This is a genomic window from Croceitalea sp. MTPC6, from assembly GCF_036985525.1.
GTDB lineage: Bacteria > Bacteroidota > Bacteroidia > Flavobacteriales > Flavobacteriaceae > Croceitalea.
The window spans coordinates 1-57,671 of record NZ_BTGR01000013.1 but is presented as its reverse complement, the minus strand read 5'-3'; the positions used below and the strand labels follow the sequence as shown (position 1 = coordinate 57,671).

Below are 57,671 nucleotides of genomic sequence, written 5' to 3'. Positions count from 1 at the left end.
CCAAACCAATAATGAATACAGAAAAAGTAAACGAGCTTTGGACACCCATGCTGAATGCGTGGTTCAATGGCAAATCTGACCCTAATTTAGTGCTATTGAATGTCATAATTGAGCAGGCAAAACATTGGGATTTAGAAACAAATCAAATGGTTGTGATTTATAACAATTCAAAAACAAAAATTGCATTGGAAGATTCTAAAAATATTGTTCTACAAGGGATAAAGTAGAAAAACTACGGCATTACAGTAAATGTGTAAAACCTCAAAAATAAAATGATTCGCCAATGTTTAGAAACCCTTGATAAATTTTCAAAATAACCAATTGAATATTAACACTTTATTAATTATTTAAAAATAAAAATACCAACTCTCTCAACATAAAGTTAAACATGCCTATAAGGACTTTTAAACTCTATAAAGTAAGTAATTTCGCCGCCTGAAAATTTTGTTGTATGGATTGTTTGGAACTTAATCCGGCTAACGATTTCGCTAAATGGGAGCCTTCCTTTATCAAAGAGTTGCGTTTACTGGAATTTAAAGAGACCTTAGGGAGCATGCTGTTATTTGAAGATGATTCCATTAAACTATGGAACTTAAAGTTAGAGAAGGGAGAACGCATGCCTTTTTTAAAGCACAATAAAGATTATTCGTGGATATCTGAAACTGATGCTTTACTAAAAAGCAGGTTTGGAAATGGAAAAATAGCTCTTATTAGGGTAGAAAAAGGAGATACTAAGTATCATGAAAACTTTGGAAAGAGCCGTATAAATGATTTGGAGAATGTTGGAGAAACTCCGGTAATATTCAAAGTCTTGGAATATAAAGATAGATTCCATGATATGCATCCTATGTTCAACTAATCTGGTTAAAATGCAGTATCTATAATTTGCTTCACTACCTCTGGATTTAACAACGTTGATGTATCACCTAAATTGGAAGTCTCCTTTGAGGCAATCTTTCTAAGAATTCGTCGCATAATTTTCCCACTTCGTGTTTTTGGAAGTCCGGGTACAAACTGAATCTTATCCAATTTGGCAATTGGGCCAATGTGCTCAGTAATAACTTGGTTAATTTCTTTCTTAAGGTTTTCTCTGTCCCTAGACTCACCTGTTTCTTTTAAAATCACATAGCCATATAGGGCATTTCCTTTAATATCGTGCGGGAAACCAACAATCGCAGATTCTGCAACAGCAGGATGCTCATTAATAGCGTCTTCAATAGGTGCCGTCCCTAGATTATGACCAGAAACAATGATTACATCATCTACCCTGCCAGTTATACGGTAATATCCCACCTCATCACGCAATGCACCATCACCTGTGAAATATTTACCTTCAAAAGCTGAGAAATAAGTATCCTTATAACGCTTATGGTCTCCCCAAATAGTTCTGGCTATTGAAGGCCAAGGAAATTTTATACACAAACGCCCGTCTACTTGGTTTCCAAAAATCTCTTTGCCATTTTCATCCATCAATGCAGGTTGTATTCCTGGCATAGGCAAGGTCGCATACGTTGGTTTTGTTGGTGTTGCAAACGGGATAGGGGAAATAAGTATCCCACCTGTCTCAGTTTGCCACCACGTATCTACAATTGGGCATTTTTTGTCACCTACATGATCATTGTACCAGTGCCAAGCCTCCTCATTTATAGGCTCCCCAACTGTTCCCAAAACTTTAAGGCTGGAAAGGTCATGTTCTGTAACAAAATCCAGGTTTTCTTTAGCCAACGCTCTTATTGCGGTTGGGGCCGTATAGAATTGTGTCACTTTGTGCTTTTGTACCACGTCCCAAAAACGTCCAAAATCTGGGTACGATGGTACTCCTTCGAACATTACGGTAGTTGCTCCATTGGCCAAAGGTCCGTAGACAATGTAAGAATGTCCCGTAATCCAACCAATATCAGCCGTACACCAGTACACATCCTCTTCTTTATACTGGAATACATTTTTAAAAGTATAAGCCGCATAAACCATATACCCAGCAGTAGTATGCAACATGCCTTTGGGTCGTCCTGTAGAGCCTGAAGTATATAAAATAAACAATGGGTCTTCAGCTTCCATAATTTCTGGCTCGCAATCTTCTGAAGCTTCATTCAATAAAGGCATTAACCAATGGTCACGACCTTCTTGCATTTTGATGTCTGAATTGATACGTTTTGCAACCAAAACAGTTTCAATACCAGGAGAATCTTCCAAAGCATCATCTACAATCCCTTTTAAATCAATGGTTTTTGCACCACGGTAACTACCGTCTGAAGTAATTACCATTTTTGCCTCGCAATCATTTATTCTAGTGCTCAAGGCTGTAGCAGAAAAACCAGCAAAGACGACAGAATGTACCGCTCCTATTCTAGCACATGCTAAAACCGAAATGGCCAATTCTGGAATCATAGGTAAATAAATAACTACCCTATCTCCTTTTTTGATGCCTTGCGATTTTAAAACATTGGCAAACTGGCAGACTTTACCATGCAATTGCCTATAGGTTATATGTTGTGCTTCTTCCTCTGGATTATTGGGTTCAAAAAGAATCGCCGTTTTATCTCCACGAATGTGTAAATGCCTATCAATACAGTTTTCAGTGATGTTTAGCTGCGCACCATCAAACCATTTAATTTCAGGCTTGGTAAAATCGTATTCCAAAACAGAATTCCATTTTTTGCGCCACATAAAATGCTCCTCAGCTATTTCTTCCCAAAAAGCCTCAGGATTACGTACCGATTTACGATAAACTTGAAAATATTCTTCTAAATGTTTGATATGGTAGTTGCTCATAATGTTGTGAAATGCTTAATTATGAAAAGTAAAAGATTATCTCATAAGCAACAAATAAAAATCCGTTTCGTTTTAAAATTATTATGTGGTCCGGAATATCAAATTTTTTAATTGTACTATTTTTTATAGGGTTTATATATGGATGTAACTCAGATGATTCTAGCAGAATGGTAGACTCTGCCCCGGAGAAAGAAGCTACTTCAAGAAATTTTAGAATGGGATTTACTACTTGGCCTTATGCACCAACTCTAGAGGCTGTAACAAGTACCAATATGTTTCTTAGTTCCAATGGTGATATTTACTCAGAGCATATTGATTCTAATATTCCTTGGAATTCATGGATTAATAGTGCTGAATTACCAAATTCTTTCACCGAAATGGTTTCAAATAGGGCTATTCGTAGATCTCCTGAAAATATAATGACTTTGTCGATTAGTTTATTGAATCTTAATCGGAGTGACTTAATGCCAGATTTTGATGGTGAAATTCCTAGCTATAACTCCCTAAACGATGAAATTATAGCTAATGCTTACTATAAGCATGTAAATTATCTGTTAGAACAATTGACTCCAAATTATTTGGTCATAGCCGTTGAAGTTGATGGTTTGTTGAAAAATGCTCCTGAGAAATGGGAAGCCTATAAATCATTAATGTCAAATGTTAAAAGTAGAATTAAGACTGAGTATCCTACACTCCCAATTTCGGAATCTGTAATGCTACACGGTTTTTATCAACCGGATTTTGGTGAATCAGGAGCTGTAATCTCAGAAATAAGCTCCTATGTTAATACAATGGATTTTGCTGCAATAAGTTTCTATCCTTTTTTAAAAGGATTAAGTGATAAATCTGAGTTTCAAGCTGCGTTAGATTTTTTACATGCAAACATTAACAAACCAATTGCTTTTGCTGAAACTGGTCATTTATCGGAAGATCTCGCTATTTCGAGTTTTGATTTATCCATTACAGGAACTCAAGCTGAGCAAAATGAATATTTAGAATCGCTATTAATGAATGCGCAGGAAGAAAACTATGAATACATTATTTGGTGGACTCATCGGGATTATAATCTACTTTGGGAGACTTTCCCAGAAGACTTAAAAGATTTAGGAGAGCTTTGGATAAGCAATGGTATTATAAACGAAGATGGTATTGAGAAGTTAGCTAAACAGAGCTGGGGTGAAACTTTCTCCAAACAATTTAGTGATTAACCGCATCACCTGCACCACTTGGTATTCTAATATTTTCCACAATTTGCTGCACTTCTGCGGGCGGCGGTGCTGTAAATCTTGAAACTACCAGGGAAATAGTAAAATTCATTAGCATCCCTACCGTTCCAAAACCTTCTGGAGAAATCCCAAGCCACCAATCTGCTTCTGTACTAGTTTCTGGATTACCAATCCACCCTAGCTTAAATCGAGCGATATAGTAGCTGGTAATTGCCAATCCTGCTATCATTCCAGTGATTGCCCCTTCCCTATTCATTCGCTTGCTAAAAATGCCCATAACAATAGCAGGGAAAAAAGATGAAGCTGCCAATCCAAATGCTAAAGCGACTACTGATGCCACAAATCCTGGTGGATTTATTCCAAAATATCCAGCAACCACAACAGCAAATAAAGAAGAAACCCTTGCAATCAATAATTCCTTTTTATCAGAAATATTGGGAGCAAACTGTTTTTTAATCAAATCATGGGAAATAGAAGTTGATATTACCAATAATAATCCGGCAGCTGTTGACAATGCTGCAGCTAAACCGCCAGCAGCAACTAGAGCGATAATCCAATTGGGTAATCCTGCAATTTCTGGATTTGCCAAAACCGTAATATCCCTATCTACATATAACTCGTTTCGTGTAGCACTTGAGTTAGAAATCAAACGTTGACCAACAGCTCCTCTAGCTTCAGAAAACATGGGCTTTTTACCTTCAATCGCTGAACCTGGTAAATATTGAATTTTTCCATCGCCATTTTTATCGGTCCATGCGATAAGTCCTGTATCTTCCCATTTCGTAAACCAATCAGGAATTTCTTTATAAGGAGTGTCTTGAACGGTTTCCATCAGGTTAGTTCGTGCAAAAACCGCAATTGCTGGTGCTGTAGTATAAAGGATTGCAATAAATAATAAGGCGTACCCAGCAGATTTGCGAGCATCCTTAACTTTAGGGACAGTAAAAAATCGAATGATAACATGAGGAAGACCAGCTGTTCCCAACATTAAGGCAGCCGTTATAAAAAAGATATCCGTAGTAGATTTGGTACCGTCTGTATATGCAGTAAAACCAAGGTCGGTCATTAATCCGTCCAACTTATCCAAAAGATACACTCCGTCACTTCCCGCGGAGCCCATCCCCAGCTGAGGCACAGGATTACCTGTAGCCATGATGGAAATAAAAATCGCAGGAACCATAAAGGCGAATATCAATACACAATACTGAGCTACTTGGGTATAGGTAATACCCTTCATTCCACCTAAAAAAGCATAAAACAATACCACAGCCATTCCAATATATACTCCAGTATTTACCTCAACATCTAAAAACCTAGAGAAAACAACGCCTACGCCTCTCATTTGTCCAGCCACATAGGTAAAAGACACAAATAGTGCTGCTACTACCGCAACTGTACGGGCAACATTGGAATAATAGCGGTCACCTATAAAATCTGGTACAGTAAACTTTCCAAATTTTCTAAGATATGGCGCTAGCAAAAGGGCCAATAAGACATAGCCTCCTGTCCACCCCATCAAATAAACAGAACCATCATAACCTGAAAAGGCGATAATACCCGCCATCCCTAAAAATGAAGCAGCGGACATCCAATCCGCTGCAGTTGCCAAACCATTAGCCAAAGGCGAAACACCTCCGTCAGCAACGTAAAATTCTTTTGTAGAACTGGCCCTAGACCAAATGGCAATACCTATGTACAATGCAAATGTGAGCCCAACAATAATAAACGTCCAAGTCTGAATTCCCATATATTATTCGTTTACTCCGTATTTTTTATCCAACTTGTTCATCAATTTTACATAAACAAAAATGAGTATTACGAAAACATAAATAGAACCTTGTTGTGCAAACCAAAAACCCAGTTTAAAACCTCCCAAACGAATAGTATTTAACTCATCAACTAGAAGAATACCAAATCCATAGGAAACCAAAAACCAAATAATCAGAAGAAGAGCGAGATATTTTAAGTTTTCTCGCCAATATTTTTTACGTTGGATTGAATCCATAATGATTGGTTATTTCTTGAAATATATGAAATACGAATCAAAAGTATTTTTAAAAAGGTGATTTTCTAGTGGATGGAACTTAAATATCGAGACACATTTTGACCAATTCTTTCCTGAATATTGGAGACATCAGCTTTTACAAAAGATTCTCCCATAATACTTTCATAGAGTTCAATGTAGCGTTCTGAAACAGATTCGATGTACTCATTGCTCATTTCTGGAACCGTTTGATCTTCCAGGCCTTGAAAACCATTAGAAATCAACCATTGACGAACAAACTCTTTAGAAAGTTGTTTTTGGGCTTCTCCCCTTTCTTGTCGCTGCTCATAACCATCTGCATAAAAATACCGGGAAGAATCAGGAGTATGAATTTCATCAATCAAAACAATCTCACCATCAATTGTCTTCCCAAACTCGTATTTAGTATCTACCAATATCAAACCTCTTTTTGCTGCTAGTTCTGTACCCCTTTGAAACAAGGCATGAGTATATTTTTCCAACACATCATAATCTTCTTTAGAAACAATTCCCTTTTTCAAAATATCTGCCTTAGAAATATCCTCGTCGTGGTCTCCTTTTTCTGCTTTAGTGGCTGGTGTAATTATTGGTTTAGGGAATTTATCGTTCTCCTTCATTCCCTCAGGCATTGGTTCTCCACAAAGAAGTCTTTTGCCTAATTTGTACTGCCTTGCCGCATGACCAGACAAATAACCTCTTATCACCATTTCTACTTTAAAAGGTTCGCAAGCTTTACCAACAGCAACATTGGGATCGGGGGTAGCTAAAAGCCAATTTGGAACAATATCTTCAGTGGCCTGCATCATTTTCGTAGCAATCTGATTCAAAATCTGACCCTTAAACGGAATCCCTTTAGGCATAACCACATCAAAAGCGGAGAGGCGATCTGTAGCTACCATAACTAAGATGTCATTTTCCAAGGTATAGACTTCTCTTACTTTTCCTTTGTAAACAGATTTTTGGCCTGCAAAATGGAAATTGGTATCCATTATCGTATTTGACATGCTTACTAGTTTTGGTGCTCAATATTTTTGTAGGCGTCTATAACTTTCTTAACCAATTTATGGCGAATTACGTCTTTATCGTCTAAATAGATAATGCTAATACCTTCAGTATTCTTTAAAATTAAGAGTGCTTCTTTAAGGCCGGAAATTACACGACGTGGTAAATCTATCTGTCCTGGATCTCCTGTTAATAAAAACTTGGCATTTTTACCCATACGGGTCAAAAACATTTTCATTTGAGCATGAGTGGTATTCTGCGCTTCGTCCAGAATTACAAATGCATTGTCCAAAGTACGGCCACGCATAAAAGCCATAGGTGCTATTTGTATGGTACCATCCTCAATATATTTCTCCAATTTCTCGGGGGCAATCATATCACGAAGTGCATCGTACAATGGTTGCATATAAGGATCTAGCTTTTCTTTTAAATCCCCAGGAAGAAAACCTAAATTTTCACCAGCTTCAACTGCTGGTCTGGTTAAAATGATACGTCTTACCTGCTTCTCTTTTAAGGCCTTAACTGCTAAAGCAACACCGGTATAGGTTTTACCGGTACCCGCAGGTCCAATAGCAAAAACCATATCGTCCTTTTTGCATGCATCTACCATCCTACGCTGATTTGCTGTCTGGGCTTTAATTAACCTTCCACTAACTCCGTGTACTAGAACCTCCCCACTTGATTTAGATGAACTTTCTTGCTCTCCATTGCTGGTAAGTACTCGTTCTATGGCATTTTCATCAAGTTTATTGTATTTGGCAAAATGAGCAGTGAGCATGTCAAAACGCTTATCAAACTCTTCCAAAAGTTCTTCATCACCAAATACCTTAATCTTGCTCCCGCGGGCCACAATCTTAAGCTTGGGAAAATACTTTTTCAGTAATTCAATGTTTTCATTCTGCTGCCCAAAAAATTCTCTAGGGCTAATTTCGGTGAGTTCTAATATAAGTTCGTTCAAAGAAATTTTACTATTTAAAGGTTTGTGGGGTTTAGGAAAAACTTGTTCTTCCTTTTTGCTTAATTTTACATCTTAAACTTACCCACAAACATAATTAAAAAAGGCTTTTCAGGAGCAAAAAACATATCAACAGTACTGCATGGCAATCATAACATTAACAACAGATTTTGGATATAAAGACCATTTTGTTGCCGCCATAAAAGGAAATATCTTAAAAGAAGTGCCTAATGCTACCATTGTTGATATTTCGCATGCTATTTCTCCCTTGGACACATTAGAATGTGCTTATGTTCTTAAAAACGCTTACCATCATTTTCCGAAAGATTCCATTCATATTATCGGCATGGATTCAGAAGAATCTGTGGAAAACGAACATATAGCTGTTTTTGCTAACGGTCATTACTTTATTGGAGCCAATAATGGTGTGATTTCTTTAATTGTTAAAGATTTAAAACCAGAGCAAGTGACCCAAATTTCTATTCCCAATACAGAAATAAATTCATTCCCTGTATTGGAAGTATTTACAAAAGTAGCCTGCCACTTGGCAAGAGGGGGCAAACTTGGTGTTGTTAGTAATTCTTTTAGCAGTTTAAAAGAGATAAAGGTTCTTGAGCCAAGAGTAACAAATGAAGGGAAAACTATTATTGGAAACGTTATTTATATTGATAACTATGGGAATGTGGTCACTAACATCACAAAAACATTGTTTGAGGCTTATAGAAATGGAAGGCCTTTTGAAATTATAGCGAGAAGACAAAAGATTACAGCTATTTATAATAGTTATAACGATATTGTGAACTATAATCTGCCAAAAAATCAACGTAAAGGCCCGAGTGATTTACTTGCTATTTTTAATTCATCGGGGAATATAGAACTGGCAATCTATAAAAGTGACCTTAACTCTGTAGGTGGTGCCTCTACCCTACTTGGGCTTACTAACGATGCCATGATAACAATAAACTTTTTATAAATGTTGGTCCGTATTGTAAAATTGACCTTTAAAAAGGAAAATATTTCTAGTTTTGAAAAATTATTTGAGCAAACCAAACAAGAAATAAGAAATTTTGATGGTTGTAACTTTCTTGAAATATACCAAGAACTGGAAAAACCAAATGTATTTTTCACCTACAGTTATTGGGAAAATGAAGAGGTATTGGATGAATACAGGAATTCGGATTTTTTTAAATCAGTTTGGTCCAAAACAAAAATTTTATTCGATGCCAAACCTGAGGCATGGAGTGTTCATAAAAGAGCTTCTTTGAGTTAATAAATTATGCTAGCAATTTTTAAAAAGGAAATTCAATCTTTTTTTACATCTCCAATTGGATATTTGATTATAGGGTTATTCCTAATCTTAAATGCACTGTTTCTTTGGGTGTTTAAAGGTCAGTTTAACATTTTTGATTATGGCTTTTCAGATTTGAGCAACTTCTTCTTATTGACTCCATGGGTATTTCTTTTTCTAATTCCTGCTATAACCATGAAGAGTTTTTCTGAGGAGCGTAAGCTAGGAACGCTTGAATTGTTATTGATAAAACCTATTTCTGTTTTAAAAGTTGTCATGGGCAAATTCTGGGGTGCATTTATCTTATGTATACTTTCTGTTATACCAACCATAGTTTATGTTTATACAATTTCTAAACTAGGGCTAATAGAAAGTAATTATGATTTGGGTATTGTTCTGGGGTCCTATTTTGGTCTATTGTTTTTAATTGCCACCTATACCAGTACTGGTCTTTTTGCTTCTACATTGTCCGACAATCAAATCATTTCTTTCATTCTATCTATAGCACTTTGTTTTTTAATTTTCTTTGGATTTGAAGCAATGGCAACCCTGTTCTCTGATGGAACGGCTAAAGAAATAGTTAAATCCTTGGGGGCAAAATATCATTTTGAAAGTATCGCTGTTGGAATTTTGGACACACGTAATATAGTGTACTTTGTATCACTAACCTTCTTCTTTACTTATCTCAGCGTAATCCGATTAAAAAACATAACCAAATGAAAAAGAACAGTCTCGCTTCCTTTTTCAAAGGTTTTGTCCTTTTGGTATTGGTAAATGTATTGGCAAGCTATGTTTATAAGCGATTTGATTTAACCGAGGATAACCGATATACCCTATCCAATGAGGCTATAAAAAGTGCTTCACAATTTGATTCTCCTGTTATAATTGATGTCCTTTTAGAAGGTAGCCTACCTGCCGAGTTTGCAAAACTGAAATCCGAAACCATACTGTTATTAGAGCAATTTGCAACAAAAAATAATAACATCAAGTTTGATTTAGTTAATCCACTTGAAGGAAATGCCCCTAGGGAACAAACAATTGCAGAGCTACAACAAATCGGATTAACCCCTGCTAATGTCACTATAGAAGAAAATGGGAAAGTCTCACAAGAGCTTGTGTTCCCATGGGCCATGGTGAACTATAATAATAAAACAGTAAAAGTTTCTTTGTTAAAAAATAAACTTGGGGCTTCATCCGAAGACCGTATAAATACTTCCGTTCAACAATTGGAGTATGCATTTGCGGATGCTTTTACCAAATTGGGAATTAAAGAAAAAAAGAAAGTTGCCATTCTTAAAGGCAATGGCGAGTTAGATGACATTTATCTTGCAGATTATTTGAGTACCATCCGTGAATACTACAATATTGGAGCAATAACCCTGGATTCTGTTGAAAGTAATCCTCAAAAAGTGTTTGACCAGCTAAAAACTTTTGATTTAGCACTAATTGCTAAACCTACCGAAGCTTTCACAGAAGAAGAAAAGTATATTTTAGATCAGTATATGGTTAATGGTGGTAAATCAATTTGGTTGATTGACCAAGTAGCCATGGAATTGGATAGCCTTTTTAATGAAAATGGGACTTCAATAGCACTGCCAAGGCAACTTAAGCTGGATGATCTATTTTTTAAATATGGAATTCGAGTAAACCCTGTTTTGGTAAATGACCTTTACAATACTCCAATAGTCTTGGCAACCGGAGAAGCTAATGAATCTCAATATAATCCGTTACCATGGGTTTATCATCCAATGGTTTTTTCAAAAAATAATCATCCCATCAATAAAAATATTGAAGCCTCTAGATTTCAATTCACTAGCGTAATTGACACATTACCCAATACATATAAGAAAACTGTTCTACTTCAAACCTCACCTTTATCAAAACTAGAAGGCACTCCAAAACCCATTAGTTTAAACATTTTAAGGAAACAATCAGATAAAGAGATGTACGTTGGGAAAGGTGATTTACCGTTAGCCGTTTTAATTGAAGGCAAGTTTATTTCTGCTTATGCAAATAGAATAAAACCATTAAAACTAACTGGCAGTCTTGATAAGGGAAATCAAAATCAATTATTGGTTATTGCGGATGGTGATGTTATCAAAAACCAATTACAAAATGGTAGACCATTACCCCTTGGTTATGATAAGTGGACCAATAACACTTATGGGAACAAAGAGTTTCTGGTAAACAGCATTAATTATTTATTGGATGATGACGGACTTATAAACATTCGTAACAAGAAAGTTTCTATCCCATTGTTGGATGTTCAAAAAATTATAGACCAAAAATTGAAGTGGCAGCTTATAAACATTGGTGTTCCAGTAATTTTCACAGTCATTATAGGGCTACTTTTCAATTATAACAGAAAAAGAAAGTTTACTGCTTAAGTGTTGATAAAATAGTTTTTGAAGCAAGTACTTTTAAAATATCTTTGCTTTCATAGGTTTTAATAGTATGAACTTCAGATTTCTGTTAAAACAATATATCGTTTACTAAAATTCTTTTGATGAAATTTATTGTATCAAGTACATATTTGTTAAAACAACTTCAAGTATTGGGAGGTGTAATCAATAGCAGTAATACTTTGCCAATTTTGGATAATTTCCTTTTTGATTTGAATAAAACAAAGCTTACGGTCTCAGCTTCAGATTTGGAAACCACGATGAGTTCAGTACTGAATGTTGATTCAGATTCGGAAGGTACAATAGCCGTTCCTGCACGTTTGTTATTGGATACATTAAAAACATTTCCCGAACAGCCATTGACCTTTGTTGTTGAGGATAACAATACAGTAGAAATAAGCTCAAACCACGGTAAATACGCTTTAGCTTATGCTGATGGCGCAGAATTCCCAAAAGCAGTGGAATTATCCAATCCAAGTTCAACTACTCTTTTAGGTGATATTTTGGCTACAGCAATAAACAAAACAATTTTTGCCGCCGGGAATGACGATTTACGTCCTGTGATGAGTGGAGTTTTCTTTCAGTTCTCACCAGAGAATTTGACTTTTGTTGCAACAGATGCACACAAATTGGTGAAGTACCAGCGAAGTGATGTTGAGGCTTCAGAAGTTGCTGAATTTATAATGCCAAAAAAACCGTTGAATCTTCTCAAAGGTATTTTAGCAGGCTCGGAATCTGATGTTAAAATTGAATACAACGAAAGTAATGCCAAGTTCACTTTTGATGATACTGAATTGATTTGTCGCTTAATTGATGGGAAATATCCTAATTATGAGGCAGTGATTCCTAAAGAGAATCCAAATCAATTATCAATTTCTAGAAATCAGTTTTTGAGCTCAGTTCGCAGAGTATCAATTTTCTCAAACAAAACAACTCATCAAATTCGTCTTAAAATAGCTGGTGCTGAACTTAACATTTCAGCGGAAGATGTAGATTATAGCAATAAGGCTGAGGAGCGGTTATCGTGCGCTTATCAAGGTGATGACATGCAGATTGGTTTTAACTCACGTTTCTTGGTAGAAATGCTCAATAATCTATCTTCAGATGAAGTTTCTTTAGAAATGAGCCTTCCAAATCGAGCGGGTATATTAACCCCGGCAGATGGGCTTGATGAGGGTGAAAATGTTACTATGCTTGTTATGCCTGTAATGTTAAACAGTTAAATTAAATCAACCTTAAATACCAAAAAAGCTAGAGAAATTTCTCTAGCTTTTTTTTATTATATAAACTTTATAGTCAAAAAGTAAGAAGGAGGTTCTCCATTCGCAGCTTTTACCGCGTTAACAATAGGTAAAATAAATCCTATTATTCCAACTCCGATTAAAGTTAATATTCCCAGCCCAAATAATAAGATGGCTGGAATACTAAGAACAATATAGAGCAACATGCTTAATTGCAAATTGATTATGGATTTACCGTGTTCATCCATGCCTTTTATAGAGTTACGGGATGTAAGCCAAATAATTAATGGCACTATAAATCCTCCAAAACCAGTAATATAGTGCAATAGCTGCGTTAGATGCGTTATTGCCAGAACTGTGTTGTCTTTTCTTAAAACTTGCTGATTAACTAATTCCATAGTGATTGTTTTTTGATGATGTATTATATCAGTAGCAATTTTTTCAGAAATGTTACAATAAGACAGTTGTCATAAGAAAATATTATCAATGATTTTCAAAATTGGCATGAACGATAAAAAATATTTTTAATTTATAATGTATTGAATATCAGTTCTTTTTACAAGAAAAGATTGCGTTTTTAAATCTTATTGGTAATATAATTTACCATCTGCCTATTTTTTTAACACTTTGTCTAAAAAACAAGTCATAAAAGTTAAAATACTAGAAATTTGTTAAGTAAATCCTAAACAAATAATAATGAAAAAAATTTATCTTTTGGCTTTAGCCGTCACTGTATCCTTCGTCAGCTGTGAAAGCGAAGAACTATCTTCATCCGATGAAACAATTGATTCTTCTCTTCAGAATTCCTTAGAAAATGAATTAACGACCGAATCAGAAAATAGCATTGTAGAAGAAGAGTTGGAAATAGAAGAATTCGAGACAATTCAAAACGAATTTTTTAATGAAATTCAGGACTTAGATTTGAGTCAATTGGATAATCTCAATTTAGACGTAGTTGACCTACGTAATGAAGAACAATCAGGCAAGGGAGCATTAAGCAAGGGGAAATATCGTCATCGTCCGCGTATTACTTCATTATGTTTGATAAAAGATGCTGATAGGTGTCCATTTGAAGATCGCCAACCTGCATCTAATATGTGGTGGCCTGAAGAGGAAGAAGATTATTTTAATCCCTCTACTTACTTTTCATCTACAAGGTATTACAGGATGATTTTTGTCACATTTAGCAACGGTACGGCTCTAATAAGGGGTGTCACCACAATGAATGATGGCAATTGTAAGGTTTACGTTAATGTTTGGTTAAAAGACAAGCAAAACTATGACGAATTTAGTGCTAATGGAGGAGAGTTCAAACTTGAGCCAGGTTGTGCTTCACAAGCTGCCAATCCAGAAGAGTTAAAGTATTACGAAATAGATTCTAAATATAGTTGGTTGTATTCTTTTGGTAGCGACTGTGTAGGACAGGGATGTTTTGGACTTGAGCAGCGAGGTGAAAATTTAAGAGGTCAGTTAGGGCCAAACGGTGCTGCATTTGATTCTAACATCGGAGCTCATGGATTCAGTAACTGGGGATGGATTACTGATAGACATACTGGTGAGCGTCTTTGGGTTATGGATTTCGACTTTAGACTTAGATGTTGCCCAAGATATCACTAGAGGAAAGATTTTTGATTCCTGTAAAGGAATAAAGAATCTATAGAAATTAGAAATACTAATTTGTCTAAAAAATTAAAAGGTCAGAATTTGTTCTGGCCTTTTTCTATATGCTAAATTTATTACTAGCTATTTGGTTTAGGGTATATTTTTTATGAATATCATACCATAGTTGATATAGTATAGGAGTTAAAGAAGTTCATAACATTTTCTTTAATCTAAAAAAAACTGTTCCAACTTGAATAATAAATATTGAGTTTAACAATATTGCAAAAAACTTTACTTTGAAGCTCATTTTACTAAAAAACTGTATGTTTAATGGATAAACATTTATTTCCTTTAACTGTTTAACATGCGCTTTTATAAAATTCAAACTTAAGCCAATACGAATCATCATTACTAGATTTCCAAAAGCAAAATGAGTTAATCTTTGTCTAACAATACTTGCAATTTTCGATTTATTTTTTTTAAGTTCAAAGTGTTGTGAAAAATCATTTATTGAAAGAATCATTGCATGCATTGTATTAACTAAATTAAGGTTTTTATGAAAACTATTTGAGCGCATAATAGAATCCAAGGACTGGTAGTAATAATGACTAATCCAATCAAAATATCCCATTTTTCCTACATTGAGTAGTACTTCGTATGTAAACAATACATCTGCATTATTTTGATTGTCCTCAAAGCAGATTCCATTATCTTTTAAAAAACTTTTTTTTACAAGATACCACCAAACTTCTACTCTATGGTTTGGGTGAGACAAAATAAATGATTCTCCATTTTCGAAAAGACTCGCATTTTTAATTTCATCATGTTTTAAATCATCTGGTAATATTTCAAAACTAATTTTTGATTTAAATCCTACTAAATCCAAATCATTTTTAATTGCATATTCTAAAATATGAGACAACTGATTTTCTACTAAGACATCATCTATATCCAAGTTATAAACATAATCTCCTTTAGCCATACCAAGTAACCTATTTCTAGTATTAAAAAGGCCCTTGTTATTTTGTGTATATACTTTAATATGATTGTAATCTTTGGCAAATTCCTTAGCCAAAATATAAGTGCCATCTTTAGAGCCATCATCAATTAAAATGATTTCATAATCTGAAGGATTGAGATTTTGATTCAAAATACAGTTCAAACATCGCTCAATATATTTTTCTCCATTATAAACAGATATTAAAATACTCAACTTCATTAAATACAGTAATTATAAACTCAATATTAAGACTTTAACAGTTTACCAATACCACTATTTTGAATTGTATCAAAAAATACAACTAAAGACATTTTTTCTATTTGTAATTTTACAATTATGAATTTTGATGAAAACATAATTGCAATTGCAACTCCGCCTGGTAATGGTCCTATTTCAATACTTCGCATTTCTGGCAAACAAGCTATTCAAATAGTCTCTGAAAAATTTAGCTCAGTGAGTGGAAAAAGCTTGATTAATCAAAATAGTCATACAATTCATTTAGGGCATATCATTGATAACGAAAAAGTGATAGACAAAGTATTGGTCTCAATTTTTAAATCGCCTAACTCATATACTGGAGAAAATGTAGCCGAAATTTCATGTCATGGTTCGCCGTATATACAACAGCAAATTATTCAACTTTTTCTAAAAAATGGCTGTCGCACTGCTGAAGCTGGAGAATTCACTCTCCGCGCGTTTCTAAATGGAAAAATGGATTTAAGTCAGGCTGAAGCAGTGGCAGATTTAATCAAATCTGATAATGCTGCAAGTCATCAAGTCGCAATACAACAAATGCGAGGTGGATTCAGTAATGAAATCAAAGTCCTTCGCGATGAACTTATGAATTTTGCCTCCCTGATCGAATTGGAGCTGGATTTCTCCGAAGAGGATGTGGAGTTCGCCAATCGCGATCAGTTCACAGCGTTATTAGATCGTATACAGCATGTCTTAAAACGCCTTATCGATTCCTTTGCGGTTGGCAACGTCATAAAAAATGGGATTCCGGTAGCCATAGTTGGAGAGCCCAATGTAGGCAAATCTACCTTGTTGAATGCGTTACTGAACGAAGAGCGCGCCATTGTCTCCGAAATTGCCGGTACCACCCGAGACAGTATCGAAGATGAGATCACGATCGGTGGTTTGGGTTTTCGATTTATTGATACGGCGGGTATCCGCGAGACCAAAGATGTTGTGGAGGGTATTGGAATTCAAAAGACCTTTGAAAAAATTGAACAAGCCCAAGTTATAGTGTATTTGGTGGATGGCTCGTTGCTAAAATCAAATGACCATGAAATCCTTAAAAGGGAAATTAGAAAATTAAAAAAAAAGCACCCTCAAAAACCTGTTATCATTGTCATAAACAAGATTGATGTGATTTCAGACGAGGATAAAAAACAAATTCATAAGAACCTAAACGCTGTCGAAGGGGTCACTCCACAGTTCTTATCGGCAAAAACGGGCATGGGAGTTGATGTATTAAAAGACACCCTCATCAATCTTGTAAATACGGGTGCGCTACGGAATAATGAAACCATCGTTACCAATACCCGTCATTATGATTCCCTTATAAAGGCTCTGGAAGAAGTAAATAAAGTGCGCGCAGGACTTTTCGATGGTATTTCTGGAGACCTTTTGGCCATAGATACACGTCAGGCCTTATTCCACTTAGGTGAGATTACCGGGGAAATTACCTCTGACGATTTATTGGGAAATATCTTTGCGAATTTCTGTATCGGGAAATAGATATTAATTTTATTTGATTTCAAATGAATACAATTAGCTGTAAATCAAATGATTGTTAATAACTATTGAAATTTTACTTTCTTTTGATAATGTGATTTTTATACTTTTATTACATCTAATTTACACCTCATAATTAATTTTTTACACCTGAGGTGTAAAAATTGTGTTCCTTATGAAAATACATCTAAGAAAGAAAAAACTTAAAAGTGGAAAGACTAGTCTTTATATTGAATATTATAAAGGTCATAAAACTACACCCGAAGGAAAGATTAAACATATTCGTGAATTCGAATACTTAGAACTTTATTTGGTTACCAATCCTAAAACAACTGATGAAAGAAAGAAAAATAAAGAACAACTGGAGTTAGCCGAACAAATTTTGGCAATTAGAAAAGCTGAAATTTATCAAGGCAAGTATAAAATTCAAAATGACTCCAAGGGCAGAACAGGTTTTATTGATTTCTACAACCTCAAAAAAGAGGAACGTTATCAAACAAAAGGGAATTATGATAATTGGGATGCTGCTCAAAAGCATATTGAGAAATATTGTCTACCCACTACTTCATTTAATGATATTGACATTGACTTCATTAAGGGCTTTAAAAAGTATTTGGATACTGTTGCAGTAACAAAAAGCAAGAAAAGACTATCTCAAAATACAAAACATACTTATTTTAATAAGTTTAAAGCTGCCATGAGAGCAGCATTTGAAGAAGGATATCTAAAAGAAAACCTTATTGTAAAAGTGAAAGGGTTTACCATGGGTGAGTCCAAAAGAGAATATTTAACTTCTGAAGAGTTGTTAAAACTTTCTCGAACACCATGTAAAATTGATATTTTAAAGCGTGCCTTTCTTTTCTCCTCATTAACAGGTATAAGATGGTCAGATATAAACAAACTAACCTGGTCTGAAGTCAGAGAAGAAGGTTTTGATAATTCTGATAATGAAATATTTCGTATTGTTTTCAAACAAAAAAAAACGGAAGGAATGGAATACTTATATATTTCTAAGCAAGCCAGAGAATTATTAGGGGAAAGGTTAGAACCAAGAGATAGAGTTTTTACCAATTTACGTTACAGTGCACACATGAACCTTCAGTTGCTTCGTTGGTGTATGTTTGCAGGTATTACCAAACACATTACCTTTCACTCTGCAAGACATACCAATGCGGTCTTACTTTTGGAAAATGGAGCTGACATCTACACAGTTTCTAAACGCCTTGGGCATAAAGAAATAAGAACTACAGAGATTTATGCCAAAATCATTGATAAGAAAATGAAAGAAGCAGCCAATCTGGTTCCAAAATTAGAATTGGACACCCTCGAATAAAGAATATAGATTCATTTTAAGCACCTCCAAAAATCAGATTTCAGATTTGAATCAAAGAGTTATAAGCCATTTTTTGGATTTTGATTGTTAATAACTCAGAATTTCACCAATTCCACTCCATATTTTTCAATACCAAAACATATGTTTTGAAATCTGATTTAATGAAGCCTATAAAATTTGATTTCATTTGTATGTAAATCAATACAAATAACTGATTATCAAATATTTGTGAATAAAAAATATAGCGTCCAAGAGTTTCATATTTCCCTTATTTATACTTTTATTTCTAGAATTCTACAAAAAGAAACAAAGCGCTTTGTTCATTATTAATCTATAAATCGAATAAGATGGACAATATAAAAATTGAAGAAAAGCTCGATAGAATTGAGAGCTTACTATTAGGTGCAAAAAAAGTACTTACACTTGAAGAAGCTTGTGACTATACAGGTATCTCAAGAAGCTACTTATACAAATTAACTTCTGCTGGAATCATCCCCCATAGCAAGCCCAATGGCAAAATGATATTCTTTGATATTAATCGCCTAAATGAATGGTTGCTACGGAACAACCGGAAATCAAAGTGTGAAATAAAGAACGAGGCATTGAAATATGTCCTGAAGAAAGGATAAAACCCAACCCATTTGTCTCATTAAGCTGTATTGATACAGGCTTACAAATCACATTAATATGAAAACAATACCATATATAAGGGTTGGTACTACCTATTACAAACTGGTCAAGGCACCGACCATATCCGGGCATTTTAACGAACTGCTTGTTTCCTGGAATGAGCATATTATAAAACAAGACCACGGAAAAGACTTTTTAAGTAAAGTGCCTAAATATGATGGATTCACATGCATTCCCAATCACATTGACTTCCAAAAGGAATATTGCAGTTTCTATAATATCTATTCGCCTTTAAGGAACATCCCTAAGACGGGAACTATTGAAAAGACCCTGTCTTTTATAACTCACATATTCGGGAACCAAAAGGAATTAGGTTTGGATTATCTTCAGCTCTTGTATCAAAAGCCAACACAGATTCTACCCATTCTCTGTTTGGTTTCAAAAGAAAGAAGCACCGGAAAAAGCTCTTTTTTAAAATGGTTAAAGGAGATTTTTGAGAACAATCTAACTTATTTGACCAACGATAGCTTTGGAAGCCAGTTCAACGCAGATTGGGCCAATAAACTTTTAATCTGTATTGATGAAGTCCTTTTCAATAAAGAAGAACTTACTGAACGTATTAAGTATCTAAGTACCACTAATCGAAACAAGCTAGAGGCTAAAGGAAAAGATAAAAGGGAAGTTGAGTTCTTTGGTAAGTTCATTCTATGTAGCAACAATGAAGATAACTTTATTAAAATTGATGCTAATGAAACCCGGTTTTGGATTCGCAAAATTCTACCTGTAAAAAACGAGGAAACAGATTTTTTAGAGCAACTTATTCAAGAAATTCCCGCATTTCTTTATTTCCTATTAAATCGGAAGCTAAAAACTAGCCAGTTGACACGAATGTGGTTTAAACCTGAACAGGTTTATACTCCAGCTCTAAATCGATTGGTTAGACATAATCGTAATAGGGTTGAAAAAGAACTAGCCAGTATTCTATTGAGTGCAATAGACAAGTTTGAGTTGAATTCCATTAACCTATGTCCAATCGATGCCCTACACATATTAAATAAAACTAGGGTTAAAACTGACCTTACCCAACTGAGAAGATTACTGAAAAGGGATTGGAAATTAGAGAATCAAAAGAACTCCAATAGCTATCAAAAGATTACCATTTGGAGCAATGGAGAAATCAACATGGAAGATGCAAAAGGACGGTATTTCACTATTCAAAAGGATTTTCTTGTTCAAAATTTTGATGATTTGATGATGGAATAATCTAAAACTAGATTTTATAAGGGCTATGGTTATCATCAAATTGTCATCATTCTTTCATCAAAATAAAAAGTGATGATGGAAATATAACAGATATAATAAGAACTGATGAAACGATGAAAAAACGATGAATTTGTTAAACCCATTATTTAAGAGGGGTATACAAATATTGTCATCATTTCATCAAAAAAACATAAAAAGTAAAGCAGATGAAAAAAGAAATATTGAATTGCGAAAAAGCCCGTAGTGTTTGCCTGGTACAGACACTGGCAAAACTAGGGCACTTTCCCAATCGGAAATCGGAAAAAGAAGCTTGGTTTCTAAGTCCTTTTAGGTCAGAAACCCAAGCCTCTTTTAAAGTTTCTTTGAGAGATAATTATTGGATAGACTTTGGAACTTTTGAAGGAGGAAACGCTATTGACTTAGTGGTCAAATTAAATGATTGTTCTGTAAGGGAAGCCTTGGCGTTTCTATCCAATGAAACAAGTGGTTTTTCTTTTCAACAGCAACGAATTTTCAAAAAAGAAACGGGAAAGCTGGAAATCCAAAAGGTACAAACCATTCAACATCAAGCACTACTCATCTATTTGAAATCAAGAAAGATTCCAATTTCAATAGCGAAAATGTATTGTAAAGAAGTTTGGTACAGGAACAGAGGAAGAACATTTTTTGGCATTGGTTTAAAGAATCAATTGGGAGGATGGGAACTTCGCAATAAATATTACAAAACGTCCACCTCACCCAAAACCTATAGTTATTTTAATAATGGACATCAAAACCTCATTGTAGTTGAAGGAATGTTCGATTTACTTTCTCTGGAGGCTTTATTAAAAGAAGGATTAAAAAACAATGATGTCGTAACTCTCAATTCTGTAGCATTTATAAAGCGTATTCTACCTTTCCTTGAAAATTATAAATCGGTAAAACTCTATTTGGACAATGATTCTACTGGAGATAAAGCAACAGAATATCTAATGAAATTGTACTCCAATTCAGTGGATTCTAGGGGGATTTATAAAGGGTGTAAGGATGCCAATGAAAAATTAATGTTATGAGATTGGAAGATGAAAATTTTGATTGGGTAGAGCGAAAATCCGAAACCGAGAAAAACAAAATAGAACTCACTCCTGAGCTGTTAAATGATAGAGACTCCATATCCATTGAGTTAACAGGAAAAGATTCGCCACAAACGAATTCGAGATGTGTGTCTGTGGACACATTCTCGATTGCTCCCGATGGTCGCAATGAAAAAAAGAGGTTGTTTAAGGGGAAAACAGAACTGATTAAATTCAGATGTACATCCCTAGAAAAGAAGCTTTTGAAGAATAGAGCTAAGCGATGTGGGTTGACCGTCAGCGAGTACTTTAGAAGGATAGCATTTGACAGAAAGATTACCGAACGTTTGACCGAAGATGAAATTACCATTTACAGAACTTTAGTAAAGTTCCATAACAATTTTAAAGCTATTGGAAACATGTATCGCAAGAGGAATCCACATCTAACAGAAAAGGTATATTGGCTGGCGGATGAAATAAGAGAACACCTTAAAAAATTCTCGCCATGATAGGAAAAGGTATGGCCATTTCGCATACCAAAGCCTCCATGGCTTATGGGTGGAACCAAGAAAAGAATGCCGAAGTAGTTTTTAAGCAAGAATTGATTGGCAGCAATCCTGAAGAAATAACCCAGGAATTTAAAATGCTTCAGGAACAAAATTACCATTGCCAAAAGAACACGCTTTCCTTTGTTCTTAGTCCTACTGTAGAAGACGGACAACGTTTAAAGCAAAAAGAGCTCGAGAAAATATGCCAGAAGTTTACGGAGCAAATGAAACTGGAGCAAAGGCAGGCAATTGCCTTTGTCCATAGGGACAAGCAGCATACTCATATCCATTTGTATGTAAACCGAATTGATTATAAAGGAGTGGCGTATAACGATAGTTTTATTGGTAAGCGTAGTCAACAGGCAGCAGAAAAAGTAGCTGAACAATTACAGTTAACAACCGTAAGACAGGTACAAATGGAAAAAGAGTTTTTATTGAACGACGTTAGACAGGAAATCAGGCGAAGACACGAACTGACCTTAAAGCAATTTGCTCCCAAGAATTTCAATGATTATATAAAATCCATGGAAACCAACGGGGTAAGAGTAATTCCAAGTATAAATAAAGGAGGAAAGCTCCAAGGGTTTCGGTTTGAGTTCAATGGTTATAACTTAAAAGGCAGCGAGGTACACCGGAGCATGACTGGAGGTAACATTGGTCAGAAATTATATAATCAATCCAAGATAAAGAGTATTGCACCGGTGAAAATCTTAGACAAAGCAGTACCAGTCGCTCCAAGATTGGCTATGAGTATTATCAAAAAAATCACTAAAAAAGTCATTAAACACACTATTGATGCAGGGTTAGGAATTTAAACACTAAACAATGACAAAGATTAAAGAATATATGGAATTGTTGACATCCGAAATGGAGGCATTCCGTAATGATGTCAACAGATTGGAAGCCATTAACAACCATATGAAGGATGTAAAGGTTTCTATCGACCTGAAGGAAATCAAGACCGTTTTAAAAGAACATAGCACACAACTGGAAAACCAAAAGGAACAACAGGAACGGTTTTACAATCGAATGAAATCCCTATTTCAAACAGCAGGAGTATATCCCAAATGGGCAGTTATAACTTTCATTGTGGCCATTCTCCTTTCTGTGGCTTCATTGGTTTACGCTTATCAAACGAAGATGGATGCGGAAAAAGTAGAAGAAATGACTTCTATTGAAAGAACATCTATTAGAAAATAGACAAAATATTATAATTTACTTTAAAGTCGACTAGGTTTAGGTAGCTTAAGAATACTTCAAATAGAAGTTTAAAAATACACTGAATTTTAGTGTATTATTTCATTGTTATCCCTATATTTATCCTTCCAGAAATTGACTTTATGAATCGGATCAAAGAAGTTCTTGAAGAAAAAGGTATCAAACAAGTATGGCTAGCCGAAAAATTAGGTAAGAGCTATAACATAGTTAACGGATATGTCCAAAATCGAAGCCAACCGAGTTTGGAGGATTTGTATAGGATTGCAGATATACTTAATGTCAGTCCAAAAGATTTATTGCTGGAGCAGAATTAACTAAATGGGAACAAAATTTTTTACAAATAGTGGTGATAACACCCTAATAAAAAAGTTTGATGGAATATTCAAGCATACATCGGTACATTACTTTGATGCACTAGTAGGTTATTTTAGATCATCAGGCTATTTCAAGATAAGAGAACACTTGAGAGATGTTGAAAGAATAAGAATTCTTGTAGGGATTGATGTGGATCACTTAATAAGTGAAGCTGCTCGTAAGGGACTTGAATTTAATTTTAACACTGAAGTCACGAGAGATGAATTTATCCGAGAATTTAAGGATGATATTCAAGAAGCGAGTTATAAAAAAGAGGTTGAAGAAGGAATTATTCAATTTGTTGAGGATGTTATATCTGGTAAGATTGAAATAAAGGCGCACCCTAACAAGAATATTCACGCCAAGATTTATATATTTCGACCTGAGAGTTGGAATGAACATAATAGTGGTTCAGTAATAACAGGTTCAAGTAATTTAAGTGAATCTGGTTTAGATAGGAATTTTGAATTCAATGTTGAACTTAGGGATTATGACGATGTTGCTTTTGCAGGGGAGACATTTGAAAACCTTTGGGGTGAAGCTATTGATATTTTGCCTTCGGAAATATCAAGAGTAAAAAAAGAAACTTATCTCAATGATGAATTCACTCCATTTGAATTATATATAAAACTACTTATAGAGTACTTTGGTAAAAGTATAGAATATGACCCTGAATCCATAACAGATTTACCCAAAGGCTATAAGAAACTGGCATATCAAATTGATGCTGTAAATGATGGATATAATAAACTGCAAAAGCACAATGGTTTTATACTCGCCGATGTTGTCGGTTTAGGTAAAACAATAATTGCTACAATAATTGCAAAGAAGTACTATTTCACAAATGGATATCGCACAAAAATTTTAGTTATACACCCTCCGGCATTGACCAAGGGATGGGAAAAGACAATCCGTGATTTTGAAGTACCTAATGTAAAGTTTATTACTAATGGAAGTCTTCATAAAATTAAGCACCCCGAGGATTATGATTTAATTATTGTAGATGAAGCTCATAAGTTCAGATCAGATGAATCAGAGATGTTTAATCAACTCCAAAAACTTTGTAAGACTCCAAGAAAGAAAAAAGGAAATGATAACAGTAATCAAAAGAAAGTAATACTTGTTACTGCCACTCCATTAAATAACAGACCAGAGGATATTAGAAATCAGCTTTATTTGTTTCAAGATTCTAAGAAATCTACACTTGAAGTTGGAAATCTACAACACTTTTTTAGACCCCTTATTGATAAATACAGAAAGTTAAAACTTGAAAGAGATAATGATAAGATTGCAAAAGGAGTTAAGAAAATTTACAATGAAATTAGGACTAAAGTTTTAGAATCTGTTATTGTAAGAAGGACTCGAACTGATATTAGAAATACTCAAGATTATTGGGAGGATATCAAAAAGCAAGGAGTTACTTTTCCCGATATAGAAACCCCAAGACAAATTCTTTATGAATTAGATGAATTCACTGATAATCTTTATGACCGAACATTAAGAATATTAAAACGAAAAAGTAAAGAACTTGGATATTATCGTTATCAAGCAATTAAATTCTTAAGACCAGAAGCAAAAGAGGCGTATAAAAAAGCTACAGGAGTTAACCCAAACCAAGCCGAAAGGATATCAGAGCAATTAGCCCATATTATGAGAATCCTTTTGGTAAAACGAATTGATAGTAGTTTCTATGCTTTCAAGATGAGTTTAAACCGATATTATAATGCAAACCGAGCTATGCTCAAGATGATTGATAGCGGTAAAATTTATATAGCCCCCAAGCTAAAGGTTAGTGAATTCATATTAGATGATAATGAAGCCGAACTAGAACAGATTTTACAAGACGCTGAAGATACTGAAACAATAAATGCATATCTCACTGAGGATTTTTATGAAGAGTTTATTGAAGGAATCCGTAATGATCATATTACTCTAAAAACATTGGTTGATGAATGGGAAAAAGTAATGGAAGACCCAAAATATGAGACATTTATTGAAAAAATTAGAGGAGAATTAATGGATAGTTCCATTAATGACAATGGTAAATTATTGGTTTTCTCAGAATCTAAAGAAACCACAGCTTATCTAACAAGAAGGTTAAAAAGTGATGGTTTTACAAAAGTTTTGAGTGTAGATAGTTCTAATTCAAAAGAATTGACAGATGTTATTGCTCAAAACTTTGATGCAAATGAGGTGTTAGGTAAACAAAAGGATGATTACAATATCATTGTAACAACTGAGGTTCTTGCTGAAGGTGTAAATATTCACAGGTCAAATGTTATTTTGAATTACGATATCCCTTGGAATGCTACAAAATTGATGCAACGGATTGGAAGGGTAAATAGAATAGGAACACCTTCTGATAGAATTTACATTTATAATTTCTTCCCGACATCAAGAACAGATAGTGAAATTGAACTAAACAAAAAAGCATATATGAAGCTTCAAGCTTTTCATTCAGCTTTAGGTGAGGATAGCCAAATTTATTCTGATAATGAGGAGTATGGAACTTTTGGGTTGTTCGAACAAGTACCAGAAGAAGAAAAGGATGAAAGATTGGAGTTCTTGAATTATTTACGTCATTTCAGAATTGAAAACCCCGATTTATATCAAAAAATTAAAAAGACAATACCAGGGAGAGCTAGAACAGGTAGACATAACAAAAGTGCAAAGAATCAGACTATTACTTTCATCAAGAACCAAAAAAGAGATGTTTTTTATCTAATTTATCCAAATGATGAAATTGAAGAATTAACCTTTGTAGAAGCTGCAAGAATTTTCAAAGCTCAATTATCTGAACGTTCAATTCCAATTCATGAGAAGCATCATGGGCAAATTGAAATTGCTTTGAATTCTTTTTACCAAGAAGAAAACCTAATCAATTTAGGTGATTTGGCTCCAGTTAAATTAGGGCCAAATGAATCAAGAGCAATTACATTTATAGATAAACAGGCTATTCAGGAGTTTGTAACTCCAGATGAGAAGGATTTATTGAACAATGCAATATTATCAATCAGAAAAGGTAAGTTTCAAAAACTTCCTAGGGAAATAAATAAACTAATTAAGAATATAAAAGGAGAAGGTCTTTCTCGTTCAGAGGTATATGAATCATTGCTCAAGATTGTAAAATCCTATCCAGTATCTGAAATACAAGAAGAAAAAGAAGTAATGCGCAAGTCTGTAAGGAAAGAATTAAAAGCTCCAAAAATAATATTGTCGGAATCCTTTTCAGTATAAAATATGGAATACGAAGAAATACAAAACATATTTAATAAGTCATTTGAAATGACTGAGTGGAAAGGAACTCTAAGAAACCTTTTTGCAAATTTTGAAGAGTACAAAACGGGTATTAATAGACTTGAAAAGGATCTTTCATACCATGAAAATGCCAAAGCCATTACCGAGTTTGGTTCTGTGCATCTTGCAGATAATAAAGTTGTCAAACTTTATGATGTGTTGTTAAAAGGAAATTATGATGTTGGTAAAAGCAGGGTTGGCCTGCGTAATATGATTTTTAGGGATATTATTCCTGGAGATATGGATGGAATAATAGCCGTATTTCGTTCAGAAAGTGGTAAAACATGGCGTTTGACCTTCATCTCTAAGGCAATTTACTGGGATGATGATTTTAATGAGCAAAAGCTCCAAACTAGCCCCAGAAGATATACCTATGTATTGGGGGAAGATGAAAGTGTAAAAACAGCAGCAAAACAATTTGAAAGTCTTTTTGACAAGAAAGTAACAATTAAGCAACTGATTGAAGCATTCAATGTTGACAAACTGAACAAACGTTTCTTTAATGGTTACCAAAAGCATTATGAAAAATTTGTTTTAGAGCTCACAGGTGAAATTTGGAAGAGAAAACAAAATAAGTATGTACTAACGAAGGTTCAAGAGCCTTCACCTATTCTTGAATCAGCATTCTACGGTAATAAAAAGCATGCCAGAGATTTTTGTAAAAAGCTTTTAGGGCGCATTGTTTTTCTTCATTTTTTGCAGAAAAAAGGTTGGATGGGCTGTCCAGTAACCGATACACGTTGGGAAAACGGAGAAAAACAGTTTATGCTTGAACTGTTCAATGCTTATGAGGACAAATCATATTTTCATTCAAAGTGTTTAACAGAACTCTTCTTCAATACACTTAATAAACCTGATCGCAATGATATTTTTGAAGTTGAAGGTTTAAACAGCAAATTGAACGGTTCAAAAGTACCGTATTTAAATGGTGGGTTATTTGAAACGGATATTAATTGTGACCCGTACAAAGTAAATTTTCCTGCATCTTATTTTGAAGAGTTATTAGATTTTTTTGGGCAATACAATTTCACCATAGATGAGAATAGTCCAGATGATCATGAAGTAGGAATAGATCCTGAAATGCTTGGACATATTTTCGAAAACCTCTTAGAAGAAAACAAAGAAAAAGGAGCTTTCTATACACCAAAGGAGATCGTTCAATACATGACACAGGAAAGTTTAATTCAATACCTACAGACATACTTAGGGAATCATGAAGAGCTTACACAATTTGTTCGTAACAACGATATTGGAGATAGAACAGCCAAACACAATTATATTAGGGATAATGCAGCCAAAATTGAAGAACTTTTAGATAATGTCAAAATTTGTGACCCTGCGATTGGTTCAGGCGCCTTTCCGATGGGAATGTTGAATGAAATATTTGAAGCAAAAATGGCTTTAGATATGACGCTTAATCGTTCTGAAGTGAAAAAAGAAATTATTCAAAATTCCATTTATGGCGTCGATTTAGAAAGCGGAGCTGTAGATATTGCAAGACTCAGGTTTTGGTTAGCTCTTGTGGTTGATGAAGATGAACCCCATGCACTTCCAAATTTAGATTACAAGATAATGCAAGGAAATAGTCTTCTCGAAAGTTTTGAGGGTATTGACTTGAGTAAAATTCATGAAGGGAAGAGAATTAAAATTGATGAAGATTCTCTTGCCGATAATCTATTTTCAAAGGTCATGGAGATTGAGGAGGTGGATGGAGATAGTTTGGAGGATTTAATTGAGGCATATTTTGACTTAGACGATCCGATATTGAAGAAAGAGCAGCATTATAAAATTGATCAGCAAGTTCTAGGGAGGATATACAAGTGCCTATTCGATGAATATAACATATTGGAAAAGGAGTTGAAAAAACTCAAAAACAAGATAAAAAATAAGTCTGCTTCACTAAGGACAGCCGATCAGAAAATTAAATATGAAACAATCAGCAAAGATGCTAAAAACCATAAAAAATTATCGGAAAAACTTAGTGGTATAGCAGAGAAACAACTAAAACTAAAAGATCTCTATGAATCTGATGACAGACCATTTTTCCTATGGCATTTGATGTTTAAAGATATATTGATTGATCGAGGAGGGTTTGATATAGTAATTGGAAATCCTCCATGGGGTGCAGAAACTAATCCTGAAGATTTGATATACATCAAGAATAAAAACAAGGATATAGTAAAAAGAATGATTGATTCCTTTATGTTTTTTGTTAACGAATCGATAGGAATCGCAAAACAAAATGGAGTAGTTTGCAAGATAATCCCTGAAGTCATTCTTAATCAGGTGGATAACGCTTTATTAAGAGAGAAAATTCTTAATACTACTACAATCCAGAGTATCGCAAACTTAGGTGATAATATTTTTGAAGGTGTTACACGAGCATCATGCATAATACAGTTAGTGAAGGAGGAAAGTAGTGAATATGACTATTCCGTGGTGAATTTTACAAAAGGGAAAACAGGAGTCAAATTTTTATACACCCATGATGAAGTATCGAGCAAATTGGTTCGATCATTACCTAATTTTATATTTCCAACTCAAAATCTGGAATTGTATAAAGTCCTTAATTTTATTTTAAGGAATCATGTTGAACCTCTTTCTTATTGGATTGATGTTGATGGAATTCAAAGAGGAGTAAGTCCAGATTTAAAAAAAGCTTTTTTGCCTACCGGTGAAGATATTGAAAAGTATAATCTCGAATTAGACTATCTGAAACTAACTATCACTGGAGGAAAAGATATGTCTAAATACGGTTTTAAGCAACCTGCTAAAAAGATTATTTATACTAACCGAGATACAGCTATTTCTGAAATACCCAACATTGTCGACTTCATTGACCAATATAGATCTGAAATAACATGCAAAGAAGTTAAGCAGGGAAAACATCCATTTTATGCTCTTCATCGTGCTAGAAACTCCAAAATATTTGAGAAGGATACCAAAATACTTGGCGTTATAACTGGGGATAAAATTAACGTCGCAATTGACCCAAATAGAATTTACCCTACTGATGGGATTTATCTTTTTACATCAGGTGATTTAATAATGGATAAAGCACTAATAGGTATATTAAATTCAAGTTTACTGACTTTGATATATAGACTGTATTCAAATGAACAAGGAAAAATTCTAGCACAAGTTAAGCCCACCGTACTTGAGTACCTTCCGATTATTGCCTTAGATGAGTCTAAGAAAGAGATATTATCAGAACTGGTTTCAATTTTAATTCATCTCAATTCGCATGAAGAATCAGAATTCAGTTTAGAAGTTGCAAATGCAAAAAATGTTCTTGTTGATTTGTATGAAAAGCTTCTCGATGCTATAGTTTTTGAATTATACTTCAAAAATCATATGGTTGACAGGGGTTTAAGTGTTTTTGGAGTTATCAAAGAAGTTCTAATTAGAGAATTAAAAAATAGTCCTTTTGATAGCTTCCCTAATGATGAAAAAGAATCTATAATTATCTCATTACATAGAGAATTCACCAATCCGAGTAACGAAGCAAGGAATAGGATGCAATTGTTTGCTATAAAAAGCCCAGAGATTCTTAAGCCAATAATTGAAAGTATGTCATGAGAATTCAGAGTGTTAAAATAAAGAATTTTAAGGCTTTTCGTAATGAAGAAGTTTTTGATTTTGATTCAAAACATGTTCTAATCTATGGAAATAATGGTTCTGGAAAATCTTCTTTGTTTTGGGCGCTTTACACTTTTCTACAAAGTAGTGCCAAGGGCAATCAAGGAATACAGAAGTATTTTAAATTCTTTGATAATGAGGATGAAAATACTCACCAAAGCCTCTTAAATATTTTTGAAGATGAAGCTGAAAATGCATACATAGAAGTAAATGTAAAAGATGAAAATGGACCGGATAAAATTTTTAAAATATCCCATGATGACATAAATACAAACGTTCCCGCAACAGATTCAACAATTCAATTATTTAATATTTCAAGTGATTTTATCAATTATAAATTACTTCACAATTTTTTCAGAGAATCTCATAAAAATGAAGTTAATCTTTGGCAAGTTTTTGAAAGAGATATATTTCCGTTTTTAATGGATAATACAGGTATAAAGTCGCTGTTAGAAAAAATTAAGACCATAACCAGTGATGTTCCAAGAACGCCTAAAAACTATCCTGTATCTAATGGATCAAGAAAGAAAACAAGTTATACGGCTCAACTTACAGCTCTAAATACAGAGATTGAAGGTTTGTTACTCCAAATTCAAAACAATGCAAATGAGTTTATCAAGAAACATTTTTTTGACAACAAAGATGTTATTCAAATCGAATTATCTTTTAAAAAGAAGTTTGAATTCGATAATGTTAAAAAGAAACTTTGGAGCAATGATCCGTTAAGATTTAGTACGTTACAGATAAAGCTTATCGTAAAAGTTTTTGAAGAGGAGACAAATAATTGGAGATATATCCATAGAGTCCAGTCATTTCTCAACGAAGCTCAATTAACACGAATTGCTATTGGTGTAAGGATTGGAGCCCTAAGAACAAGACCACAAACTACGGAAGAAAAAATACTTGTTCTAGATGATATGCTCATTAGTCTTGATATGTCCAATAGAATGCAAGTAATCAAAATGATTCTGAATGAAGACAACAATCCAGATTTAGATTTTTTTGACCAATTTCAGAAGATTATATTAACCCATGATAAAGGGTTTTATGAGTTAATAAAAAGGCATACTTCACCCAATCAATGGAAATATTTTAATCTAAGAAGAGATGAATCAAGTAATCTAGCTCCGGTTCTTTCGGAGGATAAATCATGGATTGAAAAAGCTCAAGGTTATCTTAGTCAAGGTAAACTTGATGAATGTGGTTTTGCCTTAAGAAAGGAGACTGAAGGATTGGTTAGTAAATATTTAAAAGGGCTAAATGAGGCAGCATATAATGGAGAGTTTGAACCGCTAAACAATCAACTAAACCAGATTCATAACCAAATTATTAATCAAGAACGACTTGATTTCAAAAAAGTTTTTGTAGATAAAACAATCCCATTGGAGGTAATCAAAAAGTTAAAAACTGATTTTGAAACTGATGCAACTTTAGATGCCAACCTAAAAGGTCGTTTAAGAGGACTTAGAAATGAAGTGTTTGATTACTTAATAAAACAGTATGAAACCAGGGAGAATAAAGACCGAGTTATGGATGACATAAAAGATATATTGAAAAGAGTTATGAATCCAGCATCTCACGCAGGTTTAACCAATTTATATGAAGGTGAATTAGAGTCTGCAATTGAAGAGGTTAAAAAACTAAAATCATTTTTAGAGGTGAATTAAAGAGTCTAATGATTATTATGAGAAATTTAAGTAGCAATAAATGAAAATTAATCTTAAACAAGCCGTAAAGTATTTTTTTACTAATCCCTCATTGGAATTGGTCTATGTAGAAGCTGTTGCTAATTCAATAGATGCCGGTGCTACTAAAATTGATATTGAAATCTCTATTGAAGAAATCAGCAAGCCTGAAACATTGAGTATTATGATTCGGGATAATGGAGAAGGTTTCACGGACAAAAGATTTAGCAAGTTTGCTGAATTAATGAAAGTTGAGGATGACAGCCACAAAGGATTAGGTAGATTAGTGTTTCTGTCATATTTCGAGAAAGTTAATGTGACAAGTTATTATGATAAAAAGATACGCACATTTGAATATAATACATCCTTCGATGAATCATCTATGAATTTAGTGGCTTCTGATTCTGACAAACAGCAAACAGAACTAAATTTTAGTAAGTATCACTTGAAAAAAATTGCTACACATGATTTTGTAAAGCCAAGTTATCTTAAGAAGAGACTTCTGGAAGAATTTTATCCTAGATTGTATTTAATGAAGCAGGATAAAAAACAATTGGAAATTAATATAACATTGAATTTAAAGCAGGAGGATAAAAGGTTTGAATTAGCTTCTGAGACAAAACAAATTTCAATTAACGAAATTAACGAGTTGACAATCGAACCTATTGATGCTTCTTCACTTGCCATGTTTGAAAATATGGAACTCCATTATTCAATAACTGAAAAATCGAATGAAAAGACAGTTATTACAGCCTTATGTATTGATGGAAGGACTTATAAGGTAGATATAATTTCAGACGAAAATATTCCTATTGGGTATGAGATAATATTTCTGCTTAACTCCTCCTATTTTGATGGTAAGGTAAGTGGTTCAAGGCAAGAATTAAAACTATCAGAAAGGGATAAGAATATTGTAAAGAAGATTTTTAGAAAAAAGGTAGCAGAAGTGCTCCAAAATGAAATCCCTGTAATTTTAGAAAGTAACAAAAAGACAAGGGAATCTTTAGCAAATACATATCCACATTTATTAGGCTATTTTGATAAAGATACTGTTGGTTTTGTAAGGAGAGATGAATCAATTAGAAAAGCTCAGGAAAAGTTTTTTAAAGACCAAAGAGACGTGTTAGACGCTGGCTCTATAACAGAAGAAAAATATAAAAAATCGTTGGAACTCTCCTCAAGAGCCTTAACAGAATATATTTTATATCGTCAATTAACAATAGATAAGCTTAAAAAAATAGATAAGAGTAGTAGTGAAGCTGATATTCATAATTTGATAGTTCCAATGGGTAGTACATTGAGTGAATCAAATTTCATGAATGATCTTTACAGTAACAATGCTTGGTTACTTGATGACAAATACATGACATATAAAACTATTCTTAGTGATAAAGTAATGACTGAAGTAGTTAAGAAAATTACTGAAGATGATGCAGAGTCGGATAACTCGGAACCAGATATCACTTTAATCTTCTCAAACGACCCGAAGACAACAGAAAAAGTTGATGTAGTAGTAGTTGAGCTTAAAAAGCGTGGGCTAAAATTAGAAGATAATGTTACGGCTATAGTTCAATTAGAAAAACGAGCAATGAAATTGATGCAATATTATCCTAATAAAATTCAACGCATTTGGTTTTACGCTATAGTAGAATTCAATGACGAACTTAAGCTTTATCTAGAAAATAATGGGTTTACGGCTCTCTTCTCAACAGACACGCTCTATTATTCTGAAAAGCAACAAAAGGTTTCTTTGACTGATACTAACCTTGTAAACGTCGGGTATTATATATTGTCCTTGGATGCTTTTATTAATGATGCAGATACAAGGAATTCAACCTTCCTTAAAATTCTTAAGGAACCTTTTTTAAAGGATATTGATGAATCAGATTAATTGTACTGATAAGGCCGAAATTAGACTGTGACTTTAATTTTTGTATCCTATTTACACCTCAAACGGCTGAAAGCCTTGTAAATAAAGAAAAGTTACTTTTTGTATCGGAAAATAAAAATACATTTGCATTTACTTAGATGTATCTTTGTTTTTAAAATTCCTCCATGTTTGATTTTTTTACAAAAAAAGAATATCTAGTAGACCATTTAAATGGAATTGTCGATATTCATAATCATATTTTACCGGGGATTGATGATGGGGCAAAAAATGTTGAAGAGTCAATTGAACTTATAAAAGGTTTTAAAGAATTTGGCGTAAATAAGTTCATATGTACACCTCACATAATGCACAATTACTATGATAACACTCCTAAGTCTATCAAAAAATCTTTTAAGGTTCTAAAAAAAGAGCTAAAAAATAATAATATAGACAATATTGATATAAGCTATGCAGCGGAACACATGATAGATGAGAATTTTGAGCATCTATTAGAAAACAATGCGGTTTTACCCTTAAATTCAAATCATATATTAGTAGAAATGTCATATTTACAGCCAAGTATCAATTTTAACCAATCTGTCGAAAAAATTATAAGAAAGGGGATATTCCCAGTGTTTGCGCATCCTGAACGCTATCAATATTTAAATACTGACCTAAAAAACTATGAAAAATTAAAGTCGCAAGGATTAAAATTTCAACTCAACTTACTATCCCTTGGAGGATATTATGGAGCAGATGTTAAGAAAGCAGCTTTGCAACTGTTAGAGAATAATTTATACGACTTTTTGGGAAGCGATGCTCACAACACGACACATATACAGTCTTTAAAATCTATTAAACTTAAAGGGCGCTATGCAAGAAATCTATTGTACTTAATCCATAACAATAGAATATTTGGTATAAGATAAGCTTAACTAAAAACTTGATACCATTTCTTCCGACTACTGCCGTAACCATAACCGTACTTTCCACCATAACCCAAATTGGAAGACTTTACACCATTTACAATAAAGGATAATCCTTTTAACTTACCTTCTTTTTGTAACTGAATAGGAAACCCAACTACATTGGTTTCCGTAATCCCAGCTCTAGTAACATAAAGGGTTTGATCGGCATTTTCACTTATAAGTAGGGTGTCGGAAACCACCATAACTGGCGCAGTATCAACAATAATATAATCATATTTTTTTCTGACGGCTCCGAATAACTCATTCATTCTTTCACTCATTAATAATTCAGTGGGGTTAGGTGGTATAGCCCCTGCAAAAATTACATCAATGGTCTGTTCGTTTGCCAATACTGAGGAGATGATTTCATGTGGTTTTAAAGATTCATTGTACAAAAAATCTGTTAACCCCTTATTCTCCTTATTCATTGTAGATTTGGTCAATTTGTCAACATTCTTCCCTCTATAAAATTCGAAAATTTTTGGATTCCTAATATCCGCACCAATTAAAAGAACTCTTTTACCAGCATTGAGATAAATCATGGAGAGATTAAAAGAAACTAAGGTCTTACCCTCACCTGGTACACTGGAGGTAACAAAAATGGTTTTTCCATAATCTTCGTTTATATACTTGCGAGATTTTAGGATAAAATCCAAGTTTGTTCTTAAAACTCTAAGAGATTCGGCCAAAACTGTTCGCTCGTCTGGCTTTATTAAAGTATCTTCCTTTTTAGAAATTTTAGGTAATTCGGCTAAGACCGGAACATCACCTGTTAGCTTTTCTAAATTGACCTTATTATGGATTTTATTGTCCAAAATATCCTTGGCGTATATTACGGAAAAAGGTATCAGCACACCAAGAATAACGGAAGCTAAAAGCACTATTGGTTTCTTAGGAGAGACTGGAGCTTTGTTCAAAAGATAAGCTCTATCAATGACTTTTGATTTAGGTGATGCTGATGCGAATGTAATCTGCGACTCTTCACGTTTCTGTAATAAATAAAGATACAGTGACTCAGTTGTTTGCTGTTGGCGTGTGATATCGCGAAGTGCACGTTCATTTTTAGGGGCAGAATAGATTCGAGAATTAATCTTGGATACTTGATTACTTAGACTATTAACCTGTAGCGAAAGATTATTGGTAACGCTGTTTAAACTTGATTTCATGCTTCTTTTTAAACCATCCAACTGTTGATCTAGATTAACAATGATTGGATTCTTCTCATTCGAACTTTCCAGAAGTCTTTTTCTCTCCAAGGCCAGTTCATTATATCGTGCAGTTGTGCTGGCAATCGTCTGATCCGCCAATCCCACATTGGCTGGAAGCAATTCATATCCATCTTGATTATCTACTAGGTCTTTCATGGAGGAAGCGATGTCCAATTGAACAGTCGAGTTCCGTAATTCCTGTTGATTGGCTGCTCCGATATTCAAATTTACATTTGTTTGAGCGGTAATATCGGTTATTCCCCTGCCGGCCTTGAAGTCTTCTGCACTCTGATCTACCGTGGACAAATTTCCGTATATATCTGCTATTCTATCATTGATAAAATTCGAGGTTCGGTCCGCAATTGCTTTTTTATCATCAACAGCGTTCTGATTGTACTTATCTACCAAAGTGTTGATGATATCCTTTCCTCTTTTCTTAATAGCGTCATTTAGGGTTATTGATATTATATTGGAAAATTCATTTGTAGCCATTATCACTATTTTCCTTTGATAGTATTCTGCCCGAGTTGCCAGTGGACTTACTTTGACTTCAAAATCCCTCCCGCTATATGACCTAATATCTAACGTGCCGCTAGGAGTAATAATTAAATCGCCCAAGGAAGAGGGTATGGGTTTTCCAAAAGAATACTCTTTAAACGTATCGTTCTCAATATTGGCAAATTCAAATTTGGTGTCCGAAATCAACCTGATGTAAAATTCATATTCGGTTTTTTGAACAATAGAGTCCGGTCCCAAAAAGTTTATATTAAATGGTGGGTTATCATATAGCACAGTATTCTTGATGTTTCCAATAGCTATTATCCTTTTGTTTAATCCAAGTTCTTTAACAACCTCGATAAGGTTAGTTCTAGAGTTTAAGGATTCTATCTCATCCTGAACATTATTCCTGGTCCCACCCAAAATACCTAAATCCGTGAATGCACCTAGTTCTGAAGTAGAATTCTGGTCTTCCAATATTTTAACCTTTGAACTGATGGCGTATTCAGGCACTGTATACCGTATGTATAAAGTGGCGAAGGTTATGGCAACGATAACTGAAGCTACAAACCATTTCCAATTCTTCAAATATGGTTTAATCAGATTACCTAGGTCAACATTATTATTGGGGGTTATTTGTTTTTCGGTCTGCATATTTAAACACAATTTAATTTCGTGTGATTAAAATAACAGTTGAGGTAATTAGCACTGATACAATAGAGACATAGATTGGAGCCCTCGCATCAAGAGAAGTTTCTTTAATGCCCGATTTATTAGGTTCTACATAGACCACGTCATTTTGTGTCAAATAAAACACAGGCGACTTCGTAATATTTTTAGAGGTCAAATCAACACGGGAATACACTTTGGTGCCATTAAAATCTCGAATTACTAATACATTATTGCGAACACCCCGTAACGTCAAATCACCCGCAAGGCCCAAAGCCTCCAAAATCGTTATTTGTTCTCCATTCACAGGATACGTACCAGGTCTTAGAACTTCTCCTAAAACAGTCACCGTAAAATTGCGCAACCTAATATTTATAATGGGGTCTTTCAGATAATCAGATAATCTATCTCTTAAAAGAACACGCACTTCGTCCGGTGAAAGTCCTTCAATTTTCAGTTTTCCAATCACCGGAAAATCGATTTCCCCTGCTTGGTCGACTAAATAATCTATTTGTTCGGCTCTAAACCCCCCTTCAGAACTACCTCTGAAAAGGTTAAAAGGCGCGCTAGCCTCTGGATTTAATGAAGATACATGAATGGAAACTAAATCATCTACTTTAAACTTTGAAACAAACGCATTATCGTTAACCAAAGTTTCAAAATTTTCGGTATCCTGAAAATAGACCACATCTTTTCTGGAAGCACATGAGGAAAGTACAACCAAAATGCATAATAGCATTGCTTTAACTAAAAAAATCGAATCCTTCTTTTTCATAAATCAAATAATATAAACTTACAAATTTAATGCGCTGTGAGGTTGATGTGACGGGACTTTTTGGTCCGCTTCAAAAGTAACGCTTTCTTTCCTATCCAATTCGCAAAATTCTGAGTTGTTTGATATAAACTCAGGAACAATATGTTTCATCAGTTTTACCGTATTATCACCGAAGAAAGTATTGGCTATACAAAGCTCGTCAATTAAAGATTTCAGTTTGTCGTATTCCAATTCTCTAGTATTACTAATCTTAATTTTCTTGTGATACGTAGGAAGCGTATTTTCTCCATTTGCCAATAGTTCCTCATATAATTTTTCTCCTGGCCTTAATCCTGTAATCGTAATATCTATATCCTCCGGATACTGCAAGCCAGAAAGCTTGATCATATTTTTGGCTAAATCGAAAATCTTAACGGACTCACCCATGTCAAATATGAAAATCTCACCACCAACTCCCATAGAACCAGCCTCTAAAACTAATTGGGAAGCTTCAGGAATAGTCATAAAATAACGTGTTATGTCTTTATGGGTGAGCGTAAGTGGTCCACCTTTTTCGATTTGTTTCCTAAATAATGGAATAACCGAACCGTTAGATCCTAAAACATTTCCGAATCTCGTAATAATATAGCGCGTATCACTTTGCTGCTGAAGACAGCTTACATAAATCTCAGCTATACGTTTACTGGCACCCATAATATTTGTTGGGTTCACTGCTTTATCTGTTGAAACCAATACGAATTTATCCACCTTATGTTCGGTTGATATATCTGCGATATTTTTAGTTCCTGCAATATTTATTTTGATTGCCTCATAAGAATTTTGCTCCATCAAAGGAACATGTTTATATGCAGCAGCATGAAACACCATATTTGGCTTGTATTGCTCAAAAAGCAAATTCATTCTTTTCTTGTCCCTTACATCTCCTACTATAGGAATAAAATTATTAAAACCTTTTTGTTTTAACTCCTGCTGTAAATCATACAAATCCGATTCTGCTTGATCAATAATAATTAAAGATTTATACTTGAAATTGCATATTTGTCTTACCAACTCACTGCCTATTGATCCCGCCCCACCAGTTACTAAAACGGTCTTATTATTCAATTCCCTTTCTATATTCGAATTATTTAAGTCAATAGGTGCACGATTTAATAAATCCTCAATCTGGATATTCTTAATCTGAGAAACTTTCAATTCCCCATTAATCCAATCCTCGACCGGCGGCACAATCTTAACCGAAACCGGAAAGTCTACCAATCCTTCCACTAGGTTCTTTAGTCTTTTGTGGGAGATACCCTGTATGCAAAATATAACTTCTGATATTCCTTTCCTAACAATAAAATCTTTGGTCAACACCGAAGGAGCATAAACTCTGACACCATTTATTACTTTGCCTATTTTCTTTTTATCATAATCTACAAAACCTAAAACCTTTACATTACTCTTGGAATGATTAGTTATCGCACTGTAAGTTAGAATACCTGATTCTCCTGCTCCATAAATTAGTACGTTTTTTGATGCATTAATCCTATTTTGATTAAAAAAATTCAGGTATAAAGTCTTAAATAGAAATCTTGAGGTAATTAAGGCAATAAAGCTTATAAGACTATTTATAATAATTATTGAAAGGGGAATAGTGAAATTTTCAGCTATCTGATATTCTTTATTGACGATAACCAGAAAAATAATCAAAATACTGGCTAGACAAATAGCATTGAATAAATTGTAAACATCTTGCACGCCAGCATGCCGGACAACACCTTTGTAAGAACCGATAATCAAAAAAGAGCATAGAAACAAAAGGGATATCCAAGGTATCTGAACTAATAGTTTTTCAACATCAAAATTTAACGTAAGATTGAATCGAATTAAGTACGAAAGAGCAAAGGACATAATCACAATGACAACGTCAATTAGCAGTACTAGCCATTTTGAAGCATATCGCTCGGCCTTATTCGTTAGAAAGTTTTGTATCATCCTAAGGTAAATTTAATGATTTGTACCACCCTTTCTAGGTCATTCATAGAAAGATTAGATCCACTAGGTAGACATAGGCCTCTTTCGAATAAATCTTCCGAAGTACCATCTACAAAACTGAGCTCGTTTTCAAAAATTGGTTGTAGATGCATTGGCTTCCATAAAGGACGTGATTCAATGTTCTCCCCCAACAATGCAATTCTAACCTTTTCTCTTAATTCATAACTATCTAATAAAACACAACTTAGCCATCTATTTGAGACCATTTCCTTTGGTTCCGGAAGAAAGACCATGTTCTCAATGTTATTGAGTTGTTCGTGATAGTAGTCATAGTTTCTTCTTCTAGAATCAACCCTTTTATCTAAGACTTTCATTTGACCCCTTCCAATGCCTGCTAAAACATTGCTCATTCGATAATTGTGCCCTATCATGGAATGTTGATAATGTGGTGCATCATCTCTGGCCTGGGTAGCTAGAAAAACAGCATCTTCTTTATGAAACTTATTGGACGACACCAGGGCACCTCCCCCAGAAGTAGTGATAATCTTATTTCCGTTAAATGAAAGAATGGCAATATCTCCAAAAGTTCCGCATTTTCTTCCCTTGTAAGTACTACCTAAAGCCTCAGCACTATCCTCCAAAATGGGAATGCTGTATTTTTCAGATATAGCATGTATCTCATCTACCTTATATGGCATACCATATAGGTGAACCACGACTATGGCCTTCGGTGTTTTTCCCTTCGAGATTCTTTCAATTATGGCGGCTTCAAGTAGCTCTGGAGACATATTCCAAGTCTCTTTTTCACTGTCCACAAAGACTGGTAAAGCACCCAAATACGTTATAGGGTTAGCGGATGCCGAAAAAGTAAAGCTTTGACATAGCACTTCATCTCCTCTAGCCACACCTAAAAGTTTAAGCCCTAAGTGAATCGCTGCGGTGCCAGAACTTAAAGCTGCAACGTGCACCCCTGCATCCAAATAACTTTGAATGTCAGCTTCGAAACCTGAAACGTTTGGGCCTAAAGGGGCTATCCAATTCGTATCAAAAGCTTCTTTAACAAAAAACTGCTCCATTTCTCCCATGTGCGGAGAGGAAAGCCAAATCTTAGTTAGTGTTTCCACAAGGTTAAATTTCAGTAAGATTCAATAACAATACGCAGCCAAATTAGCAATAGTTTTTATTCCAAAAGTCAAAAATTGGGCATAATTCGTTTAATACCAAAAAATATCGGTTAAAGGGCTTTTTCGTTTCTAAATGCATCTAGTCAAATACTCCGGCCGGAAAGCTTAACATCTCATCGCCTTATTAATTACTTTATCGATAATATTCTCCGAATTGTAGAGTTATTTACTAATCTTTGCACGTAAAAAACAAAATCATTTCATGGAAAAAATTACAGAAATCTGCTGTATTGGAGCAGGATATGTCGGTGGTCCAACTATGGCGGTTATCGCAAATCAATGCCCTGAAATCAATGTTACCGTAGTCGATATTAATCAAAAGCGAATTAATGACTGGAATGATGAAAACCTTGATAAGCTTCCTATATATGAACCTGGACTTAAGGAAATCATCGCAGAGAATAGAAATAAAAACCTTTTTTTCTCAACGGAGGTTGACAAGGCTATTGATAAGGCTCAAATGATTTTTATTTCGGTCAATACACCAACAAAAACTTATGGTAAAGGGAAGGGTCAAGCCGCAGACTTAAAATATATTGAATTGTGTGCACGAAATATCGCCGAGGTAGCCAAAGATGACAAAATAGTGGTTGAAAAATCCACTTTGCCGGTAAGAACTGCCCAAGCTATAAAAAGCATATTGGACAATACCGGCAAGGGAGTCCATTTTGAGATACTTTCCAATCCCGAATTTTTGGCTGAAGGTACTGCAATTGAAGATCTTCTCAATGCGGATAGGGTCTTAATAGGTGGTGATGACACCCCAACTGGCCAAGAAGCTAAAAATGCGCTAAGCAGTGTCTATGAAAATTGGATTCCCAAAGAGAAAATATTACAGACCAATGTATGGTCTTCTGAGTTATCAAAATTGGTAGCCAACGCGTTCTTGGCCCAAAGGGTCTCTTCCATCAATTCGATTTCCGCACTTTGCGAAAAAACCGATGCGAATGTGCAAGAAGTGTCCAAAGCCATCGGTTTTGACAGCAGAATAGGTCCTAAGTTTTTGCAAGCTTCAGTAGGTTTTGGTGGTTCCTGTTTTCAAAAAGATATCCTAAATCTGGTATATATAGCACGAAGCTATGGATTGACCGAAGTAGCCGATTATTGGGAGCAAGTTATTATAATGAACGATTACCAAAAAAGGCGTTTTGCAGAAAACATCGTAACCACACTTTACAATACCGTTTCTGGAAAGAAAATTGTTATGTATGGTTGGGCTTTCAAAAAAGATACCAACGATACTCGGGAATCTGCTGCCATTTATGTTGCTGATGCCCTTTTGGATGAGAAAGCGGAGATTGTGGTTTATGACCCTAAAGTGTCAGAAGATCAGATATATGCCGATCTTGATTACCTAGGAAGTCGAGATCTCGGTTTAACCAGGAAATTATTAAAGGTTATTGATGATCCAATTAAAGCAACTGAACAAGCCCATGCGGTAGCGATAATGACAGAATGGGACGAATTTAAAACATTGAACTGGGGAATGGTCTTTGAAAATATGTTAAAACCTGCTTTCCTTTTTGATGGCAGACGTTTGTTGAAAACCAAAAAAATGGAGGATATCGGGTTTAAGTACTACAAAATAGGTGAATCATGAAAATTTTGGTGACCGGGGCAGCCGGATTTATAGGTTTCCATGTCTGCAAGAGCCTCTTGGAAAAAAGACATGAGGTAGTCGGCCTTGATAATATTAATGATTATTACGACACAACGCTAAAATTTGACAGGCTTAAAGAACTCGGTATCCAAGAAAATCAGGGTAAAAATGAAAATTTATTAGTACAAAGTGTAACGCACACCAACTTTAGTTTTGTAAGAATGGCCTTGGAAGACCGAGAAAATCTTCCTGAACTGTTCAAGACCGAATCGTTTGATGTCGTATGCAACTTAGCAGCACAGGCAGGCGTGCGTTACAGTTTGGAAAATCCTGAGGCTTATATCGACAGCAACTTGGTAGGGTTTTTAAATATATTGGAGGCTTGTCGCCACAACAATATTGAACATTTGGTATATGCCAGTAGCTCAAGTGTATACGGAGCCAATGATAAGGTGCCCTTTGAAACGAAAGATCGCGTGGATAACCCCGTAAGTCTTTACGCCGCCACAAAGAAAAGCAATGAACTGATGGCTCATACCTACAGTCATTTGTTCAATCTGCCCACAACAGGGCTTCGTTTTTTTACGGTATACGGCCCTTGGGGAAGACCGGACATGGCCATGTTTCTGTTCACAGATGCCATCTTAAATGATAGACCTATTAAAGTCTTTAACAATGGGCAACTCGAGCGCGATTTTACCTATATCGATGACATTGTAGAAGGGGTTATAAAAATCATTGAGTCAAATACAGCCCAACAAGCAGTGGATGTACCCTATAAAGTATATAATATAGGAAACAACCAATCTGTCAAGCTCATGGATTTTATTCAATCCATAGAAGAATCTCTAGGTGTTGAAGCAAAAAAAGATATGTTGCCTATGCAGCCAGGAGATGTTGTTAGAACCTGGGCAAATGTGAATGACCTGATTGCAGACCATGGCTACAGTCCAAACACTCCAGTAAAGGAAGGGATAGTGCATTTCATAGATTGGTATAAAAACTACTATTCCTAGTTGATGGGAATTTCTATTTAAGAGAAGAATAACATATAAACAATAATACCTAAGTTAGCAGAACTTGGTATGGTAAAAAAGTAACATAATGTGTGGAATTTTTGGTATAATAAATTTAGACAAGGAAAAATTTGTTTGTCAAGAAAAAATAATAAAATCCATTGAAAGAGTTAAACATAGAGGGCCTGACAATAGACAAACGGAGTTAGTTACCCCTTATGTTGGTTTCGCCCATGCAAGATTATCTATACTAGATCTCACAGAATCTGCGAATCAACCCTTCAACTATCTAACATTGACCATCATATTTAATGGTGAAATTTTTAATTACATAGAATTAAAAGAAGAACTTCAAATTGCAGGCTACAAATTCAAAACCGATTCAGATACTGAGGTAATAACCGCTGCGTATCATTTATGGGGTGAAGATTGTGTGAATAAATTTAATGGTATGTGGGCCTTTGCAATTTATGATAAAGAAAATGATACGGTTTTCTGTTCAAGAGATCGATTTGGAATAAAACCTTTTTACTACACAATTTTTGAGGGTAACTTATTATTTGCCTCAGAAATTAAATCTATTTTAGAATATTGTCCAGAATTAAAAAAACCAAATTATAATGCTATTTCTGCATTTTGTAGAGAGACAGTAGGAGCACAGAATGTAGAATCTTGGTTTGAAGGAATAAATAGGTTGCCATCTGCCCATAACTTAATTATTAAAAAAGAGGTGTATAACATATATAAATACTGGGACTATCCAGATAAAGTTGACAAAAGCCTCAGTTGGCCAGAAGCGCTTGAAACATATAGGAAAATATTCAATGATGCAATTAAAATCAGACTTCGTAGCGATGTGCCTCTTGGAGCTACATTATCTGGAGGTTTGGACTCTGCATCAATAGTATGTACCGTGGATAAAATTTTCCGCCAGGAAATAAACACATATACGGCTAGTTTTCCTGAAGAAAAATATGATGAGTATAAGACTGTTGATTCATTAAGAAAGGATTATAATTTTCTACCCAATCAGGTGATTGTTGATTATAATGACTTTTTACCAAGGCTAAATCAATTAATTTATCATCTGGAATCTGGACACGCATCACCGGCAATATTTCCTCTGAGTAAAATTAACAAAAAGGCTAAAGAAAAGCTTACGGTCATACTCGAGGGCCAAGGGGCAGATGAACTTTTGGGAGGCTATCTTGATTCCATATTTGTTGATCACCTTATTGATTTAATAAGTTCGCTTAAATTAAAAAAAGCGACACGCGATTTACGTGAATTTAAATCAGCATGGTCACTTAAGACAGCAATATTACTTTTTGGAAGGCTCCATTTGCCTAGATGGGCAAAATCATTATACAGAAAACTAGATGGAACTGAATTTGTATATTCTGTCAATCTAAAGCGATATAATAAAACTACCGCCAAGGTCCCTAAACTAAAATTCAATAAAAAAGAAACGCGGGTAAATAAAATGCTAAAAACCCAGCATAAAAATGGTCTTGAAAACTTATTACACTATGGAGACGCCATATCGATGATGTATTCTTTAGAAAGTAGATTGCCGTTTATGGATTATAAGTTGGTAGAATTCGCATTTAAACTTCCTGCTCAATATAAAATTCAACAAGGGTTCGGTAAATATATACATAGAAAAGCCATGGAAGATGTGCTTCCAGATGATATCACTTATGATAGGAGTAAAATCGGGTTTAAATCTCCAATTGAAAAAGTGATGACCGAAAACAAAAGTATTCAGGATATCCTATTGAGCGATCGTTTGAATAATCGCAAACTATTTAATAGGGATACCATAAAAAAATTGCTAAAATTAACCATATCAAAAAAGAAGGACTACTCAAGATTACTATTTAGGATTTTGGAAGTAGAGATATGGTTTCGAACTTTTATAGACCAAGAAAATAGTATTATTTCAGAAAGTCCATAAATGGAAATTAACAGAGAAGATGAACTTCAAAAGATTCATTTTATTAAGGAAATAAAAAAGGAGTGGGCCCTGTTCGGCCTCATGGCTATGGTACACAATCTCAAAAACTAGGTTTGGTAATATGTACAGCCCCAAAATAAACCTTTAAACCCAAAAAGGCCTAAAGAAAACCGTCGTAAATAAAATCAAAAAAGGTGGTCTAGAGAATACCTTCTAGACCACCTTTTTTATCTTGTCTAATAACGTAGACCAATTCGCATTATTCCGTTAGGGCTCAATCTCAAAAGGGCTTACATCGTAATACGTACCTCCTAGTCCATGCTATGACTTAAAGTTATCGTAATGACCTTCCAATTTTTTCTTTTCCAGCTACGTAAACATAGGAGACAGCCTTAGATGTATATCTAAAGTATATAGGTCTATTATCTTTTTTTCTCCTACAAACAGAAGATGTATTTACCTTATAAAAAACAACATCTCTATCCACCAAAACTCTCAGTACTTCATCTTTGAGGTTCCCATCATTCATTATTAGGATTCCAATAGACAACAACATCATGCCACTGATTAAGATTGCAGGTTAGACTTAACACCACCTAGAAGCAAAAAACTTGTGCATTTAATAACTCATCTCGGCAAATTCCCATTGCTAGAAAAACCTCAGAACGCTTGTTTTTTCTTGCTTCCATATGGCAATCTTATTTATTTGGATCAACGGCTTGATAGGTTCCTCCAGGGCCTGTCCATATTGTATAATTATCGTAATAAATATCTCCTATTTCTTCTCTATCAGCCCAATATGGTCCAATTTTAGGTGTAATCAAGCCTGTATATTCTCCACCTTGTCTCACGTACCGAAATGTTGTAGTTCCCACATGGTCAACTATCTTTTCGTCGTTTACCCAGATTTCTATAAACCCATCACTTCGAGGGTCAAAACCTAAGTTCCTCGCAAGTTCAGAAGTGTCCGGTCCTCTATAATCTGCCCCAAATGCGCCTTTATAATGAATAACTATATCAATCCATTCATCATCATTGTAATCAAAATAAACCGATTCAGTGTTAGATCCAGCTCCATTTGTGGGCAGGGTATCAACCGAGTTAACGTCTGTACAAATACTAAAAATTAATTGACCACTAGATTGCCTTAAAGCAAGAGCATTTACTCTGCTACTAGAACTAGGGTTTAAATTTGCATTTTGCATCATTATTCTATCTTGAGCCATTGGGTTATCTATGTATAAAGAAAATCCAATCCAATGTTCGTTCCAGCTAAGAGCATTGTCTCTCCCCACCTCGTTCCTCGTAGCGTCTCCATTATAAGCCCCTAGCCATAAAGCCCTTCCAGTACCATTACGCCCAGCCTTTAGTGGTGAATCGGGATGATCTGTAGTTCTGGGTAATCCATGATCAACTTCCCAAAAGCTTCCTGCGGGTGGATTTTCCCCATTTGCTCCCCATTGATCCGTTTCAAAATCAGTATAAAAAGTTATTTCCGACGGCAAATCTGTACTTGATTCGTCACCCACTGATGCCCTTGCACCTATATCTTCTAAGATTGCATTCTTGATTTCAAAAACATCTTCAACACCTCTACCTCCAATAACAAGGTCGTTTCCTGCTGGATTTCCCTCACCGTTATATTCAATTTCGTAAGTAACGAAGTCGCCTGTAATCTGTTCTTCAAAAAAAGGGGCAAATCTTTGTCCTATTTGTAAAACCCCATTTCCTGAAACCTGTCTAGCGGTAAACGTCAATTTATAACGTCTTGTTTGGTAAAGAGTCTGCGGTGATATGTTAGGATATTCAGCCGACCAGTTGGGAAAATCAGAACCGATACTACCATTAGCTATCACTGTTAAAACGCCTCCAGTTGCAGTGCTGCCGTTTAATAATTCCCATTCATCGGAATTTTCAAAAGTTCCATTTAGTAATAAATTAACACCATTAGAAGGCCGGTCTGTTGGCTCACTTCCTCCTTCTTCGGTACCTCCCCCTTCTTCGTCACTTCCATCAGTACCATCACTATCGGCATTTTCTATAGGGTCAGTTTCCTCGTCTAAGAGGACGTATTCGTTGAATAAATCCGAATCTTTATTGCAAGAATTAAAGATTAGAATACTACAAATGAAGCACAGCAATGCTAGGGGACTTGGGGTATAAAATTTCATAATGTTAAGTAATTTAGGTTCTTTGACCATCGAATTGGAATTATGTAAAAATATTTTAATTTCAATAATTAACGACAAATGGTATTAGTTTTTCGATGAAATACCCATTTGATACTAAATCTTAAACGTATCAAACTATACTTTTAGATCTCACAGATTTATTTATTCGATGAACTACACTATTCTTTAACAAATAGTTTTGATTTTTAGGAAGAATTAACGAACTCTGATTAGAAATAAGGTCCTAATCAATGATAGTTGATAGGATTTTAAATTCTTAAAGTTATTCAATATCAAAAAACATATCAGAATTTTGAGGCAAGTGAAATTTATATCCGGGGTTTCCTGGTGAAATAAGATGTTATTGGCATAGCCTCACAAGTAAGTTGATATTCCGAGTAATTGTTAATTTGAATGCCCCATTATAGGCGAAAAATAATTCTTAAATCTTCGATAGCTTAATTATTATTAGGAAGTCCATATTTCACATAGTTGACGTGCTGCAAATACTAGAATTCCCTTCTTTGCCGGAGAATCGCAAAGCCAAGTGTTTTGGACAAATTATAATATAATCATGAGGTCTGCTTTTTTTTGAGCCCTAAGCCCTGATATTAATTGGCATTTGTTCTCTCTAAATTAAAAATCAAAATAATATATATTCTTCTTGTACTAAAAACAAGGTATTACCCTTTGTTCAACATATTTCTAATTGCCAATTCTAAATATTGTCCAAATACAGAAGGTTTAAACTTTAACAACCCGGCACATAATATGAGTAAGCTTACCGTAAATACAACAAACATAGTGACATCCGTTTCTCCCCCTAAATTGAATAAATATTTATAGGCAAAGATTAAAACACCTAAATACAGTCCCAGTTTTAATCCTGCTGCCAAAGGCTTGTAAAAATATTCTCCAATAGATCCCATAAAAACATTTTTCACTAAAACAATCATCATAATATAGTTTATAAAATGGCTTATAACAATTCCAACAGCCGCACCATTGATTCCGTATAAATAACCCAAAGCACCAGAAAATACTAGAATGATTACCGTGAAAATGAACTTGCGAGTGACATTTTTATAAACAAGGCCTTTGGCCTTAATAACTTCATCTGTCGTTTTACCGGCATTACTGAAAGTTAGAATAAGAAACATAATTTGCAAGGGCAAGACAGCTTCCGGCCAATTTGCTCCCATCAGAATTTGTACAATTTCAGCTGAAAAAAAAACTAGAAAAACCGTAGTGGGAATCATAATGGAGTTACTAAACCCCAACCCAAATTTGTAAACTTTAATCAATCTTTCATTCTCATCCTGAATTTCGGACATTACAGGAAACATAACTTGATTTATAATCTTTCCAAGAAGTTCACTTGGTATTTCCTTTACCCTAGAGGTTCTCTCATAGACACCCAGCATATCTTGTGCAAAGAATTTTCCTAATATTAGATTCAGCCCATTTCTCGATAAAAAACTGATAAACGCCAACAACACTATACCAAAACCAAAACTAAATAACTGACGGGCCTCTTCATAATGAACCTTTAAGCTGATTTTTATTGGAGCCAAATAAAGCAAAGCTATTGCGCTTAGCAAGGAGGCAATAAGGGTCGCAATAACAAGAGACCATACTCCATAACCATTCATAGCTAAATAAATACCAGTGCCATAACCAATTATATTTGAGATAATATTGACTATCGCGACATTTTTAAAGGAGTAATATTTAAAAAGTAAACTCATTGAAATATTTCCTAGCGCAAGTAATATAAGGTTCAAAGAAGATACTTTAATGAGGTTATCTAATCTAAGGTCATTGTATACCGAAGCAATAAATGGTGCCATAATATATAAAACAGCACATAGTATGAGTCCTAAAAAAAAGCAGGTTTGCAAGGCGCCATTAATATGTTTGTTATTTATTTCCTTTCGTTGTATCAATGCAGCACCCATACCGCCTTCTATAAAAATGTTTCCGATGCCAATGATTCCATTGATAATAGCCATAAGACCATAGTCTTCTTTAAGTAAAAGCCTAGTCATTATAGAAAAGTAAAGAATCTTTAAAACATTTAGGGAGAGGACTGAAAATGACTGCCATTTACCTGCGTGCTTAATCTTATCACTGAGGCTCATTCGTTGGTCATATTAAATTTGTGATGGATGCTAGTTTATTTTATTCTTCTAACTTACCTTGAATAAAATCCAGTATACTTAGTGCCCTTTCACCTATTTCAAAATTCTTCGAGTGTTTCAAGGCGTTATTGGACATTTCTGCAATTCTTTCCTCGTCACTGAGAATCGATTCTATAGCGCGTTCTATAGCTTTTACATCCAAGGGATTAACCAAAATGGAAAAAGAAGGATTACATTGATCCATTACTTCTGGAATATTTGAAGACACCACTGGTAATCCGCAGGCAATGGCCTCAACAATAGCATTGCACGATCCTTCTTTTTGCGTTGGCAGCACGAAAAGATCCGCGGCAGAGAGTAACTCGGGGATTTGATAAGATGGAACACTTCCTTTGAAAAAAACCGAAGTACCTTCCGGTTCCTGATATCCACTGCCTAAGAACAATGCTCCAACATTGTCTAAATTTTGAACGGCTTCCAATACTCGCAAAGGTCCTTTCACGGGCTCAAATCTACCTACAAAAGCGACTAGTTTAATATCCATAGGGAGTTTATATTTCTTCCTCATGTCTACTTTATTCCTTTTATAGAATTTAGTAAGGTCAACAGCATTGGGTTTCATTAATATTCTGTTTTTGGAAATCCCGTAGTCATCGATTAATTGGTTTTTTAACTTATTTGAAACGGCTATATAACCTCGTATTTGCATTATACTTTGTTTAAAGTAATCTTTAGGATTTAGGGTATTGTTCAATATACCCTGTAATAACTTTGTAAGATCATTTTCTCCTATGGCAACGAAGAAAGGTTTATTGTACTTCTTAAGTGCATTTACCGCGATAATACCATTAGTCATAAAATGGGCGTATACAAAATCAAATTCCAGATTATGTTTTTTGGCAATTCTTTTTATGCCTTTGATTTGAACTATCTCGGTAATTCTATACGTATTAAAGAAACCTATCTGCTTGTTAGATAAGGAAAAAGATAACGGGCGATAAACCGTACAGTTCTCTACTCCATAGGATTTAACTTTTTTGGCCCCTATAGATAAAATATTTTTTGGGCATATTACAGTTACCTCATGTCCCAGCTTACAAAATTGCTGTACCAAATTATATACAAACGTACCCCTCGCTGGTTTTTCTAAAGATGGATAATTGTTAGATACTACCAATATTTTCATTGAGCTAGTTTTTCTTGTTTAACCATGGATACTATGTGGACAGTAGAACCTATCAACACCGCAAAAAAGAACCAGAATAATATTTTTCGAATACTGCCCCCTTGTTTAGACATATTAAAGATGACAATAACGAATATAACAAGGTTTAAAGAATCTCCAGATTTTTTAAAATGAAGCAGTAATAATTTAATTAACCGCACCAGAAAAATCATAAATAAAATTATTCCGGGAAGGCCAGCTGCGATAAAAACATAAAGAAAAATATTATGCGGAACCAAATAAATTCCTGAATACTGAAACATCCTAGGTATAACGCCTTCAAATCCAGCCCCAATAATAATATTATCCTTAATTATATTAAATGCAGCATCCCACAGTACATTTCTTCCTGTTTCACCTTTTTCCACCGTTTCTAAAAAGCGTGCTGCCATAAGTGGATTATTTTCCAATAAATAAGTTATCAGCATACCGGAGGCAAGTGCAGCAAAAATTAGGAGTGCCCATTTCTGTAGAATCCCCGTATCCCTAAAATACAGTAGAACGGCAAGCCCCAAAAACATAGATACAAAAGCTCCACGTGAACCAGAAGTAGCAACCAAGCCAATAAAGGGGATACAAATAGCGCCAATGACTATTAATCTTATAATGGAGAATTTATTAATTAGCCGTGAAATAGCGATTAGAAAAGCGAAAGAAGCTTTTGCTCCCATAATATTTGGATTTTCCTTGAACAACAATAATCTACCATGCTCATATGAGATACCTAATCCGAGTGAAACCAATAAAGAAACCAAAAGTATACTAGCTATATAACTATTCAAAACCATAGGTAAAGTTTTGGGCTTAATATAAAGATGAGCAGCAATAAAGGTCATTAAAACAATTAAAAGAAGTGTTCTGTACTCATAAGCCAATTTCAATTCAGTCACATATTCAGAGTTTATAGCAGAATTAATAAACCCAACCACAAGCAACAATACTAAGGGTATTACAAATTTTTTAAATGGTGCAAAATGAAAATTACGACCAATCAATGGAACCCAAGTTGCTAAATAAAGTATGGTTGTAATATAGGTGACCGAAACCGTCCCAACTAATTGAAAAGGATCCCAACTCTCAAAAGTTACAGAAAATACAAGTAAAACTAGACAGTAATCATTGAGGATATTAAAAGTCCTTATCATAATTTATTTAAGGGCATTAAGCATCGAAAGGCAAAATAAATAAAAAATAAGTAGGAACGCTATCTTAATAGATTAAAAACTGGTTTTTATCGAACAAAAGAAGATTTAATTAAATAAACCAACTATGATTGGAATATTCTAAATTAAGGTTGTAACCAGTTCCTTCATTTATGCGATGATTCTTTGAGAAACAGCATTCAAAAAAATACACCTAAATTTTTACAATATAAACGATAATAAATTGTTTTTTGTCTGGTCCTGATGAATAAAATATAAATTTGAAAATAAATTATTATAGGTCTTTTTAGTTTGAATAATTATATTACGAGTGCTTTAGTAATAGGAACTGGAAAAGTCTTTAATCTTTAAAACACCAAAGCCAAAATATGAACCATTTGGATAAAACCATAAAAAATGTGGCAATAATATATCCGTATTTTGCCCTTTATAGATTACCGGTCTTACGAGAGCTTATGAAATCAACTTCTATTAGATACACTCTGATTTCAGATTCTGATTCCGGAAACGATATTAAAAAAATAGACCCAGATATAGCCAACAAAAATTTAGAGGATGGAGGCCTCCGTTGGAAATTTATAAAAAATAAATGGATTTATAAGGAAGCTATCCTTTGGCAATCGGGGTTGTTGAGGCTTTTGCAGAATGAAAAGTTTGATGATGTTATTTTCTTAGCAAATGCGTACTACCTTTCTACTTGGTTCGCAACCTTTTATCTTAAGATTACAGGTAAGAAAGTATATATGTGGACCCATGGAGTAATATCCACAAAAAAGGATTGGAAATGGAGACTTAGAAAGGTTTTTTATGGATTGAGTGATGGGCTCATGTTATATGGTCATAAAGCCAAGGCAGTAATGGCTAAAAATGGCCTTCCAGAAAAAAAGCTACATGTCATTTACAATTCAACAGGAAGCATTGATGATTTGATTAAGAAAAATGAGATTCCTATTGAAACACGTAACAATACAAAACAACAACTCTTCAAGTATCCGAATTTACCCATAATTATTTTCGTAGGCCGGCTAACATATGTGAAAAGATTAAGTCAAATTCTCGAAGCAGCCCAAATTTTGATTGAAGAAGACTTCAAAGTTAATGTACTCTTCGTAGGAGATGGCGAGGCCCGAAAAGACTTAGAAAGCTTAGCCCAAAGCTTGAACCTAACCGATTATTGCCATTTTTATGGATCTTCTTTTAAGAAAGAAGAACTTGAACTATTGTTTAATATAAGTAGCCTTTGTGTATCGCCAGGTGAAGTGGGATTGACAGCAATGTCAGCGTTAGGCAATGGAACTCCTGTAATATCGCATGATGATTTCAATTATCAAATGCCTGAATATGAAGCTATTGAACCTGGTGTCAACGGTATGCTTTTTAAAAGAAATTCCATTTCTGATCTGGCTTTAAAAACTAAGCAATGGATTGTTGAAAATAGAGACACACCAGAAGAATTAATGAGAAGTAATTGCAATAAAATTATAAGGGAAAAATATAATGCCGAATACCAGGCTGAGTTAATAAATACTATACTCCTTAATAACAATTAATTTTTTTCTTTATCATACCAATAAATCATTGAAATACATGGAACTTTAATCATATTATATGTTAATAAAATTTTATCGCAAAGCCATACGTTTACACGTTTCTAATTATAATCCCCTTTTCAACATCCATCATATCACATTTATTTTTAAAGAAAAGCTGTCCTAGAGCTAGAAAGATGACACAATATATAAATATAAACCATCGTTGTGGTGTTCAAACGCATCAGTTCATCTAAATATTTGGAGTTATTATCTGATTTCTTAAGTTATTAGTTATATCCGAATTAAGTTTGTATTCAATTTTTGATGAATCAAATAATAAACCTCTTAAAGTATTTCCTAAACTTTGAAAATTCTTAGACTATTAAATATCATTCGAAATATGGGTATGCGCTATACCCTATTCCGATTATCTTATGAATTACGCAGGAAAACGGGGCTTTTAAAATCTAGATTTCCTACACAACCTGAATTCGTTGATTGCTCTTTAACCTTGGATGAATGGAAAAAGAATGCTCCAAAATTTTTCTTTGAATCGAAAGAATCATTGAAAATTCCTAAGAATCAACATCCTGAATTACAGGAAAACTATAACGATATTTTAAATCATACCTACACTTTTTTCAGTAGAACAAAATTATCATTGGGAAAAGACTTCAATTGGATCACAAATCCCGAGACCGGATATCAATATGAATTAAAACACTGGTCTAAAATAGTCGACCTTTCTAAACAGGCAGGTGACATTAAATTCGTTTGGGAGAAGGCACGTTTTTCTTTCTTGTACGACATTATTCGTTATGATTATCATTTTGATAAAGACTGTTCCAAATTGGTGTTCAGCGAGATTGAATCCTTTTTGACTCATAACCCAATAAACTTGGGACCCAACTATAGATGCAGTCAAGAAATAAGTTTAAGGATTCTCAATTGGACGTTTGCACTGTATTATTATAGAAATTCTGCTGCGTTAACGGAGAAAAGGTTTAATTCTATTATGAATGCCATCTATTGGCAGTTACATCATGTATACAACAACATCAACTTCTCTAGAATTGCTGTACGAAATAATCACGCTTTAACCGAAACACTAATGCTCTTTTTGGGAGGTATACTATTTCCGTTTTTACCTGATACCAAAAAATGGTCTGTAAAAGGTAAAAAGTGGTTCCAGAAAGAGATTGCCTATCAGATTTATGAAGATGGAACATTTCTGCAGTTTTCCATGAATTACCATCGGGTTGCCATTCAACTGCTTACCTGGGGAATTAAACTTGGTGAAATTCACAATTCCAGACTTAATTCAACTGTATATGATAGGGCCAAGAAATCTTTAAATTTTCTAAGGCAATGTCAAGACGATCGGAGTGGAAAACTTCCAAATTACGGAGCTAATGATGGCGCACTTTTTTTCAAGTTAACTAATGATGATTACCGAGAATATACATCACAGTTGAATGACTTAAGTGCTGTACTCTTTAATGAAGTTTCAAGACAAGATGAAAGTCAACAATGGTATGGAGTGAATAATACAACAGTTATTGCTCACGAATATACCAATCTGGCTTCTTTCCCTTTGGGTGGAAATTTTGTTATCAATGACGGTTCAACCAAGACCTTTGCTAAATGTGCGCAATACAAAGACAGACCAGGACATGCAGATAATTTACATGTCGATATTTGGCTAGATGGTGAAAACTACATTTGGGATACAGGATCCTATAAATACAACACCACAGAAGAATATAGCGAGTTTTTCTCAAGATGTCGTGGGCATAATACAGTGTCTTTGGAGTGCAAGGATCAAATGTTAAAAGGAAGTAGGTTTATTTGGAATTATTGGACCAAAAAAGCAAAGGCTAACCTTTCAGAAACCGCAAATTCCTATATGTTTATTGGCCAATTTCAAGGATTCCCTGAATTGGGGAATAAAATCGTTCATAAAAGGGCGCTTAGTAAAAAGAAGGGGCAGAATAAATGGACTATCTCAGATTCAATCCAAAATGCTGAAAATTTAACCGCTCAGCTTTATTGGCATTTCAATCCGAGAACATATAGTCAAATTAATATTATTTGTCAAGATTCTGATGGGATTCTTCTCAATCCAGAAATTGAAGAAAAATGGTGTTCTAATTATTATGGAGAAATAGAACCTTCAATTAGGCACACCTATATTTCAGAAAAAGGTTTTGAAACTACTATTGAAATTAAGTCAAAATGAAGATATTATTAATACATCAATATTTTTTAGGAAAAAATCAAGGAGGAGGCTCCCGGTTTAATCAAATGACCAAAGTTTGGGCAGAGGAAGGGCATGAAGTATCCGTAATAGCTGGAATGCTAGAAGGAGCGAAGAAAGTTGATCCTAGATTTAAAGGTAAATTTTTCTATTTGGACAAAGATTTTGAAAAAAATGTGGATGTCTATAGATGTCACGTGTCAGAACAATATGATGTGAATTTTTTGGGAAGGTTGTGGGCATATTTTTCCTTCGTTTTTTCAAGTACCTGGGCTGGTTTATTTTTGGTGAAAGGTAAATATGATGCCCTTGTTGTCACATCTCCTCCCCTTTTTGTAGGAATTACCGCTTATATATTATCAAAGTTAAAAAGAATACCACTGGTTTTTGAAGTTCGGGATTTATGGCCGGAATCCGCCATAGATACGGGCGTAATCAGTAATTCAGCTTTGATAAAGTTCTCATATAAATTTGAGGCTTTTATATATAACAACTCAGATCTAATCAATGTTCTTACCCCTGCCTTTAGAGAAGCTTTAATTAAAAAGGGCATTCCAAAAGAGAAAATCATTTATATTCCCAATGCTGCAGATTTTAGCTTAGCAGAAAAGGTTGCACAAAGCTTTGATCGAGAAAAATTCAGAAAGGAAGAGGGAATTGATAATAAGTTTGTGATTACCTATATAGGTGCCCATGGTATCGCAAACCATTTAATCCAATTAATTGATGCCGCCGAAAAGCTTACTGACACCAATGTCCTAATACAACTTATTGGAGGAGGACCCACAAAAGATATGTTAATTGAGGAAGTTAAAAAAAGAAACTTAAACAACGTTCGATTTATTGGCATCGTGGATAAACATACAGCCTTCAAATATATACTTGCGTCTGATATGGGAACTGCAGTATTAAAGAAGGTTGATACCTTTAAGACCATTTATTCGAACAAAACATTTGATTATATGTCCTGTAAAAAGCCCATTCTTTTAGCAATTGATGGTGTCTCTAGAAAACTCATCGAAGATGCCGAATGTGGTACTTTTGCAGAACCCGAAAATGCTAATGACATAGCAGAAAAGATTCGGAGTTACCTAAGGGGAGAGCATAATATAATTGAACAAGGTTTAAATGGGTATAACCATGCGAAAGAACATTTTGACAGAGATAAATTGGCACTTAAGTATTTGAAT

45 protein-coding genes (1 of these 45 running past the window's edge) are annotated in these 57,671 nt (G+C 34.4%); 29 read left to right on the top strand and 16 right to left on the bottom strand.

Annotated features, from left to right (window positions below; genetic code table 11):
- Both AACP56_RS17055 and AACP56_RS17050 read left to right on the top strand, forming a co-directional pair.
- Positions 1-227, top strand: the end of a protein-coding gene (locus tag AACP56_RS17055; RefSeq protein ID WP_339334838.1) for a pyridoxamine 5'-phosphate oxidase family protein. The gene continues 256 nt to the left of window position 1, outside the view; 227 of the gene's 483 nt are visible here — the last part of the coding sequence; its start codon lies beyond the left edge, outside the window; it ends in the stop codon at positions 225-227.
- A 224-nt stretch (positions 228-451) separates the two neighbouring features.
- Positions 452-859: a hypothetical protein gene (locus AACP56_RS17050; RefSeq protein ID WP_339334840.1), complete on the top strand. Its 408-nt coding sequence runs from the start codon at positions 452-454 to the stop codon at positions 857-859.
- A gap of 5 nt (positions 860-864) precedes the next feature.
- Here the strand turns inward: AACP56_RS17050 and acs are convergent, their stop codons facing one another.
- The gene (gene acs, locus AACP56_RS17045; protein ID WP_339334842.1) at positions 865-2,772 is read right to left on the bottom strand and encodes an acetate--CoA ligase; all 1,908 of its coding nucleotides are present in this window, start codon (positions 2,770-2,772) and stop codon (positions 865-867) included.
- 83 nt (positions 2,773-2,855) lie between these two features.
- Here acs and AACP56_RS17040 point away from each other — a divergent pair, with 83 nt between their 5' ends.
- Positions 2,856-3,980, top strand: a complete 1,125-nt coding sequence (locus tag AACP56_RS17040; protein ID WP_339334844.1) for a hypothetical protein — start codon at positions 2,856-2,858, stop codon at positions 3,978-3,980.
- Here AACP56_RS17040 and AACP56_RS17035 read toward each other — a convergent pair.
- From AACP56_RS17035 to AACP56_RS17020, 4 genes are all read right to left on the bottom strand, one after another.
- Positions 3,970-5,745: a sodium:solute symporter family protein gene (locus AACP56_RS17035; protein ID WP_339334846.1), complete on the bottom strand. Its 1,776-nt coding sequence runs from the start codon at positions 5,743-5,745 to the stop codon at positions 3,970-3,972. The two genes, AACP56_RS17040 and AACP56_RS17035, sit on opposite strands and share 11 nt — an antisense overlap.
- 3 nt (positions 5,746-5,748) lie before the next feature.
- Positions 5,749-6,003 (bottom strand): DUF4212 domain-containing protein, encoded by a 255-nt coding sequence (locus AACP56_RS17030; RefSeq protein ID WP_339334848.1) that lies wholly within the window; start codon positions 6,001-6,003, stop codon positions 5,749-5,751.
- Positions 6,004-6,068: 65 nt separating this feature from the next.
- Positions 6,069-7,025, bottom strand: coding sequence for a phosphoribosylaminoimidazolesuccinocarboxamide synthase (locus AACP56_RS17025; protein WP_339334850.1), 957 nt, complete (start codon positions 7,023-7,025; stop codon positions 6,069-6,071).
- A 5-nt stretch (positions 7,026-7,030) separates the two neighbouring features.
- A complete protein-coding gene (locus tag AACP56_RS17020; RefSeq protein ID WP_339334852.1) occupies positions 7,031-7,981 on the bottom strand; it encodes a PhoH family protein in 951 nt (316 codons plus the stop codon).
- A gap of 139 nt (positions 7,982-8,120) precedes the next feature.
- Here AACP56_RS17020 and AACP56_RS17015 point away from each other — a divergent pair, with 139 nt between their 5' ends.
- The 5 genes from AACP56_RS17015 (at position 8,121) to dnaN (ending at position 12,891) form a co-directional block, all read left to right on the top strand.
- Positions 8,121-8,951 (top strand): SAM hydrolase/SAM-dependent halogenase family protein, encoded by an 831-nt coding sequence (locus AACP56_RS17015; protein WP_339334854.1) that lies wholly within the window; start codon positions 8,121-8,123, stop codon positions 8,949-8,951.
- Positions 8,952-9,248, top strand: coding sequence for a putative quinol monooxygenase (locus AACP56_RS17010; protein WP_339334856.1), 297 nt, complete (start codon positions 8,952-8,954; stop codon positions 9,246-9,248).
- 6 nt (positions 9,249-9,254) lie between these two features.
- Positions 9,255-9,986, top strand: coding sequence for a gliding motility-associated ABC transporter permease subunit GldF (gene gldF / locus AACP56_RS17005; protein ID WP_339334858.1), 732 nt, complete (start codon positions 9,255-9,257; stop codon positions 9,984-9,986).
- Positions 9,983-11,653: a gliding motility-associated ABC transporter substrate-binding protein GldG gene (gene gldG / locus AACP56_RS17000; RefSeq protein ID WP_339334860.1), complete on the top strand. Its 1,671-nt coding sequence runs from the start codon at positions 9,983-9,985 to the stop codon at positions 11,651-11,653. The genes gldF and gldG overlap by 4 nt, the downstream gene beginning before the upstream one ends.
- Positions 11,654-11,772: 119 nt before the next feature.
- A complete protein-coding gene (gene dnaN, locus AACP56_RS16995) occupies positions 11,773-12,891 on the top strand; it encodes a DNA polymerase III subunit beta (RefSeq protein ID WP_339334862.1) in 1,119 nt (372 codons plus the stop codon).
- 56 nt (positions 12,892-12,947) lie between these two features.
- Here the strand turns inward: dnaN and AACP56_RS16990 are convergent, their stop codons facing one another.
- Positions 12,948-13,307, bottom strand: coding sequence for a DUF4870 domain-containing protein (locus tag AACP56_RS16990; protein ID WP_339334864.1), 360 nt, complete (start codon positions 13,305-13,307; stop codon positions 12,948-12,950).
- A gap of 298 nt (positions 13,308-13,605) precedes the next feature.
- Here AACP56_RS16990 and AACP56_RS16985 point away from each other — a divergent pair, with 298 nt between their 5' ends.
- Positions 13,606-14,526, top strand: a complete 921-nt coding sequence (locus AACP56_RS16985) for a hypothetical protein (protein ID WP_339334866.1) — start codon at positions 13,606-13,608, stop codon at positions 14,524-14,526.
- A gap of 196 nt (positions 14,527-14,722) precedes the next feature.
- On the opposite strand, the gene AACP56_RS16980 is transcribed toward AACP56_RS16985, so the two are convergent.
- A complete protein-coding gene (locus AACP56_RS16980) occupies positions 14,723-15,730 on the bottom strand; it encodes a glycosyltransferase (RefSeq protein WP_339334868.1) in 1,008 nt (335 codons plus the stop codon).
- A 117-nt stretch (positions 15,731-15,847) separates the two neighbouring features.
- Here AACP56_RS16980 and mnmE point away from each other — a divergent pair, with 117 nt between their 5' ends.
- The 14 genes from mnmE (at position 15,848) to AACP56_RS16910 (ending at position 35,069) form a co-directional block, all read left to right on the top strand.
- Positions 15,848-17,254, top strand: a complete 1,407-nt coding sequence (gene mnmE / locus AACP56_RS16975) for a tRNA uridine-5-carboxymethylaminomethyl(34) synthesis GTPase MnmE (protein ID WP_339334870.1) — start codon at positions 15,848-15,850, stop codon at positions 17,252-17,254.
- Positions 17,255-17,426: 172 nt separating this feature from the next.
- Positions 17,427-18,584: a site-specific integrase gene (locus tag AACP56_RS16970; RefSeq protein WP_339334873.1), complete on the top strand. Its 1,158-nt coding sequence runs from the start codon at positions 17,427-17,429 to the stop codon at positions 18,582-18,584.
- Between the two features lie 347 nt (positions 18,585-18,931).
- On the top strand, positions 18,932-19,213 hold the full coding sequence (locus AACP56_RS16965) for a helix-turn-helix transcriptional regulator (RefSeq protein ID WP_109438546.1): 282 nt from the start codon (positions 18,932-18,934) through the stop codon (positions 19,211-19,213).
- 58 nt (positions 19,214-19,271) lie between these two features.
- On the top strand, positions 19,272-20,477 hold the full coding sequence (locus tag AACP56_RS16960) for a primase-helicase family protein (RefSeq protein WP_339334875.1): 1,206 nt from the start codon (positions 19,272-19,274) through the stop codon (positions 20,475-20,477).
- A 206-nt stretch (positions 20,478-20,683) separates the two neighbouring features.
- Positions 20,684-21,529: a toprim domain-containing protein gene (locus AACP56_RS16955; protein WP_339334877.1), complete on the top strand. Its 846-nt coding sequence runs from the start codon at positions 20,684-20,686 to the stop codon at positions 21,527-21,529.
- A complete protein-coding gene (mbpA, locus tag AACP56_RS16950) occupies positions 21,526-22,038 on the top strand; it encodes a mobilization protein MbpA (protein WP_339334879.1) in 513 nt (170 codons plus the stop codon). The genes AACP56_RS16955 and mbpA overlap by 4 nt, the downstream gene beginning before the upstream one ends.
- A complete protein-coding gene (locus tag AACP56_RS16945; protein ID WP_339334881.1) occupies positions 22,035-22,892 on the top strand; it encodes a relaxase/mobilization nuclease domain-containing protein in 858 nt (285 codons plus the stop codon). The genes mbpA and AACP56_RS16945 overlap by 4 nt, the downstream gene beginning before the upstream one ends.
- A 10-nt stretch (positions 22,893-22,902) precedes the next feature.
- Positions 22,903-23,277: a DUF6730 family protein gene (locus AACP56_RS16940; RefSeq protein WP_339334882.1), complete on the top strand. Its 375-nt coding sequence runs from the start codon at positions 22,903-22,905 to the stop codon at positions 23,275-23,277.
- Between the two features lie 140 nt (positions 23,278-23,417).
- Entirely contained in the window at positions 23,418-23,609 is a 192-nt protein-coding gene (locus AACP56_RS16935; protein ID WP_339334883.1) for a helix-turn-helix domain-containing protein, read from the top strand.
- A gap of 4 nt (positions 23,610-23,613) precedes the next feature.
- The gene (locus AACP56_RS16930; protein ID WP_339334885.1) at positions 23,614-26,886 is read left to right on the top strand and encodes a helicase-related protein; all 3,273 of its coding nucleotides are present in this window, start codon (positions 23,614-23,616) and stop codon (positions 26,884-26,886) included.
- Between the two features lie 3 nt (positions 26,887-26,889).
- Entirely contained in the window at positions 26,890-30,525 is a 3,636-nt protein-coding gene (locus AACP56_RS16925) for an Eco57I restriction-modification methylase domain-containing protein (protein WP_339334887.1), read from the top strand.
- Positions 30,522-32,252, top strand: a complete 1,731-nt coding sequence (locus tag AACP56_RS16920; protein ID WP_339334889.1) for an AAA family ATPase — start codon at positions 30,522-30,524, stop codon at positions 32,250-32,252. The genes AACP56_RS16925 and AACP56_RS16920 overlap by 4 nt, the downstream gene beginning before the upstream one ends.
- Positions 32,253-32,292: 40 nt before the next feature.
- On the top strand, positions 32,293-34,161 hold the full coding sequence (locus AACP56_RS16915; protein ID WP_339334891.1) for an ATP-binding protein: 1,869 nt from the start codon (positions 32,293-32,295) through the stop codon (positions 34,159-34,161).
- A gap of 164 nt (positions 34,162-34,325) precedes the next feature.
- A complete protein-coding gene (locus AACP56_RS16910; protein ID WP_339334893.1) occupies positions 34,326-35,069 on the top strand; it encodes a tyrosine-protein phosphatase in 744 nt (247 codons plus the stop codon).
- A 2-nt stretch (positions 35,070-35,071) separates the two neighbouring features.
- Here AACP56_RS16910 and AACP56_RS16905 read toward each other — a convergent pair whose 3' ends face one another.
- Genes AACP56_RS16905 through AACP56_RS16890 form a run of 4 tightly spaced genes read right to left on the bottom strand, consistent with a single transcriptional unit; the run spans position 35,072 to position 41,320 of the window.
- Positions 35,072-37,468, bottom strand: a complete 2,397-nt coding sequence (locus tag AACP56_RS16905; RefSeq protein ID WP_339334895.1) for a GumC family protein — start codon at positions 37,466-37,468, stop codon at positions 35,072-35,074.
- 13 nt (positions 37,469-37,481) lie between these two features.
- Positions 37,482-38,258 (bottom strand): polysaccharide biosynthesis/export family protein, encoded by a 777-nt coding sequence (locus AACP56_RS16900; protein ID WP_339334897.1) that lies wholly within the window; start codon positions 38,256-38,258, stop codon positions 37,482-37,484.
- Positions 38,259-38,276: 18 nt separating this feature from the next.
- On the bottom strand, positions 38,277-40,235 hold the full coding sequence (locus AACP56_RS16895) for a polysaccharide biosynthesis protein (protein ID WP_339334899.1): 1,959 nt from the start codon (positions 40,233-40,235) through the stop codon (positions 38,277-38,279).
- A complete protein-coding gene (locus tag AACP56_RS16890; protein ID WP_445227695.1) occupies positions 40,232-41,320 on the bottom strand; it encodes a DegT/DnrJ/EryC1/StrS family aminotransferase in 1,089 nt (362 codons plus the stop codon). Before AACP56_RS16890 ends, AACP56_RS16895 begins: the two co-directional genes overlap by 4 nt.
- Positions 41,321-41,621: 301 nt before the next feature.
- On the opposite strand from AACP56_RS16890, the gene AACP56_RS16885 reads away from it, so the two are divergent.
- The 3 genes from AACP56_RS16885 to asnB all read left to right on the top strand — a co-directional run bounded on the left by AACP56_RS16885 (position 41,622) and on the right by asnB (position 45,992).
- On the top strand, positions 41,622-43,019 hold the full coding sequence (locus AACP56_RS16885) for a nucleotide sugar dehydrogenase (RefSeq protein ID WP_339334903.1): 1,398 nt from the start codon (positions 41,622-41,624) through the stop codon (positions 43,017-43,019).
- A complete protein-coding gene (locus AACP56_RS16880) occupies positions 43,016-44,035 on the top strand; it encodes an NAD-dependent epimerase (protein WP_339334905.1) in 1,020 nt (339 codons plus the stop codon). The genes AACP56_RS16885 and AACP56_RS16880 overlap by 4 nt, the downstream gene beginning before the upstream one ends.
- Positions 44,036-44,123: 88 nt before the next feature.
- A complete protein-coding gene (gene asnB / locus AACP56_RS16875) occupies positions 44,124-45,992 on the top strand; it encodes an asparagine synthase (glutamine-hydrolyzing) (RefSeq protein ID WP_339334907.1) in 1,869 nt (622 codons plus the stop codon).
- A 334-nt stretch (positions 45,993-46,326) separates the two neighbouring features.
- Here the strand turns inward: asnB and AACP56_RS16870 are convergent, their stop codons facing one another.
- The 5 genes from AACP56_RS16870 to AACP56_RS16850 all read right to left on the bottom strand — a co-directional run bounded on the left by AACP56_RS16870 (position 46,327) and on the right by AACP56_RS16850 (position 52,524).
- Entirely contained in the window at positions 46,327-46,548 is a 222-nt protein-coding gene (locus AACP56_RS16870) for a hypothetical protein (RefSeq protein ID WP_339334909.1), read from the bottom strand.
- 142 nt (positions 46,549-46,690) lie between these two features.
- On the bottom strand, positions 46,691-48,163 hold the full coding sequence (locus AACP56_RS16865; RefSeq protein ID WP_339334911.1) for a heparin lyase I family protein: 1,473 nt from the start codon (positions 48,161-48,163) through the stop codon (positions 46,691-46,693).
- 683 nt (positions 48,164-48,846) lie between these two features.
- The gene (locus AACP56_RS16860; RefSeq protein WP_339334913.1) at positions 48,847-50,304 is read right to left on the bottom strand and encodes a lipopolysaccharide biosynthesis protein; all 1,458 of its coding nucleotides are present in this window, start codon (positions 50,302-50,304) and stop codon (positions 48,847-48,849) included.
- A 40-nt stretch (positions 50,305-50,344) separates the two neighbouring features.
- Positions 50,345-51,490, bottom strand: coding sequence for a glycosyltransferase family 4 protein (locus tag AACP56_RS16855; RefSeq protein WP_339334915.1), 1,146 nt, complete (start codon positions 51,488-51,490; stop codon positions 50,345-50,347).
- On the bottom strand, positions 51,487-52,524 hold the full coding sequence (locus AACP56_RS16850; RefSeq protein WP_339334917.1) for an O-antigen ligase family protein: 1,038 nt from the start codon (positions 52,522-52,524) through the stop codon (positions 51,487-51,489). Before AACP56_RS16850 ends, AACP56_RS16855 begins: the two co-directional genes overlap by 4 nt.
- A gap of 536 nt (positions 52,525-53,060) precedes the next feature.
- Between AACP56_RS16850 and AACP56_RS16845 the strand changes: the two genes are divergently transcribed.
- From AACP56_RS16845 to AACP56_RS16835, 3 genes are all read left to right on the top strand, one after another.
- Entirely contained in the window at positions 53,061-54,242 is a 1,182-nt protein-coding gene (locus AACP56_RS16845; protein WP_339340007.1) for a glycosyltransferase, read from the top strand.
- A gap of 346 nt (positions 54,243-54,588) precedes the next feature.
- A complete protein-coding gene (locus AACP56_RS16840) occupies positions 54,589-56,463 on the top strand; it encodes a heparinase II/III domain-containing protein (RefSeq protein WP_339334921.1) in 1,875 nt (624 codons plus the stop codon).
- The coding region (locus AACP56_RS16835) for a glycosyltransferase family 4 protein (protein WP_339340005.1) at positions 56,460-57,671 on the top strand (1,212 nt) is incomplete at its 3' end. The genes AACP56_RS16840 and AACP56_RS16835, both read left to right, overlap by 4 nt.

Coding starts and splice junctions, on each gene's coding strand:
- AACP56_RS17050 (WP_339334840.1), top strand. CDS start 452: ATGGATTGTTTGGAACTTAATCCGGCTAACGATTTCGCTAAATGGGAG.
- acs (WP_339334842.1), bottom strand. CDS start 2,772: ATGAGCAACTACCATATCAAACATTTAGAAGAATATTTTCAAGTTTAT.
- AACP56_RS17040 (WP_339334844.1), top strand. CDS start 2,856: ATGTGGTCCGGAATATCAAATTTTTTAATTGTACTATTTTTTATAGGG.
- AACP56_RS17035 (WP_339334846.1), bottom strand. CDS start 5,745: ATGGGAATTCAGACTTGGACGTTTATTATTGTTGGGCTCACATTTGCA.
- AACP56_RS17030 (WP_339334848.1), bottom strand. CDS start 6,003: ATGGATTCAATCCAACGTAAAAAATATTGGCGAGAAAACTTAAAATAT.
- AACP56_RS17025 (WP_339334850.1), bottom strand. CDS start 7,025: ATGTCAAATACGATAATGGATACCAATTTCCATTTTGCAGGCCAAAAA.
- AACP56_RS17015 (WP_339334854.1), top strand. CDS start 8,121: ATGGCAATCATAACATTAACAACAGATTTTGGATATAAAGACCATTTT.
- AACP56_RS17010 (WP_339334856.1), top strand. CDS start 8,952: ATGTTGGTCCGTATTGTAAAATTGACCTTTAAAAAGGAAAATATTTCT.
- gldF (WP_339334858.1), top strand. CDS start 9,255: ATGCTAGCAATTTTTAAAAAGGAAATTCAATCTTTTTTTACATCTCCA.
- gldG (WP_339334860.1), top strand. CDS start 9,983: ATGAAAAAGAACAGTCTCGCTTCCTTTTTCAAAGGTTTTGTCCTTTTG.
- dnaN (WP_339334862.1), top strand. CDS start 11,773: ATGAAATTTATTGTATCAAGTACATATTTGTTAAAACAACTTCAAGTA.
- AACP56_RS16990 (WP_339334864.1), bottom strand. CDS start 13,307: ATGGAATTAGTTAATCAGCAAGTTTTAAGAAAAGACAACACAGTTCTG.
- AACP56_RS16985 (WP_339334866.1), top strand. CDS start 13,606: ATGAAAAAAATTTATCTTTTGGCTTTAGCCGTCACTGTATCCTTCGTC.
- AACP56_RS16980 (WP_339334868.1), bottom strand. CDS start 15,730: ATGAAGTTGAGTATTTTAATATCTGTTTATAATGGAGAAAAATATATT.
- mnmE (WP_339334870.1), top strand. CDS start 15,848: ATGAATTTTGATGAAAACATAATTGCAATTGCAACTCCGCCTGGTAAT.
- AACP56_RS16970 (WP_339334873.1), top strand. CDS start 17,427: ATGAAAATACATCTAAGAAAGAAAAAACTTAAAAGTGGAAAGACTAGT.
- AACP56_RS16965 (WP_109438546.1), top strand. CDS start 18,932: ATGGACAATATAAAAATTGAAGAAAAGCTCGATAGAATTGAGAGCTTA.
- AACP56_RS16960 (WP_339334875.1), top strand. CDS start 19,272: ATGAAAACAATACCATATATAAGGGTTGGTACTACCTATTACAAACTG.
- AACP56_RS16955 (WP_339334877.1), top strand. CDS start 20,684: ATGAAAAAAGAAATATTGAATTGCGAAAAAGCCCGTAGTGTTTGCCTG.
- mbpA (WP_339334879.1), top strand. CDS start 21,526: ATGAGATTGGAAGATGAAAATTTTGATTGGGTAGAGCGAAAATCCGAA.
- AACP56_RS16945 (WP_339334881.1), top strand. CDS start 22,035: ATGATAGGAAAAGGTATGGCCATTTCGCATACCAAAGCCTCCATGGCT.
- AACP56_RS16940 (WP_339334882.1), top strand. CDS start 22,903: ATGACAAAGATTAAAGAATATATGGAATTGTTGACATCCGAAATGGAG.
- AACP56_RS16935 (WP_339334883.1), top strand. CDS start 23,418: ATGAATCGGATCAAAGAAGTTCTTGAAGAAAAAGGTATCAAACAAGTA.
- AACP56_RS16930 (WP_339334885.1), top strand. CDS start 23,614: ATGGGAACAAAATTTTTTACAAATAGTGGTGATAACACCCTAATAAAA.
- AACP56_RS16925 (WP_339334887.1), top strand. CDS start 26,890: ATGGAATACGAAGAAATACAAAACATATTTAATAAGTCATTTGAAATG.
- AACP56_RS16920 (WP_339334889.1), top strand. CDS start 30,522: ATGAGAATTCAGAGTGTTAAAATAAAGAATTTTAAGGCTTTTCGTAAT.
- AACP56_RS16915 (WP_339334891.1), top strand. CDS start 32,293: ATGAAAATTAATCTTAAACAAGCCGTAAAGTATTTTTTTACTAATCCC.
- AACP56_RS16910 (WP_339334893.1), top strand. CDS start 34,326: ATGTTTGATTTTTTTACAAAAAAAGAATATCTAGTAGACCATTTAAAT.
- AACP56_RS16905 (WP_339334895.1), bottom strand. CDS start 37,468: ATGCAGACCGAAAAACAAATAACCCCCAATAATAATGTTGACCTAGGT.
- AACP56_RS16900 (WP_339334897.1), bottom strand. CDS start 38,258: ATGAAAAAGAAGGATTCGATTTTTTTAGTTAAAGCAATGCTATTATGC.
- AACP56_RS16895 (WP_339334899.1), bottom strand. CDS start 40,235: ATGATACAAAACTTTCTAACGAATAAGGCCGAGCGATATGCTTCAAAA.
- AACP56_RS16890 (WP_445227695.1), bottom strand. CDS start 41,320: ATGGGAGAAATGGAGCAGTTTTTTGTTAAAGAAGCTTTTGATACGAAT.
- AACP56_RS16885 (WP_339334903.1), top strand. CDS start 41,622: ATGGAAAAAATTACAGAAATCTGCTGTATTGGAGCAGGATATGTCGGT.
- AACP56_RS16880 (WP_339334905.1), top strand. CDS start 43,016: ATGAAAATTTTGGTGACCGGGGCAGCCGGATTTATAGGTTTCCATGTC.
- asnB (WP_339334907.1), top strand. CDS start 44,124: ATGTGTGGAATTTTTGGTATAATAAATTTAGACAAGGAAAAATTTGTT.
- AACP56_RS16870 (WP_339334909.1), bottom strand. CDS start 46,548: ATGTTGTTGTCTATTGGAATCCTAATAATGAATGATGGGAACCTCAAA.
- AACP56_RS16865 (WP_339334911.1), bottom strand. CDS start 48,163: ATGAAATTTTATACCCCAAGTCCCCTAGCATTGCTGTGCTTCATTTGT.
- AACP56_RS16860 (WP_339334913.1), bottom strand. CDS start 50,304: ATGAGCCTCAGTGATAAGATTAAGCACGCAGGTAAATGGCAGTCATTT.
- AACP56_RS16855 (WP_339334915.1), bottom strand. CDS start 51,490: ATGAAAATATTGGTAGTATCTAACAATTATCCATCTTTAGAAAAACCA.
- AACP56_RS16845 (WP_339340007.1), top strand. CDS start 53,061: ATGAACCATTTGGATAAAACCATAAAAAATGTGGCAATAATATATCCG.